Consider the following 54,802-nt stretch of genomic DNA (forward strand, 5'->3'; position numbering starts at 1 on the left):
GCCCGGCCGCACCGCAGGCCCGCTCCAACGCTGAAAAAAGCACATCCGGCCGCAAAGGCTTGGCAACATAGTCATTCATACCCGCGTCGAGACAGAGCTGGCGGTCGCTGGCCATGACATTGGCCGTCATCGCCACGATATAAACCGGCCGAAACGCTTGCGAGATAACCCAACTGCGCCGCATCTCCCGGGAGCGAATGATCTCGGTCGCCTCCAACCCACCCATGACGGGCATCTGCATGTCCATCAGGATGACGTCAAAATGCTTGCTATCGAACTGCTCCACAGCCTCGGCGCCATTGTTGGCAACCACGACGCGATGCGACTTGCACTCAAGCATCCGCAGCGCCAACTCCTGATTCACCGGATTGTCTTCGACCAAAAGAATATCGAGGGCCTGCGCTTCGCCCGCCTTGGGCCCATCCAGTTGGAAATCGGCCAATTCCAGAGCGGCCAACCCGGCACCATCCTGACCGACCAACTCCAGCGCATCGATCAAATCGCCGGGCCCGATCGGCTTGACCAGATGCGCAGAAACACCAAGCTCGCGCAGATGCACCAAGTCGTGACGCTGATTCTCGGTTGTCAGCATCATCAACAACTTTTCCGCCTTACCGGCCGCTTGCCAACTGTCGGCCAGCGCAAAACCGACCGGCGCCGCCATGCCCGCATCGGCGAAAATGTAGTCATAAGCGAAGTCGACCGCACGCGAACGCTCGATCGCCGCCATCGCTGCCTCACCTTCCAGCACCAGCGAAGCCTGCAGCCCCCAGGACTCGAGCAATTGCAACAAATAGCCACCGGCCGCCGCGTTATCCTCAATCACCAGTGCCCGCTTACCCCGGAAGCGCTGATCAGCCTCGGTCAAGGCGACCGGCAACGACTCCTGGCCGAAGCGAGCCGTGAAGAAAAATACCGAACCTCGCCCGGCAACGCTGTCGAGCCAGATTTTTCCGTCCATCAACTGGGCCAGGCGCGCCGATATCGCCAAGCCCAGCCCCGTTCCGCCAAAGCGCCGCGTCGTCGAGACATCTGCTTGGGAAAAGGCATCGAAAATGGCCTGCTGCTTATCGGGCGGCACGCCGATGCCGGTATCGCGAATCGCAAAGCGCAGGAACAGCGCACCGGGGGTCACCTGCTCGACCACCACCGTCAACATCACCTCGCCCTGCTCGGTGAACTTGATGGCATTACCCAAAAGATTGATAACCACCTGCCGCAAGCGCGTCGGGTCGCCGACCACTCGCCCGGGAACCTCCGGCCGCACATCGACAATTAGCTCAAGGCCTTTTTTATGCGCACTGACCGCCAGCACGCGTGCTGCCTCGAGCACGACATCCTGCACCGAGAAGGCGAGCGACTCGAACTGCATCTTGCCCGCTTCGATCTTTGAAAAATCGAGGATGTCGTTAACGATGGTCAGCAAGGCCTCGGCGGACGACTTGACCGTCCGCAGATAGTGGCGCTGCTCGGCATCCAACTCGGTATCGAGGGCCAATTCGGTCATCCCGATAATGCCGTTCATTGGCGTGCGGATTTCATGACTCATGTTGGCCAGAAAGGCACCGCGCGCCTTGTTGGCCGCCTCGGCCACCTCTTTCGCGGCAATCAATGCCGCTTCGGCCGCCTTGGCGTCGCTGATATCGCGCTGCAAAACCAGCATCCTGAGCGGTTCACCGCCGGCATCACGCGCCGCCACCGCACCCCGTACCAGCAGCCAGCGCCAGCTACCATCGCGAGCCCGCAGTCGGCACTCCGCCTGGAAAAAACGCTCCTGACTTTGTGCGTGCGCCGTAATCCGCCCCTGCAGTTCACGCAAGTCATCCGGGTGAAGCAGCTTTTTCCATTGAGCAATGGAGTTGTCGAGATCGCCTTGCTGGTAACCCAGCAACTCTTTCCATTGCCGGCCAGACTCGATATTGCCGCTGCGCAGATTCCAGTCGGTCAGCGCATCGCCGGACAGCATGTTTTGCCAGCCATTCAGCCCGGCATAAGCACCATAGGCCGAATCGACCAGGCTCAACAGCCTTTCGGCCCCCTGCGCCAAGTCCGACTGCTGCGCATTGCGCGCAGCATCGATCAACTGCCTGAACTGCGGCTCGCCCTCACCACCGAAAACTTCCTGAAGCTGACGAGCCAGCAGCCGCGATTTCATGACGCCTAGCGTAAGCCGAGGACGTCCTGCATATCGAACAAACCGCTCTTGCGACCGGCAATGAAACGGGCCGCGCGCATGCTACCCAAGGCATAGGGCATCCGACTGCTCGCCTTGTGGGTAACTTCGACGCGCTCGCCAAGGCCACAGAACATGACCGTGTGATCACCGACAATGTCGCCGCCCCGCACCGTAGCAAAGCCGATGGTGGACGGATCGCGCTCACCGGTAACGCCTTCCCGACCATAGACCGCGCACTCGGCCAGATCACGCCCGAGCGCACCGGCCACTACTTCACCCATGCGCAAGGCCGTTCCCGACGGCGCATCAATTTTCAGACGATGATGCGCCTCGACGATTTCGATGTCGTAGCCCTGATTCAGAATGCTCGCCGCCGTCTCCAGCAGCTTGAAAACAAGATTCACGCCGACCGCCATGTTCGGCGCGAAGACGACGGGAATTTCACGCGCCGCAGCAGCGATGGCTTCCTTACCCTCGGCTTCGAAGCCCGTTGTCCCGATGATGATGCCGACACCGGCCTGGCGGCACAGCTCGAGGTGCTGCAAGGTACCTTGCGGACGGGTAAAGTCGATCAGGCAGTCGATATTCTTGAGGCCTGCCGCAACATCGTCGGTGACGAGCACATCACAAGCCATGCCCACCAGATCACCGGCAGTCTTGCCGATGACCGGACTGCCCGGCATGTCGAAAGCCGCACCAACCGCCAGTTGCTCATCCTTGAGGGCGGCTTCGATCAGCATGCGCCCCATGCGGCCACCGGCGCCAACCACGCCAATACGTGTTGCACTCATTACTTGAATCCCATCATGTCAATAAATTTCTGGTAGTAGCTCGGCTCCTGGCGCGGCGGCAGCGGTTTTTCCGCATCCTCACCCGACAGCGCCCCCAGATCGACCAGGCGGGTCTTCATTTGCGGCACGGTCAGATCTTCCACCGTCGCGGTGTCGACATCGCCGCCAACGCGCTCCAGCCGTCCATCAACGTCAAAGAAAACGGTAAATTTGCGTGACTCGACCTTGCCGGTCTGGCCATTCTGGTAGCGGTACAGGTAATCCCAGCGCTGCTGGTGAAAAATATCGGTCACCATCGGCGTACCGAGCAGGAAGCGCACTTGATCCCGCGTCTGCCCCGGCTTGAGCTGGGCAACCATTTCCTGCGTCAAGACGTTGCCTTGCTGAACGTCGATCTTGTATTCGTTGATAAAGCTAGGCTTGTAAGTACAAGCGGCCAGAAATGTGCAAAAGGCTGCAACAGGCAGTAAGCGGGAAGGGGGCATGCGACTTTCCGGAGTTTCTCAAACACCTTTGAAGCGGTATATCATACCCGAATTCCCCCCCGGCCCTGCCGCAACGAATTATGGAATTTTTACGATGAGCGATCCACAAAGCCTCAAGAATATGGGTCTGAAAGCCACTTTCCCGCGGCTGAAAATTCTTGAGCTTTTCGAGAAAAGCACGCTTCGCCACATGACGGCCGAAGACGTCTATCGCATGCTCATCGCCGAGAACATGGATATCGGCCTAGCCACGGTCTATCGCGTACTGACGCAGTTTGAACAGGCCGGCCTGCTCGAACGCCATTTCTTTGAATCCGGCAAGGCCGTCTTCGAAATCAATCGCGGCAACCACCACGATCACCTGGTCTGCATCAACTGTGGCCGGGTCGAAGAGTTTTACGACCCGGAAATCGAAAAACGCCAGAACGCCATTGCCGAAGAACGCGGCTTTGCCATTCAGGACCACGCGCTCTACCTCTACGCCCAGTGCACCAAAGAAACCTGCCCGCATCGCCACGATCCGGACAGTAAATCCTAAGTATATAAATGCCTGATCTAGCAGTTGTAGTGCCGGGAAACTGGTTTTCCTCGGCGGGCGCCACCTTTTTGCTGATTGCCCTGGCCGAATTCGGCGACAAGAGCCAGCTCGTCTGCATGACGCTGGCCGCCCGCCATCGCGGCCTACCGGTAATTCTCGGCGCAGTCGCCGCCTTCGCCATCCTCAATTTGCTCGCTGCCCTGTTCGGCGCCGCGGTCGCTGCCTGGCTGCCGGAATGGGTCGTGACGCTGGCCGTCGCCGCCCTGTTCGCCGTGTTCGGCATCAGCGCCCTGCGCTACACGGAAGATGACGACGACGAAGATATAGACGAGAAACCGGGCCACGGCGTCTTCGCGACCACTTTCCTGCTCATATTTCTGGCGGAATTCGGCGACAAGACCCAGATTGCCGTCGCCGGCATGGGCAGCACGGCGAATGCCGGTGCCGTCTGGGCAGGAGCCACGCTGGCCCTGGCCTGCACCTCGCTGCTCGGCGTCTTTGCCGGACGCAAGCTGTTACATCGCCTGCCGCTGGTCTGGATCCATCGGGTCAGCGGCGCCTTCTTTCTGCTCCTCGCAGTACTGGCCATCGCCCGCCTGGTCTACGCCGGCCCGTAGGCAACTGCAGTTTTCAGGCTTTTCGGGCAGTCGACCGCAGGACTCGCCCGACCGCGAGCCAACTCACTGCAGCAACGGTGCCTCAAGGGCCGCGCCTTTGGGGCGCAACAATTCACGGGCATGCTGCAAGGTGATCTCGGTAATCTCGACGCCGCCCAGCATGCGGGCGATTTCCTGCACCCGACCCGATTCATCGAGCGGCTGAATGGCACTCAGAGTCGAGCCATTGCGCGTCGCCTTGCTGACCTGCCATTGCCAGTTGGCCTGCGCCGCAACCTGCGGCAAGTGGGTGACGCACAGCACCTGGCGTTCGCAACCCAGTTCGTGCAACAGGCGACCGACAATTTCGGCGACACCGCCGCCGATCCCGACATCGACCTCGTCGAAAATCAGGGTCGGCACACTGGCCGAGCGTGAAGTCAGCACCTGGATCGCCAAGCTGATGCGCGACAATTCGCCACCGGAAGCCACCTTGGCCAGTGACTTGGCCTCATTGCCGGCCAGACCGGCGATGCGGAACTCGATCTGTTCCAGGCCATAGACCGCACCATGCTCGACCGGCAGCAGCACAACCTCGAAGCGCCCCGATGACAGGGCCAGCTGGCGCATGACTTCGCTGACCGCCTTGCCCATTGCAGCCGCCGCCGTGCGCCGCCCATTGGACAGCTCACCGGCCACTGCCAGATACGCCTGGTTGGCCTCGGCAACGCGTGCCTCCAGAGCCACCAGGTCGGCCGAAGCCTCCAGTGCGGCAAGGCGCTGCTGCCAACCCGCCAGCAAACCCGGCAGCTCCTGCGGCTGCACCCGATACTTGCGGGCATTGCTCATCACCGCATCCATCCGTCGCTCAACCTCGGCCAACCGCTGCGGGTCGAGGTCGACGCGATCGGTGTAGCGCCGCAGCGTCGATACCGCCTCGGCCAGCTCTGCTTGCACCGAATGGACCAGAGCGGCCACTTCCTCAAGCGCCGGGTCATATTCGGCCAGACCGGAGAGGCGCGTTGCCACACTATCGATCTGCCGCTCGCAAGCGCCCTCATCCTCGGCCAGCGCGGCCAGCGCAAACTGCGCCCCTTCGATCAGGCTGGCGGCATGGCCGAGGCGGCGATGCTCGACATCGAGCGTCGCCCATTCGTCTTCGCTGAAGGCCAAGGCATTCAGTTCGCTGACTTGCCACTCCAGTTGCTCGCGTTCGCGGGTCAGCGCATCCGCCCCCTCACTGGCGGCCCGCAAGGTTTGTTCGAGTTCGCGCCAGTTGCGGAAGGCGACACCGACTTCGCGGGCAAGACCGGCCAAGCCGGCATGCGCATCGAGCAGGGCGCGCTGGGCATCGCTGCGCAAAAGCGACTGGTGAGCATGTTGACCGTGGATGTCGACCAGCCATTCGCCGACTTCGCGCAATTGCTGGGCTGTCGCCGGTGAACCGTTGATATAGGCCCGCGAACGGCCACCGGCATCGACGACACGGCGCAGCAACAATTCGTCGTCACCCTCCAGGTCGTTGCTGGCCAGCCAGCTGCGCACTTCGGGCAAACCGGCGACATCGAAGGTCGCGGCGACTTCCGCTTTCTCGCAACCGTCCCTGACCACGCCGGCATCGGCCCGCTCGCCCAGGGCCAGGGCTAGGGCATCGATCAGGATCGACTTGCCGGCCCCGGTTTCCCCAGTCAGGGCGCCAAAGCCCGTGGCAAACTCCAGTTCCAGCCGATCAACGATGACGAAATCACGAATAGTCAGGTGGCGCAGCATCAGGGGCCTTTGGGGCGTTCGCTCCAGTGCAGCTTCTGGCGCAACATCGCGAAGTAGCTGTAGCCGGGCGGGTGCAGGAAACAAATGGTGTATTCGGAACGCTTCAGGCGGACGCAATCGTGGCGTTCGAGATCGAGCGTCACCTGGCCGTCGAAGTGCACGCGCGGGTCGTCGGCATGGGTGATGCGCAGTTCGATATCGGCGCTGTCATTGACGATGATCGGGCGATTGGTCAGGGCGTGCGGACAGAGCGGCACCAGCGCAATACCAGTCAGCGTCGGGTGCAGGATCGGCCCGCCGGACGACATCGAGTAGGCCGTCGACCCGGTTGGTGTGGACACGATCAGGCCGTCAGAACGCAGGTTGTAGATGAATTCGCCATCGATGAAGAGTTCGAACTCGATCATCCGGCCGATCGCCCCCTTGTCGACGACCACATCGTTCAAGGCCATGTTCGAGGCGATCTCCTTGCCATCGCGGATCACTTCGGCCGCCAGCAACATCCGGTTTTCCGGCGCAAAGCGACCATCGAGCAGATCGTCCATGCAGCTCAGCATGTCGTCGCGGGCAATATCGGTCATGAAGCCGAGCCGCCCCTGATTGACGCCGACCAGCGGCACGCGGTAGCGCGCCAGGCGGCGCGCCGCGTTGAGCATGGTGCCATCGCCGCCAAGCACGATGGCAAGGTCGGCATGGGCGCCGATATCGTTGAAACCGCACGTCACCCAGCGCGACAGATCCACCTGGCGACCGATGTGCTCGGCCGTTTCACGCTCGATAAAAACGGAAACGCCCCGCTCATGCAGGTATTCCGCCAGGCGGCGCAAGGCGTCGGCAATTTCCAGGCTATGGTATTTGCCAACCAGTGCAATGGTCCGCGGCGCGCGGATGGAAGCGAAGCTTCTGTTCATGGCCTGAATTCTTGCATAAAAATGGCCTCTAACACCGCCCCCGGTTTTTTGTACAATGCCCTGCCATGCTGGATAACCGCTCACGCACCCTTCTCAAGACCCTGGTCGAGCATTACATTGCCGACGGCCAACCGGTCGGCTCGCGCGCCTTATCACGTTTTTCCGGCCTCGACCTGTCGCCGGCCACCATCCGCAACGTGATGGCCGACCTCGAGGAAGCCGGTTTCGTCGCCAGCCCGCACACCTCGGCCGGCCGAGTACCGACACCACGCGGCTACCGGCTTTTCGTCGACAGCCTGCTGACCGTACAACCGCTCGAAGCACGGCAGCGCGGCGCGATGGAAGAGGCGCTGCACGGCCTGCCCTCAAGCCAGATCATCGCCAGCGCCTCGCAACTGCTCTCTGGCCTGACCCACTTTGCCGGGGTGGTAATGGCGCCGCGACGGGCCGCCAGCCGTATCCGCCAGGTCGAATTCCTGAGCCTGGCGGAAAAACGCATCCTGCTGATCATCGTCACCACCGACGGCGACGTACAGAACCGGATACTGAATACCGAGAAAGCCTACTCGCCCTCCGAACTGGTCACCGCCGCCAATTACCTGAACCAGCATTTTGCCGGCATGGATTTCGAACAGATCCGCCATCGCCTGACCCAGGAAATCCAGCAACTGCGCGACGACATCAAACCGCTGATGAACCTGGCGCTCGAAGCCGGCGATGCCGCACTCTCGGAAGAGACCGCGCCCTACGTCATTTCGGGCGAGAAAAACCTGCTCGATGTCGAGGAGCTGTCGTCGAACATGAAGCGCCTGCGCGAGCTGTTCGATCTATTCGATCAGCGCTCCAGCCTGATGCGCCTGCTCGATGTTTCCAACCGGGCCGAAGGCGTGCAGATTTACATCGGCGGAGAATCCGGCATCGCCCCGCTCGATGAATGCAGCGTCATCGCCGCCCCCTACACCGTCGACGGCCAGATTGTCGGCTCGGTCGGCGTCATCGGTCCGACCCGCATGGCTTACGAGCGCGTCATCCCGATCGTCGACATCACTGCCAAACTGCTTTCCAGCGCCCTCTCCTACAAGTCGGACAACTAATGCCCCGTTTTCTCCCCGAACTGCCGCACAAGCACGGCACACCGGCGACTACTGCCGTCGTGCTGGTCAATCTCGGCACGCCCGATGCCCCGGACGCCCCGTCGCTGAAGCGCTATCTCCGGCAGTTCCTGTCCGACCCCCGCGTCGTCGAAATTCCCCGGCCAATCTGGTGGCTGATCCTGCATGGCATCATCCTCAATATCCGCCCCAAGAAATCAGCCGCCAAATATGCTTCGGTCTGGATGCCGGAAGGCTCGCCCTTGCGGGTCCACACCGAACGCCAGGCCAAATTGCTGGCCGGCTATCTTGGTGAGCAGGGCCATCACCTGACCGTAACCTGGGCCATGCGCTACGGCTCACCCTCGATGCCGGAGGTGCTGGCCCGCCTCAAGGCCAACGGGGCGACGCGCATCCTGATCGTGCCGATGTATCCGCAATACGCCGCGAGCACCACGGCCACCGTCGTCGACGAAGCCTGTCGCTGGCTGCTGCAGACCCGCAACCAGCCGGAAATGCGCTTCATCCGCAACTTTCACGACGATCCCGGCTATGTCGCCGCTCTCGAAAAAACAGTACGCCAGCACTGGCAAAGTCATGGCCAACTGACGGCCAACGACCGTCTGATCATCAGTTTTCACGGTCTCCCCAAGCGCAGCCTCGACCTCGGCGACCCCTATTTCTGCGAATGCCAGAAAACCGGACGCCTGCTCGCCGAACGCCTGAATTTGCAGCCCGAGCAATACAAGATCTGTTTCCAGTCACGTTTCGGCAAGGCCGAATGGCTCCAGCCCTACACCGCCCCGACCCTGCACGCCCTGGGCAAGGAAGGCATTGGCCGGGTGGACATCATCTGCCCGGGTTTCGTTGCCGACTGCCTGGAAACGCTGGAGGAAATTGCCCAGGAAGGCCGCGATGACTTTCTCGCCGCCGGTGGCAAGGAATACCACTACATTCCGGCACTCAATGAAGACAACCGCTGGCTGCACGCCCTGACCCACATCGTCGAGCGCCATCTCGCCGGTTGGCCGAGCAAAGCTGCCATCGATCCCAAGGCTCAGGAAACGACCGCCGGACTGGCCATGAAACTCGGCGCCCACGCTTGAAATCCGGGCTCCGGGCCCCATATCAGAAAAACCTGATCAACCGGAGCCCTGTATGACCCCCAGCCTGCATATCGTCTGCCCGCACTGTAACGCGGTCAATCGGGTCGCTACGGCGCGCCTGTCCGACGCCCCCATCTGCGGCCAATGCAAGCTGCCCTTGTTCACCGGGCAGCCGCTTGATCTGAATCGCGGCAACTTCGACCGGGTGATCGGGCGCAGCGACTTGCCTGTTGTTGTCGACTTCTGGGCGCCCTGGTGCGGTCCCTGCCGAACGATGGCCCCGACCTTCGCCCAGGCGGCGGCCGAACTGGAGCCCCGCGCCTGCTTCACCAAGCTGAATACCGAGGCCGAGCAACAACTGGCGACCCGCTTCAACATCCGCAGCATTCCGACGCTGGCCGTTTTCAGAAACGGGCAGGAAGTTGCCCGGCAAAGCGGCGCGCTTGACCTTGGCTCGCTGAAACGCTGGCTGCAAGCCCATCTTTACAAAACTTAACTTTCAAGCCCGGGCGCCGTTAACAACGTGTCACAACGTTAGCGGAGCCCATCATGAAAATTGCCAGCGCCAACCTGCAGATGGCTTCTTCGCACGTCAGTCTGCAACAACGTGAAACGCGCGAGTCACTGAGCATGTGGGTCGGTCAGCGCCGGCCAAACTTGCCGGATGAAGACAGCCGCCCCAACCGCTCGCTGACCGATACCGTCGCCCTGTCGGATGCCGCCAAATCAGCCCAGAGTTCGGAATGCGGCGCCAGCGAGAGTGATGCTGCGGTCGACCATGATCCGAAGCTCAATTTGATCCGCTCGATGCTGGAATATCTGACAGGCCGCAGATTCAAGATCTTCGACGCCGTCGACCTGCAGCCCCGCACCGAGCCTGCGGCGTTCGGCAATGCCAACGCGCCCGCCAGCCAGGCCGCATCGCCACCGCCCCCCGCTGGCTACGGCGTCGAATACGACTATCACGAGTCATACACCGAAACCGAACAAACCAGCTTTTCGGCCAGCGGTTCAGTGACGACGGCAGACGGGTGGAGCATCAGCTTCGATCTGCAGCTATCGATGCAGCGCACCTACCATGAAGAAAGCAATATCAGCCTGCGCCTGGGCGACGCCGCTCGCAAGGTGGACCCACTGGTCCTCAACTTCTCAGGCAACGCCGCGCAACTGACCGACCAGCGCTTCGCCTTCGACCTCAATGCCGATGGCAGCAAGGAACAAATCAACTTCGTCGGCCAGTGCAGCGGCTTTCTCGTCTTCGACCGCAATCGCGACGGCCACATCAACAACGGCCAGGAGTTGTTCGGTCCGACCAGCGGCGATGGCTTCCAGGAACTGGCCGCGCTGGACGACGACAAGAATGGCTGGATTGACGAAAATGATGCGGCCTACCAGCAGTTGCAAGTCTGGAGTCGCAATGCAGCCAACGAAGACCTGCTTCAGTCGCTGACCGAAGCCGGGGTCGGCGCCATCTCACTAAGCCGTATCGAGACGCCATTCCAGATCAAAAATTATGCAAATCAGATGCTTGGTGAAATTCGCAATTCCGGCGTTTTTTTGCAGGAAGATGGAAGGGCTGGCACAATCCAGCAGATCGACCTGACCGCCTGAAAATAAGGGCGGCGATGGGCATAACACCGGGGGAAAAATGCCACGCTTTGCTGACTTGAAAATATGGGTCCGCCTGACTGCAGCCATCTGGCTGACACTGGCGATTATCTGGACGATCGTGATCGTCTGGGCCACGCAGGTCAACCGCGACACCGCCATCCGACAGGCGCAGGATTTCGCGCAAAGCATCCACGAAATGACCATGGCCGGCCTGACCGGCATGATGATCACCGGCACGGTCGGCCAGCGCGAGGTATTTCTCGACCAGATCAAGCAACTGTCGATCATCAAGGACCTGCATGTCGCCCGCAGCGATGCCGTCGCCAAATTGTACGGCCCGGACACCAAGAGCAAGCGCGAACTCGACGCCCTCGAAAAGCAGGTCATGGCCTCGGGCACCCCGTACCTCTCGGTTGAATCGGCCGGCGGCAACTCTTTCCTGCATGTCATCAATCCGACCAAGGCTTCCAAAAACTACCTCGGTAAGGACTGTATCCTCTGTCACCAGGTACCCGAAGGCACGGTGCTCGGCGTCGTCAGCATGAAAGTCTCGCTCGACTCCGTCGAGTCCGATGTTGCCGCCTTCCGCCTGAAGATTGCCGGCGTTGCGCTGGCTGCCGTCGGCGCCCTGCTCGTCATCATTTACCTGCTGACCCATCATTTTGTCACGGCTCCGCTCGATGAAATGCGCAAGGGTTTGCGCGACATAGCCAGTGGCGAAGGCGACCTGACCCGACGCCTGCCGATCAAGGGCAAGGACGAAGTCGGCCAGGCCGCCCTCGTCTTCAATGAAATGATGGAAAACTTCAACCAGCTGGTGCGCCAGGTCCGCGACTCGGCCAGCCAGGTTTCGGCCCGGGTGGCTGCCCTGTCGGACAACGCCGACCGCGTCTCGCAAAGCTCGCACCTGCAGAACGAGAAGTCCAACGAAGCGGCAACCGCCGTTGAGCAACTGGTCTCCAGCATTTCGTCGATCGCCCAGAGCGCCGAGCACGTCCAGCATCAGTCGCAGGAAAGCCTGGCCCGTGCCAACGAGGGCAGCCGCAACCTGAACGTCCTGCTTGGCGAAATGAATGTCGTCGAACGGGCCGTCAAGGAAATGGCAACCTCGGTCAACGAATTCGTCCGCAACACTGAAGCGATTACCAGCATGACCCGCGAGGTCAAGGACATTGCCGAGCAGACCAATCTGCTGGCCCTGAATGCCGCCATCGAAGCTGCCCGTGCCGGCGAGCAGGGTCGCGGCTTTGCCGTGGTCGCGGACGAGGTACGCAAGCTGGCGGAGAAATCTTCCCGCTCGGCCAGCGAAATCGATGCTATCACTGCCATGCTCAGCGCCCAGTCGGTCGCCGTCCGGCGCAGCATCGAGGAAGGACTCGAACACCTGGAAAGCAGCCAGAGCGCCGTGGCGACCGTCTCCAACGTGCTGCAGGCAACCAATGGCTCGGTCACCGAAGTCGGGCACGGCCTCGACAACATTGCGGCAGAAACGGATCAGCAGCGCCGCTTCTCGGGCAACGTCGAAGCCAGCATCGAAGCGATTGCGGGCATGGCCCGCGACAACTCGGGAACGGTGGAGCAGACGGCCGGTGCCGCCCACGACCTGAAACGCCTGGCCGAAGGTCTGGCGGCGATGGTGGGCCGCTTCAAGGTATGAACGCCTAGCACCAGCCCCAAAGAAAAACCGCCTCGAATGAGGCGGTTTTCACATCGGCGCCAGTTCCAGATCGAGGCCGCCGCCCGGGCGCGAACGCGGCATTCCGCTCAGCGAACCGGTCCCCGCCTCCACCGCCGGCTGGCCCAGTGATGCGGCAATCTTGTTGACCTCGCGCAGGCGCCGGATCATCCGGGCCAGCAAGGCATTGCGCATCCGCCCGTCGAGCTCTTCCGAAGAGAGAGCCAGAGCCGCGGCGTTGACTTCAAGAAACAGCGTTTTTTCCAGCGTGACCGCCGTCGCGTAGCGCTGATCGCTGTCTGGGTGCAGGAAAGCCACTTCGCCAACCGGCTCGCTCGGTCCCAGCCGGCAGAGCGCCTTGCCGCCGATTGAAATCTCGACACAACCGGAAATGACGATGCCAAACAGCTTGTTGCGCTCGCCTTCACGGATCAGCGCAACATTCGGTGCAATCTCGCGCCAGACGGCAACCCGCAGAACCTCCCAGAGTTCTTCGTTTTCAAATTCGGTAAAGAACTCCAGTTTGCGCAGGGTTTCGAAATGGCTCATGTCCTGCGCCGTATCGTCCTCTTCCAGTATCTGGTAACGAACGGCGGCCAAATCCTTGGCGAACTCGGCGCCATTCCGGTAACGGCTGTACAGATCCTTTTCCAGCGCCCGCCGCATGATGGCATTCAGGCCTTCCGGCAGATTCGGGCTGAGGGCGGTAATGGCCGGCGCATCGGTATTGATGATGCGATAGATCAGCGTTGCTTGATTCGCGGCACGAAACGGCAGACGCCCGGTCAGCAACTGGAACATGACGACACCCAGCGAATAGAGGTCGGTTTTCTGGTTGAGCGGATAGCCCTTGATCTGCTCCGGCGACATGTAGGCCGGTGAGCCGACCCCCATGATGAAGGTCGAATCGCGATCCATGTCCTTGTTCATGTTCAGGGCCAGGCCGAAATCGGCGATTTTCGGCTCGTCGTCAGCGGCGACCATGATGTTGGCCGGCTTGATATCGCGATGAATGATGCCCTGGCGGTAGGCGCTATCGAGCGCCATGCAGCACTTGAAAATGATGCTGATGACGCGATACATCGGCAACAGGCGATCGATCCGGCAATGCTGTTCGAGGTTGAAGCCTTCGACGTACTCCATCGCCAGATAGGCGAAGTCGTTCTCAACCACGGCATCGAAGACATGCACGATATTCGGGTGGTCCAGCCGCTTCGAGACCATCCCTTCATTCTGGAACAGCTTGCGCATCCGGCGCGACATGGCCGCACTATCCTGCCCGAAGCGGATCACCTTGACGGCGACCTGGCTTTCGGAATCGGGATCATCACAGAGGTAGACCGTAGCCGTCGCGCCCTTGCCCAGTTCGCGTACCACCCGGTATTTGCCGATTTTTTCCATTCAGGATGCGCAGTAAAAAATACGGATTTATCGTAGCACGCAGGTAGCGGATCGGCAGCAATTTTGCCATCTCGAGAATATTCACGATCCTGCTCTTGAAAAACCTTGAAGCCGCCCCATCTATCGAAACAGATTTTTGGGAGAACCACGCATGTCAAACAACGAACACACCCAGGAAGCCATGCTGGGCAATGAACCTGTAACCGAACCAGTCGCTGCGCCGGCCGCAGAAGCTCACACCGACACCCTGCCCAGCATCGAGGAGCAATTCCGCCAACTCGAACTGAAGGCCGCCGAACATTACGATGCCTGGTTGCGCGCCAAGGCCGAAGGCGAAAACATCCGTCGCCGCGCCCAGGAAGACATTTCCAAGGCGCACAAGTTCGCCGTCGAGAAGTTTGCCGGCGAACTGCTGGCCGTCAAGGACAGCCTGGAAGCCGCGCTGGCCGTGCCGGAGCAGACCGTTGAAAGTTTCAAGTCCGGTGTCGAACTGACCTTGAAGCAACTGGTTTCCGCTTTCGAGAAGAACGCCTTGGTTGAAGTCAATCCGGCCGGCGAGAAGTTCGATCCGCACAAGCACCAGGCCATCGGCATGGTCGACTCCGAACAGGAAGCCAATACCGTGGTGACCGTGCTGCAGAAGGGCTACCTGATCGCTGATCGGACCCTGCGCCCGGCGCTGGTCATGGTCGCCAAAGCAAAGTCTTGAAATCCGGGGCGCCGCCCCCAAATCCAGAACATCAGCAATCCACTCGAATTCACTAAAGGAACAAAACATGGGCAAGATCATTGGTATTGACCTCGGCACGACGAATAGCTGCGTGGCCATCATGGAAGGCGGCCAGCCGAAGGTTATCGAAAACTCCGAAGGCGCACGCACCACGCCGTCCATCATCGGCTATGCCGAAGATGGTGAAATCCTCTCCGGCGCACCGGCCAAGCGTCAGGCCGTGACCAACCCGATGAACACGCTGTATGCCGTCAAGCGTTTGATCGGTCGCCGTTTCGAAGAGAAGGAAGTGCAGAAGGACATCGCCCTGATGCCCTACAAGATCGTCAAGGCCGACAACGGCGACGCCTGGGTGCAAGTGCGCGACAAAAAAATCGCTCCGCCGCAGGTTTCCGCCGAAGTGCTGCGCAAGATGAAGAAGACCGCCGAAGACTACCTCGGCGAGGAAGTCACCGAAGCCGTCATCACCGTGCCGGCCTACTTCAACGACAGCCAGCGCCAGGCCACCAAGGACGCCGGCCGGATCGCCGGTCTGGAAGTCAAGCGCATCATCAACGAACCGACCGCTGCTGCCCTTGCCTTCGGCATGGACAAGGCCGCCGGCAAGGACCGCAAGATCGCCGTTTATGACTTGGGCGGCGGCACCTTCGACATCTCGATCATTGAAATCGCCGACGTCGATGGCGAAAAGCAGTTCGAAGTGCTGGCCACCAACGGCGACACCTTCCTCGGCGGTGAGGACTTCGACCAGCGCCTAATCGACTACATCATTGACGAATTCAAGAAGGAATCCGGCGTTAACCTGAAGCAGGACGTGCTCGCCCTGCAGCGCCTCAAGGAAGCCGCCGAAAAGGCGAAGATTGAGCTCTCCTCCAGCCAGCAGACCGAAATCAACCTGCCCTACATCACCGCCGATGCCTCTGGCCCGAAGCACCTGGCACTGAAGATCACCCGCGCCAAGTTCGAATCGCTGGTCGATGAACTGGTCGAGCGTACCGTCGCGCCGTGCGTCACCGCGTTGAAAGATGCCGGCTGCAAGATCAGCGACATCGACGATATCATCCTGGTCGGCGGTCAATCCCGCATGCCCAAGGTGCAGGACAAGGTCAAGGAAATCTTCGGCAAAGAGCCGCGCAAGGACGTCAATCCTGACGAAGCCGTTGCCGTCGGTGCCGCCATCCAGGGCGGCGTGCTGCAAGGCGAAGTCAAGGACGTGCTGCTGCTCGACGTCACCCCGCTCTCCCTTGGTATCGAAACCCTGGGCGGCATCATGACCAAGCTGATCCAGAAGAACACGACGATCCCGACCAAGGCCTCGCAGACCTTCTCGACCGCCGATGACAACCAGAACGCCGTGACCATCCACGTCCTCCAGGGCGAGCGCGAAGTTGCTTCCGGCAACAAGAGCCTCGGCCAGTTCAACCTGGAAGGCATCCCGCCGGCCCCGCGCGGCACGCCGCAGATCGAAGTCATCTTCGACATCGACGCCAACGGCATCATGCACGTCACCGCCAAGGACAAGGCGACCGGCAAGGAAAACAAGATCACGATCAAGGCCAACTCCGGCTTGAGCGAGGCTGAAATCCAGGCCATGGTCAAGGATGCCGAGCTGCACGCCGAAGACGACAAGAAGGTGCACGAACTGGCCGATGCCCGCAACCAGGCCGACGGCATGGTGCACATGGTCAAGAAGTCGCTGACCGAGTACGGCGACAAGCTGGATGCTGCTGAAAAGGAAAGCATCGAAGCCGCGATCAAGGACGTCGAATCCGTGCTGCGCGACGGCGACAAGGACACCATCGTCGCCAAGACCGAAGCCCTCAGCCAGGCTGCCCAGAAGCTGGGTGAAAAGATGTACGCCCAGCAGCAGGCCGAAGGCGCTGCCGCCGGTGCCGGTGCAGCCGGCCAGCAACAGGCCGGCGGCGAGAAGACCGTCGAAGGCGATGTCGTCGATGCCGAATTCACCGAAGTGAACAAGGACAAGAAGTAATTCCTGGCCTCACAGCCCGGCGCCGAGCCTACCGGAAACCTCCGGCGGCGCTCGGCGCCTTTGTCACTTGACGGGTAGAAGAAATGTCAAAACGCGATTTTTACGAAATTCTCGGCGTCAACCGCGACGCCAGCGAAGACGAGATCAAGAAGGCCTACCGCAAGCTGGCCATGAAGCATCACCCCGACCGCAATCCGGACAACCCGGCGGCCGAGGAGAAATTCAAGGAATGCAAGGAAGCCTACGAGATTCTGTCGGATGGCCAGAAGCGGGCCGCCTACGACCAGTACGGCCATGCCGGCGTTGATCCGCAGTCCGGCATGGGCGGTGGTTTCGGTGGCGGCGGCGGTGGTTTTGCCGATGCCTTCGGCGGCATCTTCGACGAAATCTTCGGTGGCCGGGGTGGTGGCGGCGGCGGTGGCCGTTCCAACATCTATCGCGGCGCCGATCTCCGCTACAACCTCGAAATCACGCTCGAACAGGCCGCGCACGGCACGGAAACCAAGATCCGCATTCCGACCATGGAAGTCTGCGAGCCGTGTAGCGGCAGCGGTGCCAAGCCGGGCACCCAGGCGAAGACCTGCCCGACCTGCCAAGGCTCGGGCCAGGTCCGTCTGCAGCAGGGATTCTTCTCGATCCAGCAGACCTGTCCGAAATGCCACGGCACCGGCCGCTACATTCCGGAACCTTGCAAGAGTTGCGGTGGCGCCGGGCGCATCAAGCAGCACAAGACGCTGGCCGTCAAGATTCCGGCTGGAGTCGATGAAGGCGATCGCATCCGGCTGGCCGGCGAAGGCGAACATGGCGTCAATGGCGGCCCGCCGGGCGACCTCTACGTCCAGATTCACCTCAAGCAGCACGCCGTATTCACCCGCGACCACAACGACCTGCATTGCGAAATGCCGATTTCCTTCACCGCGGCTGCGCTCGGCGGCGAGATCGAAATCCCGACGCTGGATGGCGCCGCCGCCATCAAGATTCCGCCGGAAACGCAGTCCGGCCGGGTCTTCCGTCTGCGCGGCAAGGGCATCAAGGGCGTCCGCAGCCACACCCATGGCGACCTGATGTGCCATGTCGTGGTCGAAACCCCGGTGAACCTGACCGAGCGCCAGAAGGAGTTACTGCGCGAACTGGAGGAATCCAGCCGCGACAACAACGCCAAGCACAACCCGCGCTCCAAGTCGTGGATGGACAAGGTCAAGGAGTTCTTCGAGGACTGAGTTCTCGTCGAATGCCCGGCCCCCATGCCCCAATGCCGCACCGCAGGCTGCGCCATTGGGGCAAATTTTTCGCGGAAATCGCCTGTTTTTGCCGGTGGACCGCAGGACTCACCCCCATTAAGATGGCGCCATGAATACACGTATCCTGCTCGTCGAAGACGATGAACGACTGGCCGAATTGACGGCCGAGTACCTGACCAAGAACGACTTGCAGGTCAGTATCGAACCGCGCGGCGACACCGCCGAAGGACGCATCCTGGCCGAACAGCCGGACCTGGTGATCCTCGACGTCATGCTGCCCGGCAAGGACGGTTTCGCCGTCTGCCGCGCCGTGCGCCAGCAATACCGCGGGGTCATCCTGATGCTGACCGCCCGTGATGAGGATTTCGACCAGATTCTCGGCCTCGAAATGGGCGCCGACGACTACATCGCCAAGCCCGTCCAGCCGCGCGTCCTGCTCGCCCGCATCAAGGCCCTGCTGCGCCGCCTGCCGACCGCCGGCGACAGCCCGCAGAACGAATCGGAAAAAATGGTCTTCGGCCAATTCCGCATCAGCCAGGCAACACGCACCGCGTCGCTGAGCGACGAAACCATCGACCTGACCACCGCCGAATTCGACCTCCTCTGGCTGCTCGCCACGCATGCCGGCAACGTCCTTTCGCGCGACGACCTGCTGCAGGAACTGCGGGGCATCGGCTTCGATGGCCTTGATCGCTCGATCGACGCCCGTATCTCACGCCTGCGCAAGAAGCTGAACGACGACCCCGAGAATCCGACCCGGATCAAGACCGTGCGCGGCAAAGGCTACCTGTTCAGCAAGCATGACTGGAACTGAGTTTCCCGGCGGCGAAAGCGCCGAAAAGGAGCGCAGCCAGGGCCTTGCCCGCTCGCTCTTCCGGGTCTCGCTGCCGCGCTGGCGCGGCGGGCGCTACAGCCTGTCCAAGCTGTTCTTCAACTTCTACCTGCTGGCGATGGGCTCCTTCGTCGCCATTGCCTTTACCGCTGATTTCGTCATTTCCACCGCCCAGCGCGGCATCACCGACGACTACGCCCGCCGCTTCATGCGCGGCACGATCACCTTGATCGAGGATGAACTGTTCCGTCATCCGCGCAGCACCTGGCAACGAAAAATCAAGGATCTCGACGAGAAGTTTTCCTACAAGCTGGGCATCGTCGAGCGCATGTCGCTCGACCGCAAGCTGACCCCGCCCCAAGTCGTCAAGCTCGACGCCGGCGACATCGCCATCGATCACGACGGCGACATCATGTACCACCGGCTTGGCACCAGCAGCCTCGTCCTCGTCGTCGGCCCGCTCGCCTCCAACCGCAACCCCGAACTCGCCGAACGCCTACCGCTCGAACTCCGCCTGCGCCTACTGACCTGGAGCCTGACCGGACTGATCTTCGGGATCGCCCTCTGGTTCTGGGTGCGCCCGGTCTGGCGCGATCTGGAAGCGCTGCGCCAGACGGCCCGCGACCTCGGCGACGGCGACTTCGAAGCCCGCTCACCAAGCGCCCGCAGCCAGCTCTTCGCGCCGCTCGCCGACACCATGAACAACATGGCCGAACGCGTCCAACAGTTGCTCGCCACCCACCGCGAACTCTCCTGCGGCATTTCGCACGAACTGCGGACGCCGATCGCCCGCATGCGCTTCGCCCTCGAGATGCTGACCGAGACCGACCAGCAGGCCGAGCGGGAACGCCTGTGGTCGATGATGGAGGCCGACCTCGACGAACTCGATCAACTGATCGACACCAGCCTGACCTACGCCCGCTTCGAGCGCGAAGCGCCGGAACCGCATTTCTCCAGCGTTCCCTTCGCCGAATGGCTGAGCGACGAAGTCGACAGCGTCCGTCTGCTCGGCCGCAACCTCGATGTCGCGGTCAACACTGACCAACTGCCGGAAAACCTCTGTGTCGACCTCGACCGCAAAGCAATGCCCTATGCGCTGCGCAACCTGCTGCGCAACGCCTTCAAATACGCCAGCAGCCGGATCGCGGTCAGTGCTGAGCTAGATGGCGAGCGCGTCCGTATCCACGTCGACGACGACGGCATCGGCATCCCGCCGGAAGAGCGCGAGCACATCTTCTCCGCCTTCACCCGCCTCGACCGCTCGCGTGACCGCTCGACCGGCGGCTATGGCCTCGGTCTCGCCATCGCCCGCCGCGTACTCGAACTGCATGGCGGCAACGCCACCGCAGCGGCCGCACCGCTCGGCGGCGCACGCTTTACGCTAGACTGGAAAGCCCACCAGTAGGCGATCTCCGAGCATCTGTTACGAAGCGTCATAAAGCATCAAGCAACGTTACGTCATACGCACGCTTGCGCAACAGACGCCTTGCCATGCACTCCCTAGAATGCGATGCATGGATTGACAGCAAGCAAAGGAGAACAACGAAATGCTGGACACGAACATCAGACAGTTTATCGAAGCCGCCCGCCAATACCTTTTTGGCATGCTGCCGGCCCAGCCGCAGCTGGCCACCATTCCGGTCCGCACAGTACGCTAATGGCCTTCGCCGACAACCTGCCAATCAACGAAAGCCTCGGTGTCTTTGTCGGCGTCGCGGGTTTTGACTGGCTGGCTGACGGCCAGGCTGAACCGCTGAAAGCGATAGCCGCCGCGATTGCCGCCGGTGTCGTGATCGCCGCCAGTCGCCACTGGTTGAAGAAACGTCGCGACAAAGGCTGAACCCGTTTTACCCTCCTCTCGAATATCCCCCGATTCGAGACCTCCCTGTTACCCCGCCCTCGTGGCGGGGTTTTTTTTGCCGGCCGCCGAAGGGCTGGTGCAGACATGGGACAATACCGCCCCATGAACATCAAACCCACTCCGGACACCCCTGACGATCAACTGGACGTATCGTGCGCCAACTGCGAGGCCTGCTGCTGCCAGCTCGAAGTCTTGCTGATGGGCGACGACGACGTCCCCGCCCATCTGAGCCAGGAAGACCGCTGGGGCGGCTGGGTAATGCGTCGACTCGGCGATGGCTGGTGCGCCGCGCTTGATCGCAACACCATGCGCTGTACCATTTACGAACGACGCCCTTTCATCTGCCGGGAATTCGCGATGGGATCCAGCGAATGCATCGATGAACGTCGTCTGCTGGCGGGTGGCCGTATCTACCCGCTGATCGAGGAAAACCGAGTCTGAACGCCATGAACGAAACACAAGCCAACAATCCGCTCCACGGCATCACGCTGGAAAAAATCCTGCATGCGCTGGTCGAGGCCTATGGCTGGGAAGAACTGGGACGGCAGATCGAAATCCGCTGCTTCACGCACGACCCGAGTATCGCCTCTAGCCTGAAATTCCTGCGCCGGACGCCCTGGGCCAGGGAGCGCGTCGAATCGCTCTACGTTTACATGCTGCGCCGCAAGCAGCAGGCCGGTTAACATGAACAAAGCGGACACCCCGATGACTTACGAAGAACATCTCGATGAAGTAACCACGCTGATCACCGAAAAATACGACGTCAGCGACCAAGCCGCGATCAAAATGGTAATGCGCGCCCAGGCCGATGATTTCTTCAGCGGCCACGACGACGAGCCAAGCATTTGCACGCTCGACCGCGCCCATCTCGACGCCAAGGCGGTCTTCAAGAAATACAAATAAGCCCCGGCAAACTGCCCTCTGCCGAACAATTCGGACCGTTCAGCGAATAATTATTCAACGGCGAGTCCAAAAGTGGGCATCATGACAGACCCGGGGTGATCAGCTGATCAAAGTTGCGGTACGCCTGATGCGTACTGCATTCACTCAGCGCACTTCCTATTCCACCGCCCTCGCGGGCACACCAAGGAGGCCACTTGGCCAAACCCAACTATCAGTTCGAAAAGCGCCAGAGAGACCTGGCCAAAAAAGCCAAGCAGGAAGAAAAGCGCTTGGCCAAACTCGCCGGCAAGGCAAGCACCGATGATGCCACGCCCGAAGCGGACGACGGTGTAGCCGTGGCCAGCGCCGCGGTCGAGACTGCACCGGCCGCCTGAAACGGGGCAGACCGCATGCGTTCAACTCGTGCCAGCGCCGCCGTTGCCCGCCTGAATGAGCGGAGCACGACAGACCGCTATTTCATGGTGCTGCTCGGCAATGGCCGGTTTGAACTGCGCGAGCAGATCGAGGGCGGCGAAAACCGCCTCTCCGAACCGCTCGAGCTCGATGATTTCGTCCGTTTCGTCAACGCGACCGGGCCGCAGAAGGCGCCCCGTATCACCAAGAACGATGCGGCCTTCGCCAAACAGCTGCAACGCAAACCAAAAACGCCGGAGTAAGCCGCCGCCAGAGGCGCTAGGCGGCCTCGCCAAACCAGTTGGCGCCCAGGCAGGCCCGCAGCGCCAGTCTCGCCCGGTGCATCTGGACCCAGCAATTGTTGTTGCTGATCCCTAAAGTCGTGCAGATCTCGTCGGTGTCGAAACCGAGTACTTCGCGCATCGTGAAGATACGGGCAGCAGTTTCGGGCAGGCGGTAAAGACAGGCCTCGAAGACCGCCCAGAAACGCTTGTTTTCGATGGCCTGCTGCGGCGACTGCCACTCGGCAGGGCGGGTATCTTCGGCCCAGTGCTGACGCTGATCGAAATAGGCATTCAAATCTTCGTCATTTTCGACGTCGACCGCAGCACTTTGTTCGCGCCCCCGCTGACGCAGGACATCCACGATCTTGTTCTTGAGGATGGCCAGTACCCAGGTGCGCAGTGAAGCGCGCGAGGCAAACTTCTCCTTGCCCTGCAGGGCGCCGGCCAGGGCCTCCTGAACCGCATCCTCGGCGCGCGCCCGATCGCGTAGCTGCATTTCGGCAAAACGTAGCATGTCGCGCCGCAGGGCGGTGAGGAACTCCGGGTCATGCAGCGGGTCTGGATTCATGGCGGCAGTTTGGCGACTCAGGGCTGCCGATCATACTGCAAAATAATTTGTAAGGTTTTCAGGGGGCTGGCGACTAATCGATCAGGCCCCCAAGCCAACGACACAGGAACCGAAATGATTTCTTGCAAGGAAGCCAGCCGCCTCGCCTCGCTACAACTGGAACACCGACTCAGTGTTTGGGAACGCTTGCAGTTCCGCCTGCACCTGGCGTTCTGCATCGGCTGCCGCCGCATGGAAAGACAGTTCCGTTTCCTGAGTCAGGCGATGGGGGCCTGGATGAGTCAAAAAGACTGATCCAAGCACCTCGATCCCAACGGAGAAAACCATGAAAAAGCAAAACCTTGTATCCCTGGCAGTCGGTTCCGCCTTTGCCGCCATCACCCTGAGCCCGGTCGCCCACGCTGCCGACAACCCGTTTGCTGCCAACAAGCTCGAAGCCGGCTACCAGCTGGCTCAGGCCGACAAGATGAAGGATGGCAAATGCGGCGAAGCGAAATGTGGTGCGGACAAGAAGGCCACTGAAAAGAAGAAGGACGGCAAGTGTGGCGAAGCCAAGTGCGGCGCCGACAAGAAGAGCGGCGAAAAGAAGTAAGCAGGCATTGACCGGTTGCGGCGCGGGGTTCGCCCTGCCCGCTCCGTACTCTTGGAGAAGACGATGCCTCAACAATTTCTGCGCCCCCCGCCCGCTGCGGGCAGAGGCGCTCTGCCGGGCCGTCTCGCTCAGGGCGCCGGGCTTGGCTTTCGGCGAGAGCTGATTGCCGAGCTGAAGAGCGGCGTGCCGGAGGCGATCAGTTTCTTCGAACTGGCTCCGGAAAACTGGGCCGGCATGGGGGGGCGTTCGGCCCGCGACCTGCGCTACTTCACCGAACGCTACCCCTTCGTTTGCCATGGCTTGTCGCTGTCGCTGGGCGGCCCGGCGCAGCTCGATGAAACACTGCTCCGGCAAATCAGGGCCTTCATGCACGAACACGGCATGACGCTGTATACCGAGCACCTCGCCTGGTCTGCCGACGACGGCCAGCTCTACGACCTGCTACCGATTCCGCTCAGCGAAAAAGCCGTCAAATGGACGGTCGACCGCATCAGTCGGGCCCAGGACATTCTCGGCATGCGCATCGGCATCGAAAATGCCTCGTACTATGTCGCCCCGCCGGGGGCAGAGATGCAAGAAACGGAATTCATCAGCGCCATCGTTCGCCAGGCCGACTGTCTGCTCCATCTCGACGTCAACAACATCTACGTCAACAGCCGGAATTTCGCTTTCGATCCACGGGTCTTCCTGGATGAACTGCCGCTCGAACGCACCTGCTATGTCCATGTCGCCGGCCATTACGTCGAAGCGGACGGCCTGCTGATCGACACCCATGGGGCCACAGTCATCGACCCGGTGTGGTCGCTGCTCGACGCCGCCTACCAACGTATCGGTGACGTGCCGACCTGCCTGGAGCGCGACTTCAACATTCCCGACCTCGCCACGTTGAACGCCGAAGTCCGCCGCATTGCCGAACGCCAGGCGTTTGCCGCCGGCAAGCGGCGCGAGGCGGCGTGATGCAGGCGCCCGACTTCCAGGCATTTCAGCGCGCCTTCGGCCGCCACCTGCGCGACCCGCGGCACACGCCACGCCCGCCCGGCGTTCCCGCTCGCCGGATGCAGGTGTACAACGAACTGCTGTTCAACAACCTGACCGGTTTTCTCGATGCCTGCTTCCCGGTTTGTCGCAGCCTGCTGGGCGAGACGCGCTGGCGCCGGCTGAATCGCACCTTCTATCGCGACTGGAAAGCGCAGAGTCCGTGGTTCCGCGACATTCCCGGCGAGTTCGTCCGCTATCTGAACGAAGGCGGCATTCGCCAGCCAATGCCGGCCTGGCTGTCCGAACTGGCGCATTACGAATGGGCCGAGTTGGCGGTCGACACCATGGATTGCCCGATTGCCGCCCACCATCCAGCCGGCGACCTGATGTCCCGGCCGATCGTACTCAATCCCGCCCTGCTCAATCTGCCCTACGCTTGGCCGGTGCACCGGATAGGCCCGGACTACCGGCCACGCCGCGCGCAGCCGACCCATCTCGTGGTCTATCGCAATGCGGCCGAGCTAGTCGAATTCGTCGAGATCAACCCGGTTACCCACCGCTTGCTGACGCTGCTGGGCAATGCCCCGAACAGCGGCGAGCGCGCCTGCCGGCAGCTTGCCGACGAATTGCAACATCCCGACCCGGCCAGCCTCCAGGCCTTCGGCCGCGCACTACTCGAAGACTTCCATCGGCAGGGCATCATTCTCGGAGTTCAGCCATGAAAACGACACTCACCCAGCCGCTTTCCCTCGCCCTGAACGGTATTGACGCCGTCGGCCTGTGGTTTGGCCTGCTCAGCCTGCGCCTGCTGCTCGGCTGGGACTTCTTCGAATCCGGCCTGGAAAAACTCAATGGCGGCAACTGGTTTTCTGATATCCAGGCGCGCTTCCCCTTCCCGTTCAATCAGCTACCGCCTGAACTGAGCTGGCAGATGGCCACCTGGTTCGAACTGGTCGGCGCCGTGGCGTTGGTCATCGGCCTCGGCAGCCGCTTTTTCGCGCTGTCGCTCTTCATCCTCACCGTCGTCGCCACGGCCAGCGTGCATTGGCCGGAGGCATGGGCGAACCTGGGCGAATTGCTGATGGGTTATCGCTTTACCGACCAGGGATTCGGCAATTTCAAGCTGCCGGTCCTCTTCCTCGGCATGCTGCTGCCACTGATCCTGCTCGGCCCGGGCAAGTTCTCGCTCGATCACTGGCTGCGCCGCCGTCTGCTCGGCAGCAAATGAACCGGTCAGCCAGCGTTACAAAGTCAGCCAAAAAGTCGAACAGACGCCCGTTTGTCGCCTCGGTAAAGTGAATCCACCCTCAACCGAACAAGGAGACATCATGGAAAAGACGAAGAGCAAGGCCAGGAAGTTTCTGCATCTGGACAAGCTGGGTCAGCGCATCGCCCATGCCGCCCGCGCCTTCGCCAAACAGCGCAAGCAACGGGCCGTGCGCGCCTTCGAGCGGAGCCTGCTGCCGCTGACCTGATTGAACGTGCACCGAGCAAAATCGGCGGCAACCCGGCCCCGGGTTATGCCGCCGTTTTTTCGTGCACGATACGGACCTCGCGCTGTGGGTAGGGAATCTCGATGCCATGCTCGCGGAAGGCACGCCAGATGGCAAGATTGATGTCCGACACGACGTTGCCGCGGCCTTCTTCGGGATCGGCAATCCAGAAACCAAGCTCGAGATTGACGCTGCTTTCGGCAAACATGGTCAGGAAGACCTTGGGCCCGGGATCGGCCAGCACCCGGGGGTGCGCCGCTGCGGCCTCGGCCATCAGGCCCATGGCGATGTCGAGGTCGGTGCTGTAGGCGACACCGATCGTCGTCGCCAGGCGCAGCCGCGAATCGGAGTAAGTCTGGTTCTGGACGGTACTGGCGATCAGCGTTTCGTTGGGCACGATGAACTCCGTGCCGCCCGGATGCTTCAAGACCGTGTAGCGCGTCGTGATCTGCGTCACCTGACCACTGTCGGCACCGATCTGGATGATGTTGCCGATGCGGATCGAACGGTCGAGCAGGATGATGAAGCCGGATACGTAGTTGCTGGCGATCTTCTGCAAACCGAGACCGAGACCGACACCAAGGGCGCCGGTAAAGACCGAGAGCGCCGTCATGTCGATGCCGACCAGCGACAGGCTGGCGACGATGGCAATCACCGTCAGCAGCGCCTTGGCGACGCGGATGCCGACGATGCGCAGACTGGAGTCGAGGGTCTCGACGCGCATCAGCTTGCGTTCGAACAGGCCGGCCACCCACAGTGCGGCAACGACGGTCAGGAAGACGGTGACCGCGCCATGCAGGATCATCCACAGATCGACCTTCTGCTTGCCGATGGAAAAATCGACCTGCTCCAGCGCATCGATCACATAGGGTGCCAGATCGGTGATGTAAAGCGCCAGCCAGCTCCAGACGACGGCCGCGATGATGCGCTCCCAGGCGGTCAGCCAGGTGGCGCTTGGAAAGGCCTGGCGAAGCACGAAGACGACGCCGCGGACGAGCGCCATCGAGCCGAGCAGCGGCATCGCCAGCTTGAGCAGATTGACGTGAATGAAGGGCTTGAGCAGCAGACGGGTGAGGCCGACCAGGATCATGCCGGTCAGCGGAAAGGCCAGCCGGGCGCTGGCATCGCTCAGGCGGCCGGCGCCTTCGGCGCGCTGGCTGCGCCACCAGCGGGCGAACAGCGAAGCAACCCCGAGACAGACGACGAGGGCGAGCACCTGCCAGATAAAATCCGGATCGCGAACGTCCTGCCAGAGGTCGTTGAATAGCTGCAGGGCCGGATTTTTCTGCGTCATGCCTTCTTGTCCAGCACAGCGGCAAAGAAGCCATCGGTGTTGTGCTGATGCGGTAGCAGGCGCAGCAGGTCACCGTCCAGGGCAATGCCATGCTTGGCCAGCACGGCCGAGGCCGGGGTCAGCGTGAAATCCGGGTGGCTGGCCAGGAAGGCGTCGACGATGGCATCGTTCTCGGCGGTCAACAGGCTGCAGGTGGCATAAACGACGCGGCCGCCGGGGCGGACCATCTTGGCAGCGGCATCGAGGATGGCGGCCTGCTTGACGGTCAGTTCGGCGACCGATTCCTCGCTCTGCCGCCACTTCAGGTCGGGATTGCGGCGCAGGGTGCCGAGGCCGGAACAGGGCGCATCGACCAGCACGCGATCGACCTTGCCGGCCAGGCGCTTGATCTTGGTGTCGCGCTCGTGCTCGATCCGGGCCGGATGGACGTTGGATAAGCCCGAACGGGCCAGGCGCGGCTTCAGCTTGGCCAGCCGCTTGTCGGAGACATCGAAGGCATAGAGGCGGCCGGTGTTCTTCATCAGCGCGCCGAGCAGCAGCGTCTTGCCGCCAGCGCCGGCGCAGAAATCGACCACCGCTTCGCCGCGCTTCGGTTCGAGCAGGTAGCCGAGCAACTGGCTGCCTTCGTCCTGAACCTCGAAAGCGCCTTCGAGGAACAGCGCATGCTTGGCCAGCGCCGGCTTTTCGCGCAGCCGCACCGCGGTCGGCGACAGCGGACCGGCCACGGCACTGATCCCTTCGTCGGCCAGCCGTTCGAGCAACGCCTCGCGGCTGGTTTTCAGGGTATTGACGCGCAGGTCGAGCGGCGCCGGCAGATTGACCGCCTGCGCCAGCTTCAGCGTTTCCTCGGCGCCGAACTGCGCTTCCAGCCGGTTGTACAGCCAGTCCGGCAGGTCGCAACGGACGGCCGGCGCCAAGTCGGCTTCCGGCTTCGCCTTGGCCGCCGCCAGCCATTCTTCTTCGTTCGCCCGCAGCACCGGCGCCAGTTCGCGCTGGCTCCAGCCGCGCGTCACGGCGAGCGCGACGAGCAGCAACCTGCGATCGGAGATCGGCTCGCCGCAACGGGCTTCCAGGCTACGCCCGCGGCGCAGCACGGCGAACACCGTTTCGGCGACGAAGGCGCGGTCGGCGTGGCCGAGCTGGCGATGTTCACGGAAATAGCGCGAAACCACGGCATCGGCCGGGTGATCGAAACGCAGCAACTGGCCGAGTACGGCTTCGGCATGGGCAAACAGGGCGGGCGTGAAGCGAGCTTTCATTGCAATCCTAAAATGGCGGTTGTGCAGCGGGTGCAGCAACGTCTGGCCGAGGCGCTTCGCCGGCGGTACCGATCTCGGTCACCACCTGTTCGAAACTCTCGCCCTTTTTATCGGTAAAGCGAATTTTAACCGGCAAGCGCTGCCGATCGAGCGCAATCCAGATTTCTGTCGTGTTATCGGTCAGCGCCCGCAGGTGCAGCGTGCGAAAACGGCCGGCCGGCGTTTCAAGTTCCTCCTCACCCAGCGAGTCGAGCGCATAGCGTTCGTACTTCTTGCCGGTGACGACGCCGATGTCGCGCCCCTCGGCCAGCCGGCCGAGGTAGGCAAGCTGGTAATTGAGCGACAGGATGTCCTGCGTGCCCGGCACGATCTGGCGCACGCTGCCGTCGCGCGACAGGCTGACCGCTGCGGTCGACCAGTCGAAATCGGCATTTTCGTTGGCATCCTTGCCGTTCTTGCGGCTGCGGAACGTATCCGGGCGCAGGCCGCCGGCGACCAGTTGGCCGCGACTTTCGATTTCGAGGCGAACCGGCTTCAGCAAGGCGGCCAGGCCGCTGGTCTCAGTGACGCCGGTCAGCCGGTAACTGCCGTCCTCGCCAAACTCCCAATGATGTTCGGCCCGGCCGACCTGCAGGCCAAGCGATTCCTTGAAAATGGCAAAGCGGATCGTGCCCCTGGCCGCCAGCACCGGCTTGACTGGCTTGACCGGGGCAAGGCCTGCGGTCGACGGCGTTGGCGGGGCGATTTCCGGAGGGGTTTCGAGCCCGGCTTCCGGAGCAGCGACGACTGGCGTCGTAATCGCCGGCGCGGTATGGCGGGCGCTGGCCAGCACCTTCGGCTTGGCCTTGACCGCCGGCTTAGTGACTACCGGCGCCGCGACCGGGGCCGGCGGCGTTACTTGCAGTTCGACCTGCAGCGGCGCCGGCTCGGGGCCGCCCCCGAACAGCTCGACATCCGTACCGAACAAGGCGACGCCATGCACGGCCAGCGAACCGGCCAGCGCCAGGATCAGTACGAAAGGCATTGCCGCTTAGCGCACCTCGGGCGCGATCAGCGCGGCACCGTCATTCTGCCCAGCGGCCAGGCGGACCCGGCCATTTTCCAGGCGTAGCTTGTCTTCGGCGAACCAGCGCACGGCCTGCGGGTAGATCCGGTGTTCCTGGGTCAGGATGCGGGCGGCCAGCATGGCCTCGGTATCGTCGTCGAGCACCGGCACGGCGGCCTGGATGATGACCGGGCCGTGGTCGAGGGCCGGCGTCACGAAATGTACGGTGCAACCGTGAATGCGCACGCCCTCTTCGAGCGCCCGCTGGTGCGTGTGCAAACCGGGGAAGGAAGGCAGCAGCGAGGGGTGGATGTTGATCAGCCGGCCTTCGTAACGACGGACGAATCCTTCACTGAGGATGCGCATGAAACCGGCCAGCACGACCAGGTCCGGCGCAAAGCCGTCGATGCATTCGGCCAGCGCACCATCGAAGGCTTCGCGCCCGGCGAACGCCTTGTGATCGATGAAGTGGGCCTCGATGCCGGCCCGCTGGGCGGTCTCCAGGCCTTTGGCATCGGGCCGGTTGCTGATTACGGCAGCGATGTTGACCGGCAGATTGCCGGCATCGCGGGCAGCGATCAACGCCTCCATGTTGCTGCCGCGACCGGAAATCAGGATGACGATATTCTTCATTTCAAAAACTCACAGGTAAAAAGACCATGGTGACGACCGACTGGGTCAGCCGCGACAGAGCGCGGCCGTTGCGATCGGCCACCACTTTGGCCATGAAATCGAGCAAGCCCATGATCCGTCCGAATTCGCGTTCGAATGACAGGTTGCGGTTGGCCGGGTCGAGCTCGTTCGAGAGCATGAACAGTTCGCCGGCCGCAGTGCGGTCGTTGCCCAGTTTCCAGACCGCCACTTCCATGTTGCGGGCCGAATTGAACAGCTTCATTTCGTTCAGGCTGTCGAGAATGTAAAACGCATCCTTGTGCTCGAAAGCGGCATCGACCATGGTCAGCAAACCGAAAATCAGCGCCGCGACCCGGTCGCCGCCATAGGCTTCGTTGAAGGCCAGCGCCGCCGTCTGCCGTTCGCGCTGGCCGTTGAATTCCGGCCAGCTCCGGTACTGGCGCTGGCGCAGCCTTTCCAGCGCCGCCTCGCGGCTGGCCAGGCCGGCCTTCTTCCATTCCTTCGGATTGCGCTTGTAGAGCTTGTCGGCAATCAGCAGCAGGCCGTTGACCACTTCCGTCCGGTTGGCTTCAGCAATGCGGTCAACCTCGGTTTTGGCCAGATATCTGACGTCCACCGCCGACTCCGTCCGGCCATCTTTCCCCAGCTTCGTCGTGCAGGCCATCAACGACAAGGCGGAGAGAAAGAGGACCGGCCAGTGCATCAGGCCGACCTGCTCTTCAGGTAGCCGATGGCGAGCGGAATGAAGGAGAACAGGATGATGCCGACGATCATCAGCGACAGGTTGGCCTTGATCCACGGGATGTTGCCCAGCCAGTAACCGGCCAGGCACAGCGAGACGACCCAGCCCAGCGCGCCGAGCAGGTTGAACAGCGTGAAGCGGGCGTAGCTCATCGAACCGATGCCGGCGACGAACGGGGCGAAGGTGCGGAACAGCGGCAGGAAACGCGAGATGACCAGCGTCTTGCCGCCGTGCTTCTCGTAGAAGACATGGGTCTTCAGCAGCGCCGCCTTGTTGAAGAAGCGCGAGCTTTCCCAGTGGAAGACCTTGGGCCCGAAGAAGCGGCCGATCTGGTAATTGACGGTATTGCCAAGCACTGCCGCCGCGGTCAGGATGGCGATCAGCGTGAAGATGTTCATGCCGCCCTCGCCGATCGCGGCCAGCGCACCGGCCACGAAGAGCAGCGAGTCGCCGGGCAGGAAGGGAAAGACGACGAAGCCCGTTTCGGCAAAGACGATGAAGAAGAGAATGCCGTAGATCCACAAGCCGTACTGCTGCACCATCAGGGCCAGGTGCTTGTCGAGGTGGAGAATGATGTCGATGAACTGCGCGAAGAATTCCATGCGGATGAACCGGGCGGTGAAAACAGCCGGCATTTTACCCCAAGGTATAATGCCCCCATGCCGACGATTGCCCGCCTCCCCGACCTGCTGATCAGCCAGATTGCTGCAGGTGAAGTGGTCGAAAGACCCGCCTCCGTTCTCAAGGAACTTCTCGAAAACAGCCTCGATGCCGGCAGCAAGGCCATCCAGGTCCATCTGGAGGAAGGTGGCGTCAAGCTGATCCGCATCACCGACGACGGCTGCGGCATTGCCAAGGACCAACTGGCACTGGCCCTGACCCGCCACGCCACCTCGAAGATCGTCTCGCTCGACGACCTGGAGCGGGTCAGTTCGCTCGGTTTTCGCGGCGAAGCGCTGGCCTCGGTCGCCTCGGTCGCCCGCCTAAGCATCAGCAGCCGTGAAAGGGGCGCCAGCCACGCCTGGAAGCTCAAGGCCGAAACTGGCGCCGAGCCGGAACCGGCGGCGCTGATGGCCGGCACCATCGTCGAGATGCGCGACCTCTATTACAACACCCCGGCCCGCCGCAAGTTTCTCAAGGCCGAAGGCACCGAATTCGCCCATTGCGCCGACGCCGTCAAGCGCCTGGCGCTGACCCGGCCCGATGTCGCCTTCAGTCTGACCCACAACGGCCGCAACCTGTTCCAGCTCGCCCCGGCCGACAGCCCCCGGCGCATTGCCGACATCCTTGGCGACGATTTCCTCGGCGCCGCCCGCCGCCTCGAAGCGGCCGCCGGCCCGCTCGCCATCGCCGGCTTCGCCATCGACCCGACCCGCGCCACCGACGCCAAGGACGGCCAGTACGTCTTCGTCAACGGCCGCTTCGTGCGCGACAAGGTGATCGCCCACGCCCTGCGCGAAGCCTATCGCGACGTGCTGCACGGCAGCCGCCAGCCGGCCGTCTGCCTGTTCATCAACATCGACCCGGCGCTGGTCGACGTCAATGTGCATCCAGCCAAGACCGAAGTCCGCTTCCGCGATTCGCGCGCCATGCATCAGTTCGTCTTCCACGCCATCCAGCGCACGCTGGCCGCGCCGGTGCAGGCCGAAAGCGCGCCCTCGCTGGTCGAACGCCCGACTTTCGGGGCGACCCCGGCGGTCGACACGTCCAAAACGGCAAATTTCAGCGCCAGCTACCCGCCGCCGCTGCGCCATCAAGGCTCACTCGGCGTCGCCGAACCGGCGGCCGCCGCCTACCTTGCCTTCGCCAAGGCGACGCAGAACCTCGGCACGCCGGCTTACGCCCCGGCCGGCGCCCCGCAATTCACCTCCGCCCCCGCCCAACCGACGATGGATAGCCAGAGCGGTAGCCCGGCGGCGCAGGACAACGACGGCCCGCCGCTCGGCTATGCGCTGGCCCAGTTGCACGGCATCTACATCCTGGCCCAGAACGGGCGCGGCCTGGTGCTGATCGACATGCACGCGGCGCACGAACGCATCCTCTATGAAAAGCTGAAGACGGCTTTCGACAACCGCCAGATCGCCACCCAGGCGCTGCTCATTCCGGCCGTCTTCTCGGCCGATGCCCTCGACATCGCCGCCGTCGAGGAACATGCCGAAGCGCTGGCCGACCTCGGCTTCACGATCACCGCCCTCGGCCCCAACCAGCTCGGCGTGCGCAGCGTGCCCGCCCTGCTCCAGTCGGGCGATCCGGCGGCGCTGGCCAAGTCGCTGATCGGCGAATTGCGCGAACACGGCATCAGCCAGCTAGCGACCGCCCGCCGCAACGAACTGCTCGCCACCATGGCCTGCCACGGTGCGGTGCGGGCCCGCCGCCAGTTAACGGTGCCGGAAATGAACGCCCTGCTCCGCCAGATGGAAGAAACCGAACGGGCCGGCCAGTGCAACCACGGCCGCCCGACATGGACCGAACTGAGCCTCGACCAGCTCGACAAGCTCTTCCTGCGCGGCCAATGAGGCGCGGCGCCGTGCTGCCCTGGCTGTCCGGCGCCCTCTCCCTGCTCCTCTTCATCATCATGGCCGTGCACTCGGCGCCGCTATCGCCGAGCATTCCGGCCCTCCAGTTCACCTTCGAGCCGGCCGCCTTCCAGGCCATCCTGGCGCAATGGGGTCCGGCCGGGGTCACTCGCTTCCGCAGCCACTTCGTTATCGACTTCCCCTTCCTGCTCAGCTATGGTCTTTCCGGCTACCTCTGCGCCCGGCACACCGGTCTTTTCGCCAGACTGGGCGACCGCTCCCGGCAACTACTGACCTGGATGCTGCCCGGCGCCGCACTGCTCGATGCCGGCGAGAACCTGCTCCACCTCTACCTGCTTGATGCCACCAGCAGCCAGCCACCGGCCCTCTACCTGCTGGCCGGCCTGGTTGCCAGCCTCAAATGGAGCGCCATCGCTGCCTTCGCCATCGGCATCGCCTACGCCAAAATCCGCCAGCGGCCAGGCTAAGTCACGAAATCGCGTTACAGGGTGTTACGGGCCGCCTCTCCGGCTTATGCGAAAATCGTGAAAATCACTGCAAAATCATCGAACAAGCAGTGCCGGCACCGTTCGAAAAATGAGCGGCACCGCCCCGACGAACCCCCGCCGTTGCCGGAATAACCCGCATGGTCGCCGGCGATACTTGAGGAATGGCCCCTGCATGGAACATGACGTCGCCCTGATCACCACCCTGGCAGCCGCCTTCGGTTTCGCGCTGATCTTCGGCTTTATCGCCGAACGACTGAAAGTTCCGGCACTGGTCGGTTATCTGTTGGCTGGCATCGTCATTGGCCCGGCAACGCCAGGTTTTGTCGCTGACATCAGCACCGCCTCGCAGCTTTCGGAAATCGGCGTCATGCTGCTGATGTTCGGCGTCGGCCTGCACTTCTCAATGGACGACCTGCTCTCGGTCAAACGTATCGCGCTGCCCGGTGCCGTCGTCCAGATGAGCCTGGCCACCGTCCTCGGCCTCGGCATCGGCCTCTGGTGGGGCTGGAGCATGGGCGCCGCGCTGATCTTCGGCCTCTCGCTGTCCTGCGCCAGTACCGTCGTGCTGCTCAAGGCGCTCGAATCGCGCGGCATCCTGGAAAGCATGAACGGCCGCATCGCGGTCGGCTGGCTGGTCGTCGAAGACCTCGCCACCGTGCTGATTCTCGTCCTGCTGCCGCCGCTGGCCGGCGTCCTCGGCGGCAGCGGCCCGGCCGACGGCGCCGCACCGCTCTGGCAGACCATCGGTCGGACCCTGCTCGAAGTCGCCGCCTTCATCGCCCTGATGCTGATCGTCGGCCGCCGCGCCTTACCCTGGCTACTCTGGCAGGTGGCACGCACCGGCTCACGCGAACTGTTCACGCTGGCGGTGATCGCCGCCGCGATCAGCATCGCCTACGGCGCCGCCCAGTTGTTCAGCGTTTCCTTCGCGCTCGGCGCCTTCTTCGCCGGCACGGTGATGCGCAATTCCGAATTCAGCCATCGCGCCGCCGAGGAATCGTTGCCGCTGCGCGATGCCTTCTCGGTTCTCTTTTTCGTCTCGGTCGGCATGCTGTTCGACCCGGCCATCCTGCTCGAACAGCCGTTGCAGGTGCTGGCGGTGGTCGCCATCATCATCATCGGCAAGTCGATTGCCGCCCTCGGCCTCGTCCTCGCCCTGCGCTATCCGCTCAATACCGCGCTGACCGTCGCCGCCAGCCTGGCCCAGATCGGCGAGTTTTCGTTCATCCTGGCCGGCCTCGGCCTATCGCTCGGCCTCTTCTCGACCGAAGGCATGAGCCTGGTGCTGGCCGGCGCCCTGATCTCGATCGCGCTCAACCCCTTCGTCTTCGCCGCGGTCGAACCGATCAGGCAATGGGCCCTGCGCTACTCGGCGCTGGCCCGCAACCTGGAGTCCCGCGAGGACCCCTACGCCCAGTTGCCGATGAGCACGGAACGCAAATATCTCGAAGGCCAGGTCGTGCTGGTCGGCTATGGCCGGGTCGGCCGGCGTATTGCCGAGGCGATGCAGGAAATGGACATTCCGCATGTCATCGTCGAGCAAAACCGCGAACAGGTCGAAACCCTGCGCAAGACGGGCAAGGCGGCCGTCTCCGGCAATGCCGCCGAGCCGGCGGTGCTGATCCAGGCCCATATCGCCCATGCCGCGATGCTGGTCATCGCCACGCCGGACGCGATCAACCTGCGCCAGATGGCCGATACCGCCAGAACACTGAATCCCGGTATCGAAATCGTGCTCCGCACGCATAACGAGGACGAATCCGAACTACTGCGCAAGGAAGGCATCGGCACCGTTTTCCTGGGCGAGGAAGAACTCGCCCACGGCATGACCAAGCATGTTCTGCAGCGCTTTGCGCCGCGCCCGGTAACGGCAGCGGCATAACCGCCAAGGAGAAGAGATGGCCCAACTGAATCGCCTGCTGGCCGCCACCGACCTTTCGGCACCGGCCCGCCATGCCGCCGAGCGCGCCGCGCTGCTTGCCCGGACCAGTGGCGCCGTGCTTGACCTGATCCACGTCAGCACGCCGGCCCCGCTGACCAAGCTGCGACAACTGATCAGCGACATTCCGCCCGAGGTCGAACAGCGCCTGCTCGACGCCAGCCGCGAGGAATTGCAGCAACTGGCTGCGACCCTGCAACGGCATCACGGCGTTGCCGCCGGCACCTGCGTCGTGGCCGGCCCCCTGCTCGAAGAAATTGCCCGCCAGGCGACGGCCCTGCAGGCCGACCTGCTCGTCTTCGGCGCCCGCGGTGCCGGTTTCATGCGCCATCTGCTGCTCGGCTCAACGGCCGAACGGATACTCAGCCATAGCGCGCTGCCGACGCTGGTCGTCAAGCAGGCCGCTCACGAACCGTACAAGACGCTGCTGGTGCCCGTCGACTTTTCAGCCTCGTCGCACCGGGCGCTGAGCAATGCGTTAAGCCTCGCTCCACGGGCCGAGATCATCCTGCTCCACGCCGCCATCGTGCCCTTCGAGGGCAAGCTGCGCTATGCCGGGGTCGACGACCGCACCATCCATCATTACCAGGTGGCCGCCGAAGCCGCTGCCCTGCAGAAGTTGCAGGCCCTGCGCGACAGCGTCGGCGCCGCCGGGGAAAGAATCAGCCTGCGCGCCGTGCATGGCGACCCGTCGCAACACATCATCCAGCTTGAACAGGAACTCGATTGCGACCTGATCGTCGTCGGCAAGCATGGCGAAAACCCGGTCGAGCAGCTTCTGCTCGGCAGCGTCACCCGCCATGTACTCGCCGAGTCGCAATGCGACGTCCTGGTGTCGCTCTAGGACAGCCCCCGCGCCGCTCAGTTGGCCGGCTTGCTGAGCTGGTTCTTGACGATCGGGCCAACCGCATTCCAGGCCAGCGTGCCGCCACCGACGAGCAACGCGGTACCGACGATCAACTGGATGAGCAGCACGATCAGGTCATGCTGCTGGCGACTCATCTTGCGGCCGGGGTTGGTGGCGCCGCAGCCGGGACAGGCTTCGGCCGAGGTATCGACTTTATGGCCGCAGGCGCGGCATGGTACGAGCGACATAAAACTCCCCCCTGTAATGCACCGATTATAGGGCGGAGCGCCAGCGGCGGTGCATGGTAGGATTCGCCGCCATGAATTCGCCCCGCCTGCCTCCCGCCATCCTGATCATGGGTCCGACCGCGTCGGGCAAGACCGCCGTCGCCATGGCCCTGGCTGACCGCTTTCCGGTCGAACTGATCAGCGTCGATTCGGCCCAGGTCTTCCGCGACATGGACGTCGGCACCGCCAAGCCGGACCGCGCCACGCTGGCCCGCTACCCGCACCGCCTGATCGACCTCATCTCGCCGGAAGAAAGCTACTCGGCCGCCCGCTTCCGCAGCGATGCGCTGGCCGCGATGGCCGAGATCACCGCCGCCGGCAAGGTACCCCTGCTGGTCGGCGGCACCATGTTGTATTTCCGCGCCCTGCTGCACGGGCTGGCCGACCTGCCGCAGGCTGATGCCCAACTGCGCGCCGAAATCGATGCCGAAGCGGCGGCCGAAGGCTGGCCGGCGATGCACGCCAAATTGGCCGTTTTGGACCCGTCCACCGCAGCAAGGCTGCATGCGACCGATAGCCAGCGCATCCAGCGGGCGCTGGAAATCTGCCGGCTGAGCGGCCGGCCGATGTCCGAACTGCTGGCCGCCAGCGCGCAACAGAAACCGCCCTACGATTTGCTGCAAATCGGCCTGCTGCCTTCCGATCGCGCCGTGCTGCACCAGCGCATCGCCCGCCGTTTCGACGAAATGCTGCTCGCCGGCCTCGACGAAGAAGTCCGCGCCCTGCGCCAGAAATACCGGCTCGACCTGGGTTTGCCGTCGATGCGCTGCGTCGGCTACCGCCAGACCTGGGAAGCGCAGGATGGCCTGCTGCCGCGCCAGGAGCTGCGCGACCGCGGCATTTTCGCGACGCGCCAACTGGCCAAGCGGCAGATCACCTGGCTGACCAACTCTTTCGAAGCCGAGAATTTCGACTGCCTTGACCCTGCGCTGACCGACCAGATCAGCGCCCGGGTCGCCGCTTTCCTCAGTTCCGCAGCAAATCCTTGAGGTCTTCGGCCAGCGATTCGAGCTGGCCGACAATGTTGAGCGCGGCATCCTGCGTGCCGACGACCCGTTGCATGAAATCGTTGGCCATGCCGCTCAACTGCTCTTCCTGGCTTTCGGTCAGGCCGAGATGGATGAAGGCCTTGGTCAGCACCTCCTGAAACTCGATCATCACCTGGGTCAGCTCGAAGCAGTTGCGCCGGTAATTGCCCTGCACGCCATCCAGCGTGCTGTACACGCGCGGCAGGGCGGCCTCGATGCCGGCCCGGCGCAGGCGCGCCAGCATATCGACCTCGATTGCCCGCAGGCGGGCATCCGCCCCCTCGGCCAGCAAGGCGCCGTTGTCCCGAATGCGGCCGCAGCGGTCGGCGTCCTCGACCGGCATGTTGTTCACCATCAGCGTCACATGGCCGTAATTGAAGACGCAGCGCGACTTGAACTGGAAGATGCGGTCGCTGTGGCTGACGTGGTTGAGCACCGAGACTTCGAGCGGCAGATCGCGCCCGTTCTTGCTCAGCGACAGCGTGCCGCCACCGATCCGCAACTGCACCGCGGCCTGCAGGTCGTACTGCTGCATCGCGTCGAGCATGGCCATCGCCAACTCGTCCGCCGTGTTGCAGGCGAAGGACTTGCTGAGGAACTGCAGGACGACGCCCAGTTCGCCCATGCTGACCATCGCCGACATCGCCGTCTTCTGGGCATAGCTGGCCTGCTCGGACAGGCTGCGCCGGCTCGACAACTGCAGCGCGGCAACGCGCAGCTTGCGCTGCAGTTCGGCGGGGTCGAACGGCTTCTGGATGAAATCGTAGGCCCCGGCGTCGTAACACAGCAGACGGGTTTCGATGTCGTCGGAAGCGGAAATGAAGAGCACCGGGATATCCTGGGTATCCCAGTCGTCCTTCAGCCGGCGGCACAGGTCGCAGCCATCGATGCCGGGCAGCGAGACATCGAGGATGAAGATATCCGGCTTCTGCTCGGCCAGCCGGGCCAGGCAGGTCTCGGCCGAAAAAAAGGTCTCGGCTGAAAATTCGCCGGCCAGCGCGGCGCTGATGACTTCGGTCAATATTGGATCGTCATCAACCACGAACACGTTCAAGCCTGGTTCCATCTTATATCTCCCTGTTCTTTTAATTGTGGGCCGAGTGCTGTGGCGATTCAAGCATTAACTGAATGGCATTGCGCCATGCCAGCCAGCTGGCCGGTTTCTAGCTGTCGCCGGGAAAACCGGGCAAACGTGGCGGTTGACCGCAGGCATCGCACAAAATCTCCGGTTCGAAGGCCGCATGACAGGCCAATTCCCCCTGCTCGCGCCAATCCGTCTTCAGTGGCGCGACGCGGACCAGGACGACGCCGGCACGGACCATGTCGAGGTACTCGGCGACGCTGCGCGAAACGTCGATGACCCGCCGCCGATGCTTGGTATGCATGCGGTCATTGACCTTGACGATGGCGCAGCGGTCGTTATCCAGCCGACGCACGGCGAGCATGCTGCCGAGCGGAAAATGATTGGTTGCCGCGGTGAACTGACGGACATCGAAACGTTCGCCAGTCGAGGTTTTGCGGCCCTGGAAACCGCTGCCGTAAAAACTCGCCGAGCCATGCAGGCCGGTGGTGTCGCTCTCGATAATTTCGGCCGCCCCGATTTCGACCCTCGGTGATGACGGCTTGCGCACCGGCCGCTTGGCCGACTTGCCGGCCACCGGTTTGGCCGCCGACTTCTTGCCCGCCGCCGCAAGCGACGGCGCGACATTCAACAACAACAGGCCGCATGCCAGAGCAGCGGCCTGTCGCAGCCGTTTAGACCACAACGGTCTGCGCTTCGTCACCCTGGCGGGCGCGGATCTGGCCGATGCGATAAACCGCTTCGCCCTGGGCCTTCAGCTCGGCCATCGCGGCATCGGCATCGGCCGCGGCAACGACGATGACGAGGCCGATACCGCAGTTGAAGACGCGGTGCATTTCGTTTTCGGCGACATTGCCTTCGGCCTGCATCCAGTCGAACAGCTTGGGACGCGGCCAGGCGGCCTTCTGCAGTTCGGCGACGGTGTTTTCCGGCAGCACGCGCGGCACGTTTTCGAGCAGGCCGCCGCCGGTGATGTGGGCCATGCCCTTGACCGTGACCTTTTCGAGCAGCGCCAGCACCTGCTTGACGTAGATCCGGGTCGGCGCCATGACGACGTCGGCCAGCGTGCGCTCGCCGTCAAATTTTGCATTCATGTCCGGGTTGGAGCGTTCGATGATCTTGCGGACCAGCGAGTAGCCATTCGAGTGGGCACCGGAGGAAGCCAGGCCGAGCACGACATCGCCGGCGGCGATCGACTTGCCGTCGATGGCCTTCGATTTTTCAACGACGCCGACCGCAAAACCGGCCAGATCGTATTCGCCGTCCGGGTACATGCCCGGCATTTCGGCGGTTTCGCCGCCGATCAGCGCGCAGCCGGCCAGTTCGCAGCCCTTGGCGATACCGCCGACGACGGAAGCCGCGGTATCGACATCGAGCTTGCCGCAGGCGAAATAGTCGAGGAAGAACAACGATTCAGCGCCGAGCACCAGGATGTCATTGACGCTCATCGCGACCAGATCCTGGCCGACGGTGTCGTGGCGGTTCAGTTCGAAGGCCAGACGCAGCTTGGTGCCGACGCCGTCGGTACCGGACACCAGCACCGGCTCCTTGTAACGCTTCGGCACTTCGAACAGTGCGCCGAAGCCGCCGATGCCACCGAGCACGCCTTCGCGCAGGGTCTTCTTGGCCAGGGGCTTGATACGGTCGACGAGGGCATCACCCGCATCGATATCGACGCCGGCATCACGGTAGGAGAGGGAAATATTCTGGGTCATGGTCCGGTAAGCTCGCCGTGAAGGGCGAATATCCGCTGTAAAAAAAGAGGATTTTACCCGAAAGCGACAAGCTCCCCTAACCCGGCCGCGCGTCGGGGGATTCCGGCCACCGTTAATGGCAACGGGATGAATTATCATGGCGGCCATGAAAATCCTGATCGTCGATGACGAACCCGCCATCTCCGACACGCTGGCCTATGCGTTGCGCAGCGACGGCTTCACGACGGAAAGCTGCACGCTCGGCGCCGAGGCGCTGGCGCTACTCGGCCGCGGCGACCACGATCTGGTCGTCCTCGATGTCGGCCTGCCCGATATCAGCGGTTTCGACGTCTGCCGCAGTCTGCGCCGGCAATCCGATATCCCGGTCCTGTTCCTGACCGCCCGTTCCGACGAGGTCGACCGCATCGTCGGCCTCGAACTCGGCGGCGACGATTACGTCGCCAAGCCGTTCAGCCCGCGCGAGGTGGTTTCCCGCATCCGCGCCATCCTGCGCCGCCTGCGCCCCGAGCCGCGCCTGGCCGCGCCGGCGCCCGCCCCGGCCGGCCGCTTCGCGGTCGACGCCGACGGCCAGCGCATCGCCTATCACGGCCACTGGCTCGGCCTGACCCGCTACGAGTACCTGCTGCTGGCGCTGCTGCTCGACCGCCCGGGGCGCATCCTGAGCCGGACGCAGATCATGGAAAACGTCTGGCAGGACGGCGGCGAAAGCCTGGAACGCACTGTCGACACCCACATCAAGACCCTGCGCGGCAAGCTGCGCGCGCTGCACCCGGACGAGGACGTCATCCTGACCCATCGCGGCCTCGGCTACAGCGTCGTCGCCGGGTAGTGCTGCGGTGAACATCTCCGTCCGCCTCTTTTTCGGCTACTTCCTGGTCGTCGGCCTCGCCGCCTGGTTCGTCCTCAACACCTTCACCAAGGAAACCGAACCCGGCATCCGCCAGGCCACCGAGGAAACCCTGGTCGACACCGCCCACGTGCTGGCCGAAATGGCGGCACTTGAACTGTCGGCCGGGCACATCGGCCAGGGCAGCTTCGCCGCCTCGATCCGCGCCGCCAGCCGGCGCAGCCCGCAAGCGGTGATCTCCGGCGTGCATAAGGAAACCGTCGATTTCCGCGTCTATATCACCAACCCCAAAGGCATCGTCGTCTATGACTCGGAGGCAAGCGCGCTCGGCGCCGATTTCTCCGGCTGGCGCGACATCGCCCGCGTGCTGCGCGGCGAGTACGGCGCGCGCAGCACGCGCGACGACCCGGACGATCCCTATTCCTCGGTGATGTACGTCGCCGCGCCGATCTTCTGGCAGGGCGAGCTGATCGGCGTGCTGTCGCTGGCCAAGCCGATGTCCTCGGTCGCCCCCTACGTCGAGCGCGCCGCCCAGCGCGTCAAGCAGGCCGGCCTGCTGTTGCTCGCCGCCACCGCCGCCATCGGCCTCTTTTTCTCCGGCTGGCTGAGCTGGTCGATCAACCGCCTGCGCGCCTACGCCCGCGCCGTCGCCGAAGGCGGCAAGGCCGAACCGCCGACCAGCGGCGGCCGCCAGCTGTCCGAACTGGCCCGCGCCCTGGCCCAGATGCGCGAAAAGCTGGAAGGCAAGCAATACGTCGAGAAATACGTGCAAAACCTGGCGCACGAGATGAAAAGCCCGCTCACCGCCGTCATCGGCGCCGCCGAAATCCTCGAAGGCGACCCGCCGGCCGCCGATCGCCGCCGCTTCGCCGACAGCATCAGCGAACAGGCCCGCCGCCTGCAGGCGATCATCGAGCGCATGCTGATGCTGGCCCGCGTCGAGCAATTGCAGTCGCCGGAAGGCATTGCTGCGGTCGACCTGGAAAAAACGCTAAAAACCGCCATCGCCCTACGCCGGCAACCACTCGACGCTCGCCAGCTGACCTGCCAACTGAGCGCCGATGCCGCACCCAGCATCCGCGGCGACGCCTTCCTGCTGCAACAGGCCATCCTCAACCTGCTCGACAACGCCATCGAATTCGCCCCGGCCGGCAGCCGCCTCGAAATCGGCCTGGCCAGCACTGAAGGCATTGCCGAAATCACCGTCCGCGACTACGGCCAAGGCGCCCCCGACTACGCGCTGCCGCAATTGTTCGACCGTTTCTACTCCCTGCCCCGCCCGGCCACCGGCCGCAAAAGCACCGGCCTCGGCCTGGCGCTGGTCCGCGAAGTGGCAAGGCTGCATGGCGGCGAAGCGGGGTTCGAGAATCATCCGGCCGGCGGCGGGCGGGCCTGGATTCGCCTGCCGCTGGCCTGAGACCAAACAACAGGGTCGAGCGCGGCCATAAATCATCGGCCGCCTCTTGCCGCATCCCGGGGTGGCAATGCCATACTACGGCTCACCCAACAGGCAGGCCGTTGCGGCCTGACTCAAATACAAAAATTCGGGAGCGGCACCACGCCCCCAATCAAGGAAGCGAGCGACATGTCTGACGTCAGCGATCTCAGCAGTGACAGTGCTGTGTATAAAACCCTTCTTGAATCGACCAAAGCCATTCCGTGGAAGATCGACTGGCAAACCATGACATTTGCCTACATTGGGCCACAGATCGAGCCCCTGCTCGGCTGGAGCCAGGAGAGCTGGTACTCAGCGAACGACTGGGCGATGCGCATCCATCCAGAAGATCGCGACCATGTAGTCAATTTCTGCATTGCCCAGTCGAAGGCCGGGGTCGACCACGAAGCTGACTACCGGGCGCTGACCAAGGAAAACGGTTATGTCTGGATCCGCGATGTCGTTCACGTCGTCCGCAATGACCAGGGCGAAGTCGAATCGCTGATCGGCTTCATGTTCGACATCAGCGAGCGCAAGAAGACCGAAGAAAAATTGCTCATCCTGCAAAAGGAACTGGAAGCACTGTCCTTCAAGGACGGACTGACCGGCATTGCCAACCGCCGGCAGCTGGATGCCAGCCTGGACAGGGAATGGGAAAGTGCGCGCAGCAGTCGGTCGCCGCTATCGCTGCTCCTGTTCGATGTCGATTTCTTCAAGCAGTTCAACGACCTGTATGGTCATGTCCAGGGCGATAAATGCCTGACCGACATTGCGCAAACCCTGAACCTGGCGGCAGTGGGCCCGCGCGATATCGTGGCACGCTTCGGTGGCGAGGAATTTGTCATTTTGTTGCCGGAAACCGATGCCCTCGGTGCGCAGAGGGTCGCCAAACGCTGCCAGCGCCTGATCGAAAAACAGGCAATCGCTCATGCCCAATCGCCGCACGGTCAACTGGTCACCGCCAGCATCGGTATCGGCACCGTCGTGCCCGGCCAGCACATGAGCACCACCGACTTCATCCAGGCAGTCGATCGACAATTGTATGCGGCCAAGCAAAACGGCAGGAATCGGATCGAAATGGTGCAGATAGGCACATAAAGCGCAGGCCAATCTGTACTCAGTGCGGACCTGCGCTGGCGGCGCCACTGCCAGCTTGCCACTGATCGACAAACACCCTGGCATCAGCCAGCAAGTATTCAAAATCTGCCGCGAATCCAGCAGCGTCGGCCAGAAACTCCGCCTCTCCGCCAAGCAGAGGATTCGGCCGCCGGGCGCGCTGCGCCATTCGGCTTAGCACGTCGGCCATGCCGTCCAATTCGGCATAGCTCTGCAACCAATCCTCTTGCGCCATCAAGCGCATCGCGAAACCCGCAGACTCGGGCAGATCGTCTAGGCGAGCCTCAATCTGACGATAGACCGACTGGCAATACGATGGAAGCACTGCCGGGTGAAAGCGCGCCCAATCGCGGGCCAGAACATGATCGTAAAAGATGTCCACCAACACGCCCGCATAGCGCCGCCGTGCTGGCGAGATTCGCGAGCGGCTACGACAAAAAGCAGGATGGGTTTCGACAAAACCGTCGATGGCCCGGTGCAAGGCGACCCCTTGCGCCAAATCCGCTGGCAGGTCGCCGGGCAGCAGCCCTTTGATCCAGTCACCGACCACGCCACCAACCATCAAGGCGGGTGTTTTTTCGGCGAGAACGGCATGGGCCAGGAAATTCATCGGAACACTTTAACAAGAATTTTTGAGGTCCCCCTCAAAACGAATGGCCGATGGGAAGTCCGGTTGCTGATCGGATAGACCCAACGGCCATTTTCGCCGGCCCAACTTGATCTTGGCTTCTGCCAAGGGTTGAGGACTTCCTCTCCAGAAACCGGGCATCCTGAACTGAGATCCAAGCATCAGAGCAATTTGGCTCGATTTCTCTGGGGGGCACTTTCAGTATAGGTCGTGATTCGGGAAAAGTTAGGGGCGTACTAAAAGACGCCCATTGCCAGACCCGCCGCCAGCGCAGCACCAAGCTCGGCGCAACGGGCCAGTTCATCGGGTGGAATTTTCTTGGGGGCCAGGATGGCCTCCGGCGTCTGGGCATGGGTGCACACGATCAAAGGCTCGGCGACCGCCTTCAGCCGCCAACCAGTGGCGATGCGCTCGATCTGGCGGGCGGCATTGGCGCCATCGCTGCCGGCACAGATCAGCGTCGCATAGGGGCGGCCGTTGATCCGGTCGAGGGCAGCGTAATAGCTGCGGTCGAAAAAATCCTTGAGCAGCCCGGACATGGCGCCGAGGTTCTCCGGCGTGGCGAACAGATAGCCATCAGCGGCGATCACATCGTCGCCCCCGGCGGCGGCGGCATGCAGCAGACGGGGAACGACCTCCGGCTCGGTCGCCGCGCCGGAGGCCGCCGCCTTGGCCATTTGCAATGCACCGCCGGTCAGCGAGTGATAGACGATAAGCAGGGTTTTCATCGGGTCAATGTCGTGTTTCGTATCTTGCTGAGTCAGACAGCAATGCCTGCCTTTAGGTCCGGGCGCCGTCGGCCTCTGCTAAAATCGCGGGTCCGATTTTTTGGCGCCGGTTTTTGACTCAAGGCGCCCGCCCTGTGGAGAAAACGCAATGTACCAGTCCCCCCTGCTTCAGGACCTGCATGACCGTGGCCTGATCGCCCAGCTGACCGATGCCGGAACGCTCGACGAGCTGCTGGGCAAAGGGTCGGTGACGCTGTATTGCGGCTTCGATCCGACGGCGGACAGCCTGCACCTCGGCCACCTGGTCCCGGTGCTGATCCTGAAGCGCTTCCAGGAAGCCGGCCACAAGCCGATCGCCCTGGTCGGCGGCGCCACCGGCATGATCGGCGACCCGAGCTTCAAGGCCACCGAGCGCAAGCTCAACACGCCGGACGTCATCGCCAGCTGGGTCGGCAAGATTCGCGGCCAGGTCGAACCCTTCCTGAAGTTCGAAGGCGCCAACCCGGCCATCATGGCCAACAACTACGACTGGTTCAGCGGCATGAACTGCCTGGAATTCATGCGCGACATCGGCAAGCACTTCTCGGTCAATGCCATGATCAAGAAGGAATCGGTGCAGCAGCGCCTGGTGCGCGAGGACCAGGGCATCTCCTACACCGAGTTCTCGTACAGCCTGCTGCAGGGTTACGACTTCGCCGAGTTGTACAAGCGCCACGGCTGCGTGCTGCAGATCGGCGGCTCCGACCAGTGGGGCAACATCGTCGCCGGCACCGACCTGACCCGCCGCCTGCACCATCACCAGGTCTACGGCATGACCGTGCCGCTGATCACCAAGGCCGATGGCACCAAGTTCGGCAAGACCGAATCCGGCGCCATCTGGCTCGACCCGAAGAAGACTTCGCCCTACGCCTTCTACCAGTTCTGGCTGAACACGGCCGATGCCGACATTTACAAATTCCTCAAATTCTTCACCTTTTTGCCGGTCGACCGCATCAACGAGATCGAAGCCGCCGACAAGGCCAGCGGCAGCAAGCCGGAAGCCCAGCGCATCCTGGCCGAGGAAGCGACCCGCCTGGTGCACGGCGAGGTCGCGCTGATGGCCGCCCGCCGCATCAGCGCCAGCCTGTTCTCCGGTGAACTGGCCGATTTGACCGAAAACGACCTCGAACAACTGGCCCAGGACGGCATGCCCGGCGTTCAACTCGACAAAGCCAACGGCAGCCTGATCGACGCGCTGGTCGCGGCCAATCTGGCCAAGTCGAAGTCGGAAGCCCGCACCTTCATCCAGGGCGGCAGCGTTGCCGTCAATGGCCACAAGGTCGATGCGCTGGAACACGTCATCAGCGGCGAAGAACTGCTCTACGGCCGCTTCACCATCCTGCGCCGCGGCAAGAAGAACTACGGTCTGATCAGCTGGCAATAAAGCCGGCCAATCAAAGCCAAAAGGCGCCGACCAGTCCGCTGGTCGGCGCCTTTTTTACGTCAATCCGCCGCGTTCCGCACAAAGCACGTCAGGCGGACATCCACCGTCACCGACAGCGCCGTCAGCGCTGCCGCCCTGGCCCGCCCTTCGGCGCTGGCCCGGTAGAGATGCGGCGTCATCGCCAGCAGGTCGGCGATCTGCTCCTGGCCGCTGAGGTCTAGCGGGAAGCGGACGCTTTCGCTGTCCAGGCTGGTAAAGCCGGCCGGCGTCTGCTGGTCGGCGGGGCGCTCCGGCTTCAGCACCGGGTAGATTATTTCGCGCAATTCACGCAGGTGATCCGGCCCGGCATCGACCTGCAACAAGCGGCCACCGGCCTTGAGAACGCGGGCAAACTCGCCATAGACCGGAAAGCCGAACATGCACAACAGCCGATCGAGCGTCCCCGGCAGCACCGGCAGATTGGCATTGCTGCCGACCACCCAGTTCGGCCGCTTGTCCTGCTTGGCGGCCGAGAGTACCGCCCATTTCGAGATATCCAGGCCGAGCATGGCCAGGCTCTGGCCGTCCGCTGTCGTCGCCGCTGCCAACTGGCGCATGTAGTAGCCCTCGCCGCAACCGGCATCGAGGCAACTGGCGGCGGCCGGCAGGTCGGCCAGCACGGCCCGGCTGACCGCCGCGGCAATCGGCTGGTAGTTGCCGGCATTGAGGAAGCGCCGGCGGGCGGCGACCATCTCCTTGCTGTCCCCCGGGTCGAGCGAGCGTTTTTTCTGCACCGGCAGCAGGTGGGTGTAGCCCTGCGCGGCAATGTCGAAACTGTGCCCGGCGGCGCAACGCCAGCTCGTGCCCTGGCAATACAACGGAGCGCCATCGAGCGGGCAGGCCAGCGCCTGGAAGGGAGTGATGCTCATCGGACGACTTTCCCCGACGCGTTGTCCCGGCCAATCTGCTTCATAAAAATTGTCCAACTCCATGCGCTAAAGTGAGTAGATGGTATCGAGAAATCGATAAAATCTTTCGGTCACTTTCAAGATTTCCGTCTGACCGCAGGCAAACCAAATCTGACACAGATCATTCGATTTAATCGAACGATGCATTATGTTTTTACTCGTTAATATTTTCACCATCCTGAACTAGGATGACTCACTCGATGACCACCGGAGATTCAAGCGAATGAAGATGACGACAGCTATTGAGCGCGGCACCGAATACCTTTGCATCAAGCTGGGCGAGGTTGTAACGGCGATCCAACAAGTCGCCGTGGTCAAAGGCCTCGCCATGTGGGAAGTTGAACGGACATTGGGTGGCGGAACGAGAAAGCGCCTGATCGTGCCGGCCCGCTCGCTGCTGCCGCTCGGCGGCCCGGGGACGGGCGGCCTGCAAGGCGCCTAGGCGCCAACCGGCAAAATACGGGCATTTCCGGCGGTCGACCGCCGGAAATGCCCTTTTTTTCGCCTCGCCGAAACCTAGCCGGGCTGCGCCTGGGCAAACTGCCCGCGCAAACCCTCGATCGCCTCGGCTTCACCCCGCAGGCGGAAGAAGGCGCCGTCTTCGTCGGCCCGTTCCTCCAGCACCTGGCAACTGGCGTAGATGTCCTTGCGCAACTGCTGGGCCGACCAGGGCAGGAAAAGTTCGGCTTCGACCAGCCCCTGCTGGAAGAAGGCAATGATGGTCAGGCGCAGCTTCGCCACTTCGTCCGGACGGCGGGCGCTCATCACGACGCAATCCGGGTATTTGGCGCGCAGGGCGGCTTCGCACTCGGCCTGCGCCGCGGCGTCGCCGACATGGTCAATCTTGTTGAAGATGCGCAGACGCGGCACGGTGTCGGCGTCGATCTCGGCCAGCACCTTGTCGGTAACTTCCAGTTGGCGCTCGAAACCGGGGTCGCTGGCATCGATGACATGGAGCAGCAGGCCGGCATCGAGCGCTTCGTCGAGGGTCGATTTGAACGAAGCGACCAGGCCGTGCGGCAGGTTCTTGATGAAGCCGACGGTGTCGCTGACCAGCACGCGCGGCACGCTTTCCGGGTGCAGCGTGCGCACCGTGGTGTCGAGCGTCGCGAACAGCTTGTTGGCGACCAGCACTTCGCTGCCGGTCAGGGCGCGCATCAGCGTCGATTTGCCGGCATTGGTGTAGCCGACCAGGGCGACGCTGGCCAGGCCCTGGCGTTCCTGGCGGCGGGCGCGCTGGGTCTTGCGCTCGGCTTCCATGGCGACGATTTCCAGTTGCAGTTCGGCGATCCGGTCGCGGATCTTGCGGCGATCCAGTTCGGTGTGCGATTCGCCGGCGCCGCGGCCGCCGACGCCACTGCGTTGCCGGCCCTGCGGTCCGGCCAGCTTGGCGGCTTCGCGCAGGCGCGGCGCCATGTAGCCGAGGCGGGCGATTTCGACCTGCGCCTTGGCAGCGCGCGAGCGGGCGTTGTTGTGGAAGATTTCGAGGATGACCATGGTGCGGTCCATGACGCCGCAGCCGGTTTCCTTTTCCAGATTGCGAGCCTGCGACGGCGAGATTTCGTGATCGACCAGCACGGCCTCGATCTCGCATTCGGCTTCGTGGTTTACGAAGTGTTCGATTTCCTGGCGCTTGCCGATCCCGAGATAACCCGTCGTATCGAAACTGCCCCGCTTCTGGATGAAGGTGCGGACCACCGTGTAACCGAGCGTCTTGGCCAGTTCGCGCAGTTCGGCCAGCGAGGCCTCGAATTCAATGTCGCTGACCTGGGGCAGCTGGACGGACGCCACCACGGCGTAGACGGGCTTCTCTTTGACTTCTGTTTGCATTCCTGAATTGCTTCTTTCTATGGGCAAAGACAGATAGTACCTGTCAAAGCGCGGTGTACCGGCATCCGGTGACCGCCCGCCACCCTCGCCCGGCCAGCCGAAAACCCGGCTTCACGCCCGCTTCACACGGCTTCACGCCGGCTTCGACAGGCGTTCACACAGCAGGCCGAGACTGGGCTCACTTTCAAACAAGGGAGCCTGAAATGGACAAGAAACTGCTCTTCAAGATTGCCGCGATCTGCTTCATGTCGCTGTTGCTGCTCGTCCCGCTCGGTCTGATCGAAGGCCAGATCCGCGAGCGCAGCCAGCGCCAGAACGAGGTGCAGGCGAGCATCGCCAACAGCGCGGCCGGCGAGCAGACGCTGGTCGGGCCGGTGATCGCCGTGCATTACCGGGAACAGGTCGAAGTGCCGATTCCGGAAGGCGAAGCCGGCGCGGCCGGAAAAAGCCGTTTGCAGGTGGTCGACCGCAGCCTTCTGCTGCCGCCGGAAAGCCTCAACATGAGCGGCGAAACGGTGGTCGAGACGCGCAACCGGGGGATCTACCAGGCCCGGCTGTTCCGCCTCGGCCTGGCGAGCAGCGGCCATTTCGTCATCAAGCCGCTGAGCGAGGCGCGCAGCGGCGGCCGCATCCTCGCAGCCAGCGCCCAGTTGCTGCTCGGCATTGCCGACCCGCGCGGCGTCAATAACGACCCCGAGGTGCTGATCAACGGCAAGACCTACCGCTTTGCCTCACCGGGCAGCAAAGGCAAGGGCGAGCCGGAATCCGCCGTGCGCCGGCTGAGCATCGAACTCGGCCCGCTCGACATCCAGCGCGAAAACCGTTTCGATTTCAGCTTTCCGCTGCAGTTGACCGGCACCGCCCGGCTGGCCATCGCGCCGACCGGCGAGGCCAACCACATCGAGCTGAAATCGGCCTGGCCGCACCCGAACTTCGGCGGCCGCTTCCTGCCCGGCAGCCGCACGGTGAACAAGGATGGCTTCGGCGCCCGCTGGGAAATTTCGCACTTGGCGCGCAACTTCGAGGCGACGCTGAATCCGGCGCGCGGCGAGTATCTGAGCATCGACTTCGTCGATCCGGTCAATGTCTATCTACAGTCGGAACGGGCGGTCAAATACGGCGTACTGTTCATTGCGCTGACCTTTGCCGGCTTTTTCCTGACCGAGATCCTGCGCCGTTCGCCGATCCACCCGATGCAATACCTGCTGGTCGGCCTGGCGTTGGCCATCTTCTTCCTGTTGCTCATTGCCTTCTCGGAACACCTGCCCTTCTACGCCGCCTACGGCCTGTCGGCGGTCGCCTGCATCGGACTGATCGCCACCTATCTGGCCGGCGCGCTCGGTGGCATGCGCCAGGGTCTCGCCTTCGGTGGCGGGCTGACCGGCCTCTACGGCGTGCTCTACGGCGTTCTGCTCTCCGAGGACAACGCCCTGCTGATGGGCAGCGTGCTGCTCTTCCTCGCCCTCGGCGCCACCATGCTCGCCACCCGCCGCCTCAACTGGTATCGCCTCGGCGCCCAACTCGCTGGCGAGGGTGAGGCATGAACACGGCCCCGCGCCTGCGCCGACTGGGCCTGCTGCTGGTGCCGGTACTGCTGCTGACGCTCGCCTGGCACCTGAAACATCCGCTGCTGTATGGCCTGCGCCATGTCGAAACGCCACTACTGCTCGGCCTCGCCATCGGCGGCCTGCTCTGGCGCCGGTGCTGGCCGGGGCGCCTGCCGGTCGTCCTGTTGCTGGCGGTGCTCGTCGTGACGCTGGGCCGCGAAGGCGAATACCAGTACCAGCGGGCCGCCGTGCTGGCCGGCGGCCCGCCGATGCAGGCGGTGGGCCGGCATTTCATCGTCGGCTACAGCGACTTCGCCGAAGTCCGCCAACTGGCGGCGAACGGCCTGATCGGCGGCATCTACCTGACCCGGCGCAACCTGCGCGGCCGGACGCTGGCCGAAGTGGCGGCCGAGATCGCCGAACTGCAGGCCGTCCGCCAACGGGCCGAACTGCCGCCGCTGATCGTCGCCGGCGACCAGGAAGGCGGCCCGGTCTCGCACCTGTCGCCATTGCTCGAAGCCCTGCCGCCGCTGGCCAGCCTGGTCGGCGCCGGCGACCCCGCCGCTTGCGCCCGCCGCTACGGCCGACGGCAGGGGCAAGGCCTGGCGGCGCTCGGCGTCAATCTCAATTTCGGCCCGGTCGTCGACCTGCGACCGGCCGGCGCCGACCAAGCGCACGACCGCCTGACCCGGCTAGCGGCCCGCGCCATCGCCGCCGACCCGGCCACGGTCGGCACGGTCGCCGCCGGCTATGTCGAAGGCTTGGGCGAACGCGGCATCCGCGCCACGCTGAAGCACTTCCCCGGCCTCGGCCGGGTCGAACAGGACACCCATCTGCGCGCCGCTCGCCTCGACCAAACGCCGGCCGAACTGGCCGGCGACTGGCAGCCGTTCCGGCAACTGGCCGGCCAGCCCGGGGCGGCGATGATGCTCGGCCACGTCAAGCTGGCCGCCATCGACCCGCAGCGCGCCGCCTCGCATTCGGCCGCAGTGGTCGACGGCCTGCTACGCGGCGCCTGGGATTACGAAGGCGTGCTGATTACCGACGATCTGAACATGGGCGCCGTCTACGACATCGGCCTCGGCCGGGTGGCGGCCGAGGCGCTGGCCGCTGGCGTCGATCTGGTGCTGGTTTCCTACGATCCGCGCCAGGTTTACCGGGCCATTTACGGCGCGGCACAGGCGTTCGCCGACGGCCGCATTGTCGCCTCCCGTTTGCGCCACAGCGAGCAGCGGCTGGCCGACTTCATCCCGGCCGGCGAAAGCGGGGCCGAGGCCGGCAGCAATGCTAAAATCGCGGCCCCTGTTTCGTTCCGATGTCCCGATGCGCCAGCTGATTCTCGACTTGCTGCCCGAAAGCCCCCCGACGCTGGATAACTTCGTCCCCGGCGGCAATGCGGAAACCGTCACCGCGCTGACCGAATGGCTGGCCGGCGGCCTCGGCGACACCTCGTTCTGCCTCTACGGCGAATCGGGCTGCGGCCGCTCCCACCTGTTGCAGGCCAGCAACTTCGGCTACGTCGATGCGGCGACCAACCGCTCGCTGAAGGGCGTCGGCGAAATTGCCGAACTGGCGGTGGACAATGTCGAGGCGCTCGACGCCGACGGCCAGATCGCACTGTTCAACCATTTCAACCGGCTGAAAATGGCCGGTGGACGCCTGTTGACCGCAGCACCGCAGCCGCCGGCCCACCTCGCGCTGCGCGAAGACCTGCGGACCCGCCTCGGCTCCGGCCTGATCTACCGGCTGCAGCCGCTGACCGATGGCGAAAAGGCCGAAGCGGTCGCCGCCCAGGCCCGCGAACGCGCCCTCAAGCTGACGCCGGAAGCGATCAACTACCTGCTGCGCCACGCCGCGCGCGACATGCGCACGCTGTCGATGCTGGTCGTCGCCCTCGACCAATACACCCTCGAACAAAAACGCCCGGTCACGCTGCCCCTGCTGCGCGAACTGCTCAACCTGGAAAATTCGTGATGAATCTCGCCCTCTTCGACCTCGATAACACCCTGCTCAGCGGCGACTCCGACTTCGAGTGGGCGCAATTCCTGATCTCCAAGGGCGTCGTCGACCGCGAAATCCAGGAAGCCAAAAACATCGAGTTCTACGAGCACTACAAGGCCGGCACGCTCGACATCTACGAATTCCTCAATTTCCAGTTGTCACCACTGACCCGCCACAGTCGCGCCGAACTCGATGCCTGGCACCGCGAATACATGGCCCGGCACATCCGGCCGATCATCGGTGCTCCCGCCCGCGCACTGGTCAAACAGCACCTCGACAACGGCGACCTGTGCGCCATCGTCACCGCCACCAACAGCTTCGTCACCGGCCCGATTGCCCGCGAACTGGGCATTCCGCACCTGATCGGCACGATTCCGGCGGTCGACCTCGCCAACGGGGCATTTTCCGGCGCCCCGCGCGGCACGCCGTCCTTCCAGGCCGGCAAGATCGAGCGCGTCGAAGCCTGGCTCGAATCGCTCGGCCTGTGGTGGGACAGCTTTGACGACAGCTTCTTCTACAGCGACTCGCACAACGACCTGCCGCTGATGCGTAAGGTCAAGACGCCGGTCGCCGTCGATCCCGACGACAAACTGCACCAGTACGGCACCGAACAAGGCTGGAAGGTGATCAGCCTGCGCTGACCATGCTGAGCATCCCCTACCTGAGCGCCGAAGCGCCCTACGCGACGATCGCCATCGTCGTCGCGCTGCTCTTCATCCTGCGCCCACTGAAGGCGATGCGCCGCTCGCTGATCAACACCAGCGTCTTTTTCTCGGCCTGCCTGCTCGGCGACCTGCTCGCCGGCCTCATGCTCTCCGAGCACCGGCTCTCGGCCGTCGCCCACCTGCTGCGCCAGATGAGCATCTTCGGCGAAGGCCTGGCGGTGATCCGCTTCATCGGCCTGGCCTGGTTCAATGTCGCCCTGCCCCGCGTCCATCTCCGGATTTCCGGCATCCTGGCCGACATCCTGGTCATCATCGGCTATATCGGCTGGGCCTTTTTCCGCCTCAACCAGTCCGGCGTCGAGCTGACCCACCTGTTCGCCACCTCGGCCATCCTCACCGCCGTCCTCGCCATTTCGATGCAGGACACGCTGGGCAACCTGCTCGGCGGCCTCGCGCTGCAGATGGACAATTCACTGGAAATCGGCGACTGGATCAAGATCGACGACCTCTCCGGCCAGGTCACCGACATTCAATGGCGGTACACGGCGATCGTCACCCGCAACGGCGAAAAGGCCATCGTCCCCAACAGCCAGTTGATGAAGGGCCGCTACTACGTGCTGTGCGACAAGAACGCCGAGTATCCGGCCTGGCGCCGCAGCATCGAATTCAACATCGACCTCGCCGTGCCGCCCGGCCGCCTGATCCGCCTGATCGAATCCGACCT

60 protein-coding genes (2 of these 60 only partly in view) are annotated in these 54,802 nt (G+C 63.2%); 39 read left to right on the forward strand and 21 right to left on the reverse strand.

The window, feature by feature from the left end; genetic code table 11:
• The 3 genes in view from AT959_RS09460 to AT959_RS09470 are tightly spaced (at most 5 nt apart) and all read right to left on the reverse strand, a layout consistent with a single transcriptional unit that may run on beyond the window.
• Positions 1-2,155, reverse strand: the 5' portion of a protein-coding gene (locus AT959_RS09460) for a response regulator (protein WP_066882730.1). 401 nt of this gene lie to the left of the window's left edge; 2,155 of the gene's 2,556 nt are visible here — the first part of the coding sequence; the start codon lies at positions 2,153-2,155; the stop codon falls past the left edge of the window.
• Between the two features lie 5 nt (positions 2,156-2,160).
• A complete protein-coding gene (gene dapB, locus AT959_RS09465; protein WP_066882731.1) occupies positions 2,161-2,967 on the reverse strand; it encodes a 4-hydroxy-tetrahydrodipicolinate reductase in 807 nt (268 codons plus the stop codon).
• Positions 2,967-3,452 carry an outer membrane protein assembly factor BamE gene (locus AT959_RS09470; protein ID WP_066882732.1) on the reverse strand — a complete coding sequence of 162 codons (486 nt, stop codon included), beginning with the start codon at positions 3,450-3,452 and terminating at the stop codon, positions 2,967-2,969. Before AT959_RS09470 ends, dapB begins: the two co-directional genes overlap by 1 nt.
• Positions 3,453-3,546: 94 nt before the next feature.
• Between AT959_RS09470 and fur the strand changes: the two genes are divergently transcribed.
• Together fur and AT959_RS09480 are read left to right on the forward strand one after the other, a co-directional pair.
• Positions 3,547-3,990, forward strand: coding sequence for a ferric iron uptake transcriptional regulator (gene fur, locus AT959_RS09475; RefSeq protein ID WP_066882733.1), 444 nt, complete (start codon positions 3,547-3,549; stop codon positions 3,988-3,990).
• A gap of 8 nt (positions 3,991-3,998) precedes the next feature.
• Positions 3,999-4,607, forward strand: a complete 609-nt coding sequence (locus AT959_RS09480; protein ID WP_066882734.1) for a TMEM165/GDT1 family protein — start codon at positions 3,999-4,001, stop codon at positions 4,605-4,607.
• 63 nt (positions 4,608-4,670) lie between these two features.
• On the opposite strand, the gene recN is transcribed toward AT959_RS09480, so the two are convergent.
• The gene (recN, locus tag AT959_RS09485; protein ID WP_066882735.1) at positions 4,671-6,356 is read right to left on the reverse strand and encodes a DNA repair protein RecN; all 1,686 of its coding nucleotides are present in this window, start codon (positions 6,354-6,356) and stop codon (positions 4,671-4,673) included.
• Positions 6,356-7,267 carry an NAD kinase gene (locus AT959_RS09490; RefSeq protein WP_066882736.1) on the reverse strand — a complete coding sequence of 304 codons (912 nt, stop codon included), beginning with the start codon at positions 7,265-7,267 and terminating at the stop codon, positions 6,356-6,358. The genes recN and AT959_RS09490 overlap by 1 nt, the downstream gene beginning before the upstream one ends.
• Before the next feature lie 65 nt (positions 7,268-7,332).
• On the opposite strand from AT959_RS09490, the gene hrcA reads away from it, so the two are divergent.
• From hrcA to AT959_RS09515, 5 genes are read left to right on the forward strand one after another with little or no spacing between them, the layout of a single operon-like run.
• Positions 7,333-8,361 (forward strand): heat-inducible transcriptional repressor HrcA, encoded by a 1,029-nt coding sequence (gene hrcA, locus AT959_RS09495; protein ID WP_066882737.1) that lies wholly within the window; start codon positions 7,333-7,335, stop codon positions 8,359-8,361.
• Entirely contained in the window at positions 8,361-9,464 is a 1,104-nt protein-coding gene (gene hemH, locus AT959_RS09500; protein WP_066882738.1) for a ferrochelatase, read from the forward strand. Before hrcA ends, hemH begins: the two co-directional genes overlap by 1 nt.
• Before the next feature lie 52 nt (positions 9,465-9,516).
• Entirely contained in the window at positions 9,517-9,960 is a 444-nt protein-coding gene (trxC, locus tag AT959_RS09505; protein WP_066882739.1) for a thioredoxin TrxC, read from the forward strand.
• 53 nt (positions 9,961-10,013) lie between these two features.
• Positions 10,014-11,075, forward strand: coding sequence for a hypothetical protein (locus AT959_RS09510; protein WP_066882740.1), 1,062 nt, complete (start codon positions 10,014-10,016; stop codon positions 11,073-11,075).
• Positions 11,076-11,112: 37 nt separating this feature from the next.
• Positions 11,113-12,732 carry a methyl-accepting chemotaxis protein gene (locus AT959_RS09515; protein WP_066882741.1) on the forward strand — a complete coding sequence of 540 codons (1,620 nt, stop codon included), beginning with the start codon at positions 11,113-11,115 and terminating at the stop codon, positions 12,730-12,732.
• A 48-nt stretch (positions 12,733-12,780) separates the two neighbouring features.
• On the opposite strand, the gene AT959_RS09520 is transcribed toward AT959_RS09515, so the two are convergent.
• A complete protein-coding gene (locus AT959_RS09520) occupies positions 12,781-14,151 on the reverse strand; it encodes a protein kinase domain-containing protein (protein WP_066882742.1) in 1,371 nt (456 codons plus the stop codon).
• 151 nt (positions 14,152-14,302) lie between these two features.
• Here AT959_RS09520 and grpE point away from each other — a divergent pair, with 151 nt between their 5' ends.
• The 11 genes from grpE to AT959_RS09575 all read left to right on the forward strand — a co-directional run bounded on the left by grpE (position 14,303) and on the right by AT959_RS09575 (position 22,364).
• Positions 14,303-14,860, forward strand: coding sequence for a nucleotide exchange factor GrpE (gene grpE / locus AT959_RS09525; RefSeq protein WP_083518315.1), 558 nt, complete (start codon positions 14,303-14,305; stop codon positions 14,858-14,860).
• Positions 14,861-14,927: 67 nt separating this feature from the next.
• Positions 14,928-16,871, forward strand: coding sequence for a molecular chaperone DnaK (dnaK, locus tag AT959_RS09530; RefSeq protein ID WP_066882743.1), 1,944 nt, complete (start codon positions 14,928-14,930; stop codon positions 16,869-16,871).
• An 83-nt stretch (positions 16,872-16,954) separates the two neighbouring features.
• Positions 16,955-18,091, forward strand: coding sequence for a molecular chaperone DnaJ (gene dnaJ, locus AT959_RS09535; protein WP_066882744.1), 1,137 nt, complete (start codon positions 16,955-16,957; stop codon positions 18,089-18,091).
• 130 nt (positions 18,092-18,221) lie between these two features.
• Positions 18,222-18,926, forward strand: coding sequence for a winged helix-turn-helix domain-containing protein (locus tag AT959_RS09540; protein WP_066882745.1), 705 nt, complete (start codon positions 18,222-18,224; stop codon positions 18,924-18,926).
• Entirely contained in the window at positions 18,913-20,349 is a 1,437-nt protein-coding gene (locus AT959_RS09545) for an ATP-binding protein (RefSeq protein WP_066882746.1), read from the forward strand. Before AT959_RS09540 ends, AT959_RS09545 begins: the two co-directional genes overlap by 14 nt.
• A 252-nt stretch (positions 20,350-20,601) precedes the next feature.
• On the forward strand, positions 20,602-20,784 hold the full coding sequence (locus tag AT959_RS09550) for a hypothetical protein (RefSeq protein WP_066882747.1): 183 nt from the start codon (positions 20,602-20,604) through the stop codon (positions 20,782-20,784).
• 123 nt (positions 20,785-20,907) lie between these two features.
• Entirely contained in the window at positions 20,908-21,246 is a 339-nt protein-coding gene (locus tag AT959_RS09555; protein WP_066882748.1) for a YkgJ family cysteine cluster protein, read from the forward strand.
• A gap of 5 nt (positions 21,247-21,251) precedes the next feature.
• Positions 21,252-21,488, forward strand: a complete 237-nt coding sequence (locus AT959_RS09560) for a VF530 family protein (RefSeq protein WP_066882749.1) — start codon at positions 21,252-21,254, stop codon at positions 21,486-21,488.
• 22 nt (positions 21,489-21,510) lie between these two features.
• Positions 21,511-21,708, forward strand: coding sequence for a hypothetical protein (locus AT959_RS09565; protein WP_205629892.1), 198 nt, complete (start codon positions 21,511-21,513; stop codon positions 21,706-21,708).
• Positions 21,709-21,902: 194 nt separating this feature from the next.
• A complete protein-coding gene (locus AT959_RS09570; protein ID WP_066882751.1) occupies positions 21,903-22,082 on the forward strand; it encodes a hypothetical protein in 180 nt (59 codons plus the stop codon).
• A 15-nt stretch (positions 22,083-22,097) separates the two neighbouring features.
• Entirely contained in the window at positions 22,098-22,364 is a 267-nt protein-coding gene (locus AT959_RS09575) for a hypothetical protein (protein WP_066882752.1), read from the forward strand.
• Between the two features lie 16 nt (positions 22,365-22,380).
• On the opposite strand, the gene AT959_RS09580 is transcribed toward AT959_RS09575, so the two are convergent.
• Entirely contained in the window at positions 22,381-22,953 is a 573-nt protein-coding gene (locus tag AT959_RS09580; RefSeq protein WP_066882753.1) for a sigma-70 family RNA polymerase sigma factor, read from the reverse strand.
• Between the two features lie 114 nt (positions 22,954-23,067).
• Between AT959_RS09580 and AT959_RS09585 the strand changes: the two genes are divergently transcribed.
• The 6 genes from AT959_RS09585 (at position 23,068) to AT959_RS21105 (ending at position 25,998) form a co-directional block, all read left to right on the forward strand.
• Positions 23,068-23,247 (forward strand): zf-HC2 domain-containing protein, encoded by a 180-nt coding sequence (locus AT959_RS09585; protein ID WP_066882754.1) that lies wholly within the window; start codon positions 23,068-23,070, stop codon positions 23,245-23,247.
• Between the two features lie 31 nt (positions 23,248-23,278).
• Positions 23,279-23,545, forward strand: coding sequence for an HvfA family oxazolone/thioamide-modified RiPP metallophore (locus AT959_RS09590; RefSeq protein ID WP_066882755.1), 267 nt, complete (start codon positions 23,279-23,281; stop codon positions 23,543-23,545).
• Between the two features lie 63 nt (positions 23,546-23,608).
• A complete protein-coding gene (locus AT959_RS09595) occupies positions 23,609-24,502 on the forward strand; it encodes an HvfB family MNIO-type RiPP peptide maturase (protein WP_083518316.1) in 894 nt (297 codons plus the stop codon).
• Entirely contained in the window at positions 24,502-25,245 is a 744-nt protein-coding gene (locus AT959_RS09600; protein ID WP_066882756.1) for an HvfC family RiPP maturation protein, read from the forward strand. The genes AT959_RS09595 and AT959_RS09600 overlap by 1 nt, the downstream gene beginning before the upstream one ends.
• On the forward strand, positions 25,242-25,751 hold the full coding sequence (locus AT959_RS09605; protein ID WP_066882757.1) for an HvfX family Cu-binding RiPP maturation protein: 510 nt from the start codon (positions 25,242-25,244) through the stop codon (positions 25,749-25,751). The genes AT959_RS09600 and AT959_RS09605 overlap by 4 nt, the downstream gene beginning before the upstream one ends.
• A 100-nt stretch (positions 25,752-25,851) precedes the next feature.
• Positions 25,852-25,998 (forward strand): hypothetical protein, encoded by a 147-nt coding sequence (locus tag AT959_RS21105; protein WP_153131513.1) that lies wholly within the window; start codon positions 25,852-25,854, stop codon positions 25,996-25,998.
• A gap of 43 nt (positions 25,999-26,041) precedes the next feature.
• Here AT959_RS21105 and AT959_RS09610 read toward each other — a convergent pair whose 3' ends face one another.
• The 6 genes from AT959_RS09610 to AT959_RS09635 are packed head-to-tail and all read right to left on the reverse strand — an operon-like array spanning position 26,042 to position 31,591.
• Complete coding sequence (locus AT959_RS09610) at positions 26,042-27,310, reverse strand: mechanosensitive ion channel family protein (RefSeq protein ID WP_066882758.1); 1,269 nt, start codon at positions 27,308-27,310, stop codon at positions 26,042-26,044.
• A complete protein-coding gene (locus AT959_RS09615; protein WP_066882759.1) occupies positions 27,307-28,569 on the reverse strand; it encodes an RsmB/NOP family class I SAM-dependent RNA methyltransferase in 1,263 nt (420 codons plus the stop codon). Before AT959_RS09615 ends, AT959_RS09610 begins: the two co-directional genes overlap by 4 nt.
• A 7-nt stretch (positions 28,570-28,576) precedes the next feature.
• On the reverse strand, positions 28,577-29,593 hold the full coding sequence (locus AT959_RS09620) for a DUF3108 domain-containing protein (RefSeq protein ID WP_066882760.1): 1,017 nt from the start codon (positions 29,591-29,593) through the stop codon (positions 28,577-28,579).
• A gap of 6 nt (positions 29,594-29,599) precedes the next feature.
• Positions 29,600-30,247, reverse strand: coding sequence for a phosphoribosylglycinamide formyltransferase (gene purN, locus AT959_RS09625; RefSeq protein ID WP_066882761.1), 648 nt, complete (start codon positions 30,245-30,247; stop codon positions 29,600-29,602).
• Position 30,248: 1 nt separating this feature from the next.
• Positions 30,249-30,950, reverse strand: a complete 702-nt coding sequence (locus AT959_RS22130; protein WP_066882762.1) for a hypothetical protein — start codon at positions 30,948-30,950, stop codon at positions 30,249-30,251.
• A complete protein-coding gene (locus AT959_RS09635; protein WP_066883050.1) occupies positions 30,950-31,591 on the reverse strand; it encodes a DedA family protein in 642 nt (213 codons plus the stop codon). The genes AT959_RS22130 and AT959_RS09635 overlap by 1 nt, the downstream gene beginning before the upstream one ends.
• A 57-nt stretch (positions 31,592-31,648) precedes the next feature.
• Here AT959_RS09635 and mutL point away from each other — a divergent pair, with 57 nt between their 5' ends.
• The 4 genes from mutL to AT959_RS09655 all read left to right on the forward strand — a co-directional run bounded on the left by mutL (position 31,649) and on the right by AT959_RS09655 (position 36,797).
• Positions 31,649-33,505 (forward strand): DNA mismatch repair endonuclease MutL, encoded by a 1,857-nt coding sequence (mutL, locus tag AT959_RS09640; RefSeq protein ID WP_066882763.1) that lies wholly within the window; start codon positions 31,649-31,651, stop codon positions 33,503-33,505.
• Positions 33,502-33,993, forward strand: a complete 492-nt coding sequence (locus AT959_RS09645) for a hypothetical protein (protein WP_066882764.1) — start codon at positions 33,502-33,504, stop codon at positions 33,991-33,993. Before mutL ends, AT959_RS09645 begins: the two co-directional genes overlap by 4 nt.
• Positions 33,994-34,186: 193 nt before the next feature.
• Entirely contained in the window at positions 34,187-35,896 is a 1,710-nt protein-coding gene (locus AT959_RS09650) for a cation:proton antiporter domain-containing protein (protein ID WP_066882765.1), read from the forward strand.
• A gap of 16 nt (positions 35,897-35,912) precedes the next feature.
• Positions 35,913-36,797 (forward strand): universal stress protein, encoded by an 885-nt coding sequence (locus AT959_RS09655; RefSeq protein WP_066882766.1) that lies wholly within the window; start codon positions 35,913-35,915, stop codon positions 36,795-36,797.
• A 17-nt stretch (positions 36,798-36,814) separates the two neighbouring features.
• Here AT959_RS09655 and AT959_RS09660 read toward each other — a convergent pair whose 3' ends face one another.
• On the reverse strand, positions 36,815-37,048 hold the full coding sequence (locus AT959_RS09660; RefSeq protein WP_066882767.1) for a hypothetical protein: 234 nt from the start codon (positions 37,046-37,048) through the stop codon (positions 36,815-36,817).
• Positions 37,049-37,119: 71 nt separating this feature from the next.
• On the opposite strand from AT959_RS09660, the gene miaA reads away from it, so the two are divergent.
• Complete coding sequence (gene miaA, locus AT959_RS09665; protein ID WP_066882768.1) at positions 37,120-38,076, forward strand: tRNA (adenosine(37)-N6)-dimethylallyltransferase MiaA; 957 nt, start codon at positions 37,120-37,122, stop codon at positions 38,074-38,076.
• On the opposite strand, the gene AT959_RS09670 is transcribed toward miaA, so the two are convergent.
• The 3 genes from AT959_RS09670 to purM form a co-directional block, all read right to left on the reverse strand.
• Entirely contained in the window at positions 38,054-39,181 is a 1,128-nt protein-coding gene (locus tag AT959_RS09670) for a response regulator (RefSeq protein ID WP_066882769.1), read from the reverse strand. The genes miaA and AT959_RS09670 overlap by 23 nt on opposite strands.
• Positions 39,182-39,278: 97 nt before the next feature.
• Complete coding sequence (locus AT959_RS09675; protein WP_157651265.1) at positions 39,279-39,833, reverse strand: septal ring lytic transglycosylase RlpA family protein; 555 nt, start codon at positions 39,831-39,833, stop codon at positions 39,279-39,281.
• Between the two features lie 37 nt (positions 39,834-39,870).
• Positions 39,871-40,911, reverse strand: coding sequence for a phosphoribosylformylglycinamidine cyclo-ligase (gene purM / locus AT959_RS09680; RefSeq protein ID WP_066882771.1), 1,041 nt, complete (start codon positions 40,909-40,911; stop codon positions 39,871-39,873).
• Between the two features lie 136 nt (positions 40,912-41,047).
• On the opposite strand from purM, the gene creB reads away from it, so the two are divergent.
• The 3 genes from creB (at position 41,048) to AT959_RS09695 (ending at position 44,291) form a co-directional block, all read left to right on the forward strand.
• Positions 41,048-41,740 carry a two-component system response regulator CreB gene (creB, locus tag AT959_RS09685; protein ID WP_066882772.1) on the forward strand — a complete coding sequence of 231 codons (693 nt, stop codon included), beginning with the start codon at positions 41,048-41,050 and terminating at the stop codon, positions 41,738-41,740.
• Positions 41,741-41,747: 7 nt separating this feature from the next.
• Positions 41,748-43,175 (forward strand): two-component system sensor histidine kinase CreC, encoded by a 1,428-nt coding sequence (gene creC / locus AT959_RS09690; protein WP_066882773.1) that lies wholly within the window; start codon positions 41,748-41,750, stop codon positions 43,173-43,175.
• 168 nt (positions 43,176-43,343) lie between these two features.
• Complete coding sequence (locus tag AT959_RS09695) at positions 43,344-44,291, forward strand: sensor domain-containing diguanylate cyclase (protein WP_066882774.1); 948 nt, start codon at positions 43,344-43,346, stop codon at positions 44,289-44,291.
• A gap of 19 nt (positions 44,292-44,310) precedes the next feature.
• On the opposite strand, the gene AT959_RS09700 is transcribed toward AT959_RS09695, so the two are convergent.
• A complete protein-coding gene (locus AT959_RS09700) occupies positions 44,311-44,919 on the reverse strand; it encodes an acyl carrier protein phosphodiesterase (protein WP_066882775.1) in 609 nt (202 codons plus the stop codon).
• 254 nt (positions 44,920-45,173) lie between these two features.
• On the reverse strand, positions 45,174-45,665 hold the full coding sequence (locus AT959_RS09705; protein WP_066882776.1) for a flavodoxin family protein: 492 nt from the start codon (positions 45,663-45,665) through the stop codon (positions 45,174-45,176).
• 148 nt (positions 45,666-45,813) lie between these two features.
• On the opposite strand from AT959_RS09705, the gene tyrS reads away from it, so the two are divergent.
• Positions 45,814-47,088 (forward strand): tyrosine--tRNA ligase, encoded by a 1,275-nt coding sequence (gene tyrS, locus AT959_RS09710; protein ID WP_066882777.1) that lies wholly within the window; start codon positions 45,814-45,816, stop codon positions 47,086-47,088.
• Positions 47,089-47,147: 59 nt separating this feature from the next.
• Here the strand turns inward: tyrS and AT959_RS09715 are convergent, their stop codons facing one another.
• Positions 47,148-47,996, reverse strand: coding sequence for a putative RNA methyltransferase (locus AT959_RS09715; RefSeq protein WP_066882778.1), 849 nt, complete (start codon positions 47,994-47,996; stop codon positions 47,148-47,150).
• 268 nt (positions 47,997-48,264) lie between these two features.
• Here AT959_RS09715 and AT959_RS09720 point away from each other — a divergent pair, with 268 nt between their 5' ends.
• Positions 48,265-48,477 (forward strand): hypothetical protein, encoded by a 213-nt coding sequence (locus tag AT959_RS09720; protein WP_157651266.1) that lies wholly within the window; start codon positions 48,265-48,267, stop codon positions 48,475-48,477.
• A 74-nt stretch (positions 48,478-48,551) separates the two neighbouring features.
• On the opposite strand, the gene hflX is transcribed toward AT959_RS09720, so the two are convergent.
• A complete protein-coding gene (gene hflX / locus AT959_RS09725) occupies positions 48,552-49,865 on the reverse strand; it encodes a GTPase HflX (protein WP_066882780.1) in 1,314 nt (437 codons plus the stop codon).
• A gap of 203 nt (positions 49,866-50,068) precedes the next feature.
• Between hflX and creD the strand changes: the two genes are divergently transcribed.
• The 5 genes in view from creD to AT959_RS09760 are tightly spaced (at most 2 nt apart) and all read left to right on the forward strand, a layout consistent with a single transcriptional unit that may run on beyond the window.
• Positions 50,069-51,409 carry a cell envelope integrity protein CreD gene (gene creD / locus AT959_RS09730; RefSeq protein WP_066882781.1) on the forward strand — a complete coding sequence of 447 codons (1,341 nt, stop codon included), beginning with the start codon at positions 50,069-50,071 and terminating at the stop codon, positions 51,407-51,409.
• The gene (locus tag AT959_RS20500; protein ID WP_083518319.1) at positions 51,406-52,788 is read left to right on the forward strand and encodes a glycoside hydrolase family 3 N-terminal domain-containing protein; all 1,383 of its coding nucleotides are present in this window, start codon (positions 51,406-51,408) and stop codon (positions 52,786-52,788) included. Before creD ends, AT959_RS20500 begins: the two co-directional genes overlap by 4 nt.
• Complete coding sequence (hda, locus tag AT959_RS09750) at positions 52,736-53,386, forward strand: DnaA regulatory inactivator Hda (protein ID WP_240481801.1); 651 nt, start codon at positions 52,736-52,738, stop codon at positions 53,384-53,386. Before AT959_RS20500 ends, hda begins: the two co-directional genes overlap by 53 nt.
• A complete protein-coding gene (locus tag AT959_RS09755) occupies positions 53,386-54,054 on the forward strand; it encodes a histidinol-phosphatase (protein ID WP_066882786.1) in 669 nt (222 codons plus the stop codon). The genes hda and AT959_RS09755 overlap by 1 nt, the downstream gene beginning before the upstream one ends.
• 2 nt (positions 54,055-54,056) lie before the next feature.
• On the forward strand, positions 54,057-54,802 hold the 5' portion of the coding sequence (locus AT959_RS09760) for a mechanosensitive ion channel family protein (RefSeq protein WP_066882787.1). Its footprint extends 778 nt past the window's final position; 746 of the gene's 1,524 nt are visible here — the first part of the coding sequence; it begins with the start codon at positions 54,057-54,059; its stop codon lies beyond the right edge, outside the window.

This window comes from Dechloromonas denitrificans (genome assembly GCF_001551835.1).
Classification (GTDB): Bacteria; Pseudomonadota; Gammaproteobacteria; order Burkholderiales; family Rhodocyclaceae; genus Azonexus; species Azonexus denitrificans.

Excerpts from the sequence above, each read along its gene's own strand:
- tyrS (WP_066882777.1), top strand. The coding sequence starts at position 45,814 with ATGTACCAGTCCCCCCTGCTTCAGGACCTGCATGACCGTGGCCTGATC.
- grpE (WP_083518315.1), top strand. The coding sequence starts at position 14,303 with ATGTCAAACAACGAACACACCCAGGAAGCCATGCTGGGCAATGAACCT.
- creD (WP_066882781.1), top strand. The coding sequence starts at position 50,069 with ATGGACAAGAAACTGCTCTTCAAGATTGCCGCGATCTGCTTCATGTCG.
- recN (WP_066882735.1), bottom strand. The coding sequence starts at position 6,356 with ATGCTGCGCCACCTGACTATTCGTGATTTCGTCATCGTTGATCGGCTG.
- AT959_RS09670 (WP_066882769.1), bottom strand. The coding sequence starts at position 39,181 with ATGGAACCAGGCTTGAACGTGTTCGTGGTTGATGACGATCCAATATTG.
- dnaK (WP_066882743.1), top strand. The coding sequence starts at position 14,928 with ATGGGCAAGATCATTGGTATTGACCTCGGCACGACGAATAGCTGCGTG.
- AT959_RS09590 (WP_066882755.1), top strand. The coding sequence starts at position 23,279 with ATGAAAAAGCAAAACCTTGTATCCCTGGCAGTCGGTTCCGCCTTTGCC.
- AT959_RS09575 (WP_066882752.1), top strand. The coding sequence starts at position 22,098 with ATGCGTTCAACTCGTGCCAGCGCCGCCGTTGCCCGCCTGAATGAGCGG.
- AT959_RS09565 (WP_205629892.1), top strand. The coding sequence starts at position 21,511 with ATGACTTACGAAGAACATCTCGATGAAGTAACCACGCTGATCACCGAA.
- AT959_RS09610 (WP_066882758.1), bottom strand. The coding sequence starts at position 27,310 with ATGACGCAGAAAAATCCGGCCCTGCAGCTATTCAACGACCTCTGGCAG.
- AT959_RS09705 (WP_066882776.1), bottom strand. The coding sequence starts at position 45,665 with ATGAAAACCCTGCTTATCGTCTATCACTCGCTGACCGGCGGTGCATTG.
- trxC (WP_066882739.1), top strand. The coding sequence starts at position 9,517 with ATGACCCCCAGCCTGCATATCGTCTGCCCGCACTGTAACGCGGTCAAT.
- AT959_RS09720 (WP_157651266.1), top strand. The coding sequence starts at position 48,265 with ATGACGACAGCTATTGAGCGCGGCACCGAATACCTTTGCATCAAGCTG.
- AT959_RS09595 (WP_083518316.1), top strand. The coding sequence starts at position 23,609 with ATGCCTCAACAATTTCTGCGCCCCCCGCCCGCTGCGGGCAGAGGCGCT.
- AT959_RS09645 (WP_066882764.1), top strand. The coding sequence starts at position 33,502 with ATGAGGCGCGGCGCCGTGCTGCCCTGGCTGTCCGGCGCCCTCTCCCTG.
- dapB (WP_066882731.1), bottom strand. The coding sequence starts at position 2,967 with ATGAGTGCAACACGTATTGGCGTGGTTGGCGCCGGTGGCCGCATGGGG.
- AT959_RS09560 (WP_066882749.1), top strand. The coding sequence starts at position 21,252 with ATGAACGAAACACAAGCCAACAATCCGCTCCACGGCATCACGCTGGAA.
- AT959_RS09695 (WP_066882774.1), top strand. The coding sequence starts at position 43,344 with ATGTCTGACGTCAGCGATCTCAGCAGTGACAGTGCTGTGTATAAAACC.
- hrcA (WP_066882737.1), top strand. The coding sequence starts at position 7,333 with ATGCTGGATAACCGCTCACGCACCCTTCTCAAGACCCTGGTCGAGCAT.
- dnaJ (WP_066882744.1), top strand. The coding sequence starts at position 16,955 with ATGTCAAAACGCGATTTTTACGAAATTCTCGGCGTCAACCGCGACGCC.
- miaA (WP_066882768.1), top strand. The coding sequence starts at position 37,120 with ATGAATTCGCCCCGCCTGCCTCCCGCCATCCTGATCATGGGTCCGACC.
- AT959_RS09660 (WP_066882767.1), bottom strand. The coding sequence starts at position 37,048 with ATGTCGCTCGTACCATGCCGCGCCTGCGGCCATAAAGTCGATACCTCG.
- AT959_RS09520 (WP_066882742.1), bottom strand. The coding sequence starts at position 14,151 with ATGGAAAAAATCGGCAAATACCGGGTGGTACGCGAACTGGGCAAGGGC.
- hda (WP_240481801.1), top strand. The coding sequence starts at position 52,736 with ATGCGCCAGCTGATTCTCGACTTGCTGCCCGAAAGCCCCCCGACGCTG.
- purN (WP_066882761.1), bottom strand. The coding sequence starts at position 30,247 with ATGAAGAATATCGTCATCCTGATTTCCGGTCGCGGCAGCAACATGGAG.
- AT959_RS09555 (WP_066882748.1), top strand. The coding sequence starts at position 20,908 with ATGAACATCAAACCCACTCCGGACACCCCTGACGATCAACTGGACGTA.
- AT959_RS09700 (WP_066882775.1), bottom strand. The coding sequence starts at position 44,919 with ATGAATTTCCTGGCCCATGCCGTTCTCGCCGAAAAAACACCCGCCTTG.
- AT959_RS09480 (WP_066882734.1), top strand. The coding sequence starts at position 3,999 with ATGCCTGATCTAGCAGTTGTAGTGCCGGGAAACTGGTTTTCCTCGGCG.
- creB (WP_066882772.1), top strand. The coding sequence starts at position 41,048 with ATGGCGGCCATGAAAATCCTGATCGTCGATGACGAACCCGCCATCTCC.
- fur (WP_066882733.1), top strand. The coding sequence starts at position 3,547 with ATGAGCGATCCACAAAGCCTCAAGAATATGGGTCTGAAAGCCACTTTC.
- hflX (WP_066882780.1), bottom strand. The coding sequence starts at position 49,865 with ATGCAAACAGAAGTCAAAGAGAAGCCCGTCTACGCCGTGGTGGCGTCC.
- AT959_RS09605 (WP_066882757.1), top strand. The coding sequence starts at position 25,242 with ATGAAAACGACACTCACCCAGCCGCTTTCCCTCGCCCTGAACGGTATT.
- AT959_RS09540 (WP_066882745.1), top strand. The coding sequence starts at position 18,222 with ATGAATACACGTATCCTGCTCGTCGAAGACGATGAACGACTGGCCGAA.
- AT959_RS09655 (WP_066882766.1), top strand. The coding sequence starts at position 35,913 with ATGGCCCAACTGAATCGCCTGCTGGCCGCCACCGACCTTTCGGCACCG.
- hemH (WP_066882738.1), top strand. The coding sequence starts at position 8,361 with ATGCCCCGTTTTCTCCCCGAACTGCCGCACAAGCACGGCACACCGGCG.
- AT959_RS09580 (WP_066882753.1), bottom strand. The coding sequence starts at position 22,953 with ATGAATCCAGACCCGCTGCATGACCCGGAGTTCCTCACCGCCCTGCGG.
- AT959_RS09585 (WP_066882754.1), top strand. The coding sequence starts at position 23,068 with ATGATTTCTTGCAAGGAAGCCAGCCGCCTCGCCTCGCTACAACTGGAA.
- AT959_RS09490 (WP_066882736.1), bottom strand. The coding sequence starts at position 7,267 with ATGAACAGAAGCTTCGCTTCCATCCGCGCGCCGCGGACCATTGCACTG.
- AT959_RS09550 (WP_066882747.1), top strand. The coding sequence starts at position 20,602 with ATGGCCTTCGCCGACAACCTGCCAATCAACGAAAGCCTCGGTGTCTTT.
- AT959_RS09600 (WP_066882756.1), top strand. The coding sequence starts at position 24,502 with ATGCAGGCGCCCGACTTCCAGGCATTTCAGCGCGCCTTCGGCCGCCAC.
- AT959_RS20500 (WP_083518319.1), top strand. The coding sequence starts at position 51,406 with ATGAACACGGCCCCGCGCCTGCGCCGACTGGGCCTGCTGCTGGTGCCG.
- AT959_RS09635 (WP_066883050.1), bottom strand. The coding sequence starts at position 31,591 with ATGGAATTCTTCGCGCAGTTCATCGACATCATTCTCCACCTCGACAAG.
- purM (WP_066882771.1), bottom strand. The coding sequence starts at position 40,911 with ATGACCCAGAATATTTCCCTCTCCTACCGTGATGCCGGCGTCGATATC.
- mutL (WP_066882763.1), top strand. The coding sequence starts at position 31,649 with ATGCCGACGATTGCCCGCCTCCCCGACCTGCTGATCAGCCAGATTGCT.
- AT959_RS09510 (WP_066882740.1), top strand. The coding sequence starts at position 10,014 with ATGAAAATTGCCAGCGCCAACCTGCAGATGGCTTCTTCGCACGTCAGT.
- AT959_RS09715 (WP_066882778.1), bottom strand. The coding sequence starts at position 47,996 with ATGAGCATCACTCCCTTCCAGGCGCTGGCCTGCCCGCTCGATGGCGCT.
- AT959_RS09650 (WP_066882765.1), top strand. The coding sequence starts at position 34,187 with ATGGAACATGACGTCGCCCTGATCACCACCCTGGCAGCCGCCTTCGGT.
- AT959_RS09615 (WP_066882759.1), bottom strand. The coding sequence starts at position 28,569 with ATGAAAGCTCGCTTCACGCCCGCCCTGTTTGCCCATGCCGAAGCCGTA.
- AT959_RS09515 (WP_066882741.1), top strand. The coding sequence starts at position 11,113 with ATGCCACGCTTTGCTGACTTGAAAATATGGGTCCGCCTGACTGCAGCC.
- AT959_RS09620 (WP_066882760.1), bottom strand. The coding sequence starts at position 29,593 with ATGCCTTTCGTACTGATCCTGGCGCTGGCCGGTTCGCTGGCCGTGCAT.
- AT959_RS09755 (WP_066882786.1), top strand. The coding sequence starts at position 53,386 with ATGAATCTCGCCCTCTTCGACCTCGATAACACCCTGCTCAGCGGCGAC.
- AT959_RS09470 (WP_066882732.1), bottom strand. The coding sequence starts at position 3,452 with ATGCCCCCTTCCCGCTTACTGCCTGTTGCAGCCTTTTGCACATTTCTG.
- AT959_RS09545 (WP_066882746.1), top strand. The coding sequence starts at position 18,913 with ATGACTGGAACTGAGTTTCCCGGCGGCGAAAGCGCCGAAAAGGAGCGC.
- AT959_RS21105 (WP_153131513.1), top strand. The coding sequence starts at position 25,852 with ATGGAAAAGACGAAGAGCAAGGCCAGGAAGTTTCTGCATCTGGACAAG.
- AT959_RS22130 (WP_066882762.1), bottom strand. The coding sequence starts at position 30,950 with ATGCACTGGCCGGTCCTCTTTCTCTCCGCCTTGTCGTTGATGGCCTGC.